Genomic DNA, 56,136 nt, shown 5'->3' with positions numbered 1-56,136 from the left:
CCTGCCGGCGGCTGGGTCATGCCGCCGGTATAAGGTGGAATCGTGCCGTCGGCGTTGCCGGCCTTCTCGCCACCCAGTGGCGTCAGGTCGTTGCCCAGGCGCGCGGCCTGTTGCTCGCTGATCTGGGCCTGAGCCTGGCTGCACCAGGCCAGCAGGATGGCCGCTGCAAGGCCGCCCAGGCGTGCGGCGCGGAGTGTCTTGTTCATCGATGTCACCTCTTGTTGTTGTTCTGTCAGAAGCTGTAGCTGTAACTGGCGGCGTAGAAATCGCGGTCGTGGAGGGGGTCGTATTCGGCACTGTTGTCGAAACTGACGTAGCTGAAATCGAGCTTGTGCTGCTTGTTGTAATCGAAGCTGATACCCAGGGCGGAGGTGATGCGGCCTTCGTTGAACTGGCCATCGGCCGACACGCCATCGACATCCTGGCCGAAGAAGGCATAGGGCGACGCCGTCACGCTGGTGCCGAAGACGTTGTTGTAATCGAGCTGCCCGCGCAGGCGATAACCCCAGGCGAAGTCGGTGATGTAGCCGTCGTTCTTGCAACCGGCGGGGCTCGCGTTGACCAATCCGGCCACCGGGTTGCTGCAGGTGCTGCCACCGGCGGGAATGGTCGGGGAAGAGCCCAGCCCGTAGATGAAGCCGCGTCCGTAGCGACGATCGCCCTCCCCTTGAGGCACGTTGTTCCACTGCAAGCCTGCTTCGGCCACCACGGTCAGGTTGTCGGCCTTGAGCACGTTGGGGAACACGTTGACGCCGTTGACCTGGAACTGGGTCTTCTCATAGCGATCCCAGCCGGCGGTGAACGGCGAACTGTTCAGGCGCACTTGCTGCAGCAGGTCGGCCGCCGGGCCGATACCGGCCAGGGCACCGTTGAGCAGGTCGGCGCCGTTGATCTGCACCGGCTGGTTCGGCGAATAGCTCAGCTCCGAGCCGATCGACCAGCCCGCCAGGGTGGTGCTGAAGCTCAGGCCGAACAGGCGAATGTCCTCGGGGTATTCCCAGCTCGGCCCGACGAACTGACCGTTGGCATTGCGGGCGGTTGGCGTGCCGGCGTCGGGAAACTCCGACAGCCTCGCCGAGTCGGTGCTGCGCAGGCCCAGGTACGGCGTGCGCGAATGGTAGTTGAGGTAGTAAAGGCCGACTTCGCCATCCAGCGCATCGACCGGCAGGCGTAGCGCCACGCCCCATTGGCCGCTGTCGTGCGGGTCCTTGCCCTTGACCTCCGGCAGGTAGGCGCCGGCGGCGATCTTGTCTGGCGAAGAAGGATTGGTGCCGCCAAGGAACGTACCCAGCTCGCAGTCACCGTAGTCTTGCCCAACGCCACTCTCGGTGACCGACCAGTAGTGGCCGCAACCTTCGATGGCGGTGCTCTCGTACTTGAGCTGGTAGAAAGCCTCCAGCGAGACACCGGCCGGCAGGCCGATGTTCATGTAGGCCATCCATACCGGAATCAGCGCTTCCTTGAGCTCGGTGCCTGGACGACGCAACGCCGGCACGTCCAGCGGGTTGATCTGGTTGATGCCCTGGATGAACACGCTCTCGCCCCAGTTCACCACCTGGCGGCCCAGACGCACCTGGACGGGGGTTTCTTCAAGGTAGAAGGTGTTGTAGGCATAGGCGTCGAGCAGGTACACACCGCTGAACTTCTGAAGGTCCGCGGTACCGTCGTCGTTCAGGGGTTTCTTGCGATAGCCATTGTTGGCACTGCCGAAATTCACGTCCTCGTCCTTGAGGGCCTCGTCGTACCAACCCTTGACCCGCACCAGACCGCCCATGTCGCCGTTGCGCAGCGACAGGTCGGTGACGAACTTGGCGACGCTACTGAATCGGTCGCCCTTGTCGTAGTTCAGGTTGCCCGCATCCACCGATCCGCCGGTGCCACCGGACTTGCCCCGCAGCGCACCGTTGGCGGCGCTGAACAGGTCGTGGTCCTGGTTTTCGGCGCGCCACTGCGAGCCGACCGACAATGTGGTGTTCCATTCCCCTTCCCAGCCGTTCTCCAGTTGAAACGGCAGCGCCTGCGCGGCACCGGCGCTGGCCAGGGCGACGGCCACGGCCAGCGGCGTGAAGAGGTAGCGACCAAACGCGTTCTTGTTGTTGTGCATGCAGGTCTCCGGTACCGCCCTTGCCGCGGCGGGAGGTTGCGACCCGCCAGGTGAGCGTTCTTGTTGGTTTGCCCAAGCATGCCCAGCAGTGCGCCGGAATCATTTGTCGGTGGATGTCAGGCTTTTGTCATTTGCCGTCAGCCGTGGATTTTTTCTGTTGCCACAGGTAAAAACTGGCGAGGATGAAGCGCAGATGATCGGTTCCGCTCAGAAGAAGTCGAAAAACCATGACAGCCTTGATCAAGATCACCTCGCTCACGGGCTTCCCGGAACTGGTACGGGAGTTGGGCGGCGACCCCGACAGCCTGCTGCAGCAGATGCAGATCGATCCGCGGCAACTGGACAATGTCGCCGCGGTGATTCCCTACCGCGCCATGATCAACCTGCTCGAGCGCTGTGCCGAGCAGCTCGATTGCGTGGATTTCGGCCTGCGCCTGGCCGAGCGGCAGAGCTTGTTGATCCTTGGCCCTGTGGCGGTGGTGGGGCAAAACGCGCGCAATGTTGCCGAAGCGGTGGGGGCCATCACCCGCTTCCTGCACACGTACAGCCCTGGGGTGCTGGTGTACCTGGACTGCGAAAGCGACCCGGCACGCCCGCACCTGGTCTACGAAATGCGCCTGCGCCCTGCCCCGCGCCAGACACAGATCATCGAGTTGTCCCTGGGGGTGATGTTCAAGGCGCTGCAGATGCTCTACGGCCCGGGGTTCCGGCCACATTCTGTGCTGTCGCGCACCGAGGCGCGCCTGCCCCAGAGCCGCTACCAGCGGTTCTTCGGTGCGCGCACCTACTTTGGCCAGGCGCAGAACGCGCTGGTGCTGCTGCCGGAGCACCTGGAAAAAACCATCGACCAGCACAACCGGCAGTTGCATGACACGCTGATGGACTACATCAGCAACCTCAGTGCCCACAACCCGCTGGAAGTGCACAGCCAGGTCGATGCCGCCATCCGCCGCCTGCTGCCCACCCAGCGCTGCGCCCTGCCGCTGATTGCCGAGCAACTGGGCATGCGCGAGCGCTCCCTGCAGCGGCGCCTGGCCGAGCACGATCTGGTCTTCGAGGACATGGTCGAGGGGGTGCGACGCGAGCAGGCCGAGTTGTACCTGGCCGAGGCACACATGCCCATGGCACAGATCGCCGGGCTGCTCGGTTACGCCGAGCAGAGCTCGTTCAACCGGGCCTGCCGGCGCTGGTACGGGCTGTCGCCACGCGAGCGGCGCGTGCAATTGCGCGCCGCCGCGTCATTGGCCACTCAGGGGTAAGTGATCATGATCTTGGCGTGCTGGTCCGGTTGGGCCAGCGTGGCGAAGGCCTCGTTCACGCCTTCCAGGGTCACCCGCGCGGTGATCATCGGCGCGCCGTCGAGCTTGCCGTCCGCCAGGGCATTGAGCGTCTCGGCGAACTCTTCGTGGGTATAGCCGAAGGAGAAATGCACGTTCATTTCCTTGCCGATGGCGATCAAAGGTTCGATCCGGTCACTCTCCATGCATACCCCGACCACGATCAGGCGCGAACGCGGCGGTGCGTGCTGGATCACCTGCTGGATCAGCCCCGGCACGCCAACGCACTCGAACACCACGCAGGGCTTGGGTTGCGGCCCAAGGCCCAGCAGCGCCATCGGCCCGTTGATGTCATAACCCGCCGGTGCTGCCACCTGCAACCAGGACGTATAGGGCGACTGCTGCGCGGGATCGACCACCACATCGGCGCCCATGCGTTCGGCCAGGGCACGCCGTGCCGGGCTGAAGTCCGCCGCCACCACCGGGCCGATGCCGCGCGACTTGAGGATGGCGATCAATGCCAGACCGATCGGGCCACACCCTATCACCACCGGTACTTCGCTACCGTCCAGGCGGGCGCGGTTCACCGCGTGGGCGGCGACCGTCAGCGGCTCGGTCAGGGCCGCCAGGTCCGCAGGCAGGTCGCCCGGCACGGCCAGCAACATGGGTTCGGCCAGTACCATCTGCTCGCCATAACCGCCGGGGTAGCGGTTGGAGTAGCCGATATGGTGAAAGGCCTGTGCGTCGACCACGAACGGCAGCGAGCACACCCGGGTGCCGACTTTGAAGCGTTTGTCGCTGCCGGGCCCGTGGTCGAGGATCTCGCCGCAGAACTCGTGGCCGAATACCACGTCCTGACGATCGTCGAAGGCGATGGGGATGTTGCCGCGCTTGAAATTGGCCAGCACCTTTTCACAGTGGTGGAACATGTGCAGGTCCGAACCGCAGATACCGCACGCCAGGGTCTTGACCAGCACTTCGCCGGCTCCGGGCCGGGGGGGTGCCAACTGCTCGATGCGCAGCTGTTTTTCGCGCATGACGACAGCTTTCATGGTGTCTCTCCTTGTTCGGTTGCGGGCCGTGCCTGCGCAGGCCCGCCGCAGTGTCAATGCAACTGGCCGACTTCGCGCAGCCAGGACTCGGATCGGCGCAGGCCTTCTTCAAGGCTGACCTTCGGCGCGTAGCCCAGCAGCAGGCGCGCCTTGTCGATGGAAATGCCGCCCGTGCGGGAAAACATGTACATGGCATCCGGGCTGATTTCATTGGGGCGCCTGAGCAGTCGGTTGAACTGCCAGATGCCCCGGGTGAGCCACGTTGCCAGCCACAAGGGCAGGCTGGGCGGCCTTCCGGAGCGCCCCGCCCAGCGCCAGTGATGGGTGAAGAACTCGGCGCAACTGACAGACTCCGCCGCACTGACGTGGAAGATCTGGCCCTTGGCCTGCTCCAGGCCCGCCGCCAGCATGACGCCGTCCAGCAGGTCGTCGATGTACACCGGCGTCCATCGCCCGCGGCCACCGTTGGGCAGGATCAACGCACCGGACCTTGCCATCTTCAGCGGTTCGCTCAGCCAGGCACGGGAGCCTGGTCCATACACATCGCCGGGCCTGACGATGGTGCAGTCGATTTCCCCCGCTGCATGGGCCGCCAGCACCAGGTGCTCGCTGGCGCCCTTGGCCACGCCGTAGCGGTACTGCTCACCGATGACCACGTCGCAGCGTTCGTCGGCCTGGTCAGGGTACTGCCAGCCCAGCGCGGCGATGGAGGAGAACTGCACGAAGCGCTTGGCCCCGGCGGCAATGGCGACGTCCAGGCAATTGCGCACACCGCGCACGGAGATGTCGCGATAGTCCTGCCAGGGGGCTGCCAGCGAGACCACCGCCGCCGTGTTGATGAACAGCTCGCAGCCGCGGGCGGCATCTGCCCATTGCTGCGGCCGGGTAAGGTCGCCGGCCACCACCGCATTGGCAGGGTCCGCGCGCAGGTCCATGCCGTGCACTTCAGCCCCCAGGGCACGGTAACGCTTGGCCAGGGCCTGGCCGATGAAGCCATTGGCCCCGGTAATGAAGACCGAGCGGGGTACATCAGGGCTTTGCCCCTGTGCCCCGGTCGGCATTGCAGGATTGATCATCGAGCGTGCTCCAGCAATCGTCGTGAAGGCGGCTCAGCCTGCGGTGTAGCCGGCGTGGCCGGGGCGGATGTAGCGTGCTGGCTGCAGGCCGCGCTCCCTGACCAGGCGCTCGATGATCTGCATGATGTCGCTGGCGTCCATGACGTTGACGAAGTTGCCGTCCTGGTCGAAGTTGATGTTCGCGCCATGCACCACCATCAGGGTTTCGGTGGGTTCGGTGTTGTCGGCCGGCACGCTGAAGGTATGGATCGAGCCACCCGGCTCATACAGGTAGCAGCCGGCGGTCTGCGGCTGGTCCGGGTATTCGACGTAGTTCCAGCGGCCTGTCAGGGTGAACAGGTGCACGGGGCCGGTGTGGTAGTGGCAAGGCAGACGCACCCCGGGCTGGAAGATCACGCGCAAGGTCCACACCCCAAGGTTCGGGTCCAGGTACAGCGGTTGCACGTCGACACCCGGGAAGTAAGGCGCGAGGGCGTTCTCGTAGACCGGCAGCTCATGGGTATTGAGGGTGAGCAGTTCCTTGTGATCGAACACTGGCGTAGGCATTGGCATTGTTATTCTCCTCAGGCGGCGTCTGGCCGGAGCGCGACATGCGCTCTGTGGCCATCTTGCTGGCGTGTCGGCGCAGAGAATTGCCATTTGCCGTCACTCAGTTGGCATTTGCCGCCAACCGCCCGAACAGGCCTGCCAGCCCCGCCAACGGGCCCTCCATGGTCACCCCGGCCAGGGTTGGTTTCTTGTCATTTGCCGCCGCGAACTTGTCCTTTCATGCCAGCTTAAAATTCAGCCGCAGCGGCTTTACCTGGCTGTTTACAGGTGGTCAAGCCCGGTGTTACCAAACAACAAACCAACAAAAAGGAACGCCCGTGAAACGTTCAGTGCTTGCCGCCTCCGTGTTCTCGCTGGCCCTGCCGGCCTTCGCCCAGATACCCGACAAACTGGCCGAGGATGCCTACCTCTACGGCTACTCCATGGATGAGGCCTACACGTTCTTCCATGAGACGGCGGTCAAGACCGACACCCCGCTCAACCGCTTCCAGAACATCCGCCACCTGGCCGACGACACCTACACCGACCACCCCACCATCAACAACGACACCCTGCACCTGATGGGTTGGCTGGACGTCGCCGCGGAGCCGGTGATCGTCAGCGTGCCGGACATGGACAAGGGCCGTTACTGGATCCTGCACACCATGGACATGGGCCACTACACCACGTCCATGATCGGCTCGCGTACCCGTGGCAACCAGGGCGGCCACTTCATGTTCGCGGCGCAGGACTGGAAGGGCGAAGTACCGGGCAGCGTCACCGAGGTGATCCGCGTCGACTCCAACCTGGTCAAGCTGATGGGCCGGATCATGGCCACAGGTCCTGCAGACGAGAAGGTCGCGCTCGGCTACATGGACGACTGGAACGTGCGCACCCTTTCGGCATACCTGGGCGTCTCGGGCCCGAAACCCAAGCAGCGCGTTTACCTCGACCCGGCCACGAGCAACTGGCTGCAACGGGTGAACTTCCTGCTGTGTGACGGCAGCATGGGGCAAGCCGACCGCAAATGGCTGGAGCAGTACAAGGCGGTTGGCGTCGAGCCGTGCAAGACCGAGTTCACCGAGGAGCAACTGGCTGCGGCCAGGCAAGGTGAAGCACTGGGGATAAAACACATCAAGGACCTGGCACCGAAAATGACCGATGCCGGCAAGCTGCTGGGCACGCGCAAGCAACTGGCTGACGGGCCGCGAGACCTGTTCGCCGAGGGCACCTACATCGGTCAGTGGGGGCTGCCGCCCGATGAGACCGTCTACCTGCAGGCGGTCAAGGGCAGCGATGGCGAACCGATCAATGGCGCGAACGGCAAGACCTACCGTTTGCACTTCAAGGCCCCGGACGTCAGCCAGTTCTGGTCGTTCACCGTCTACGGCACGGACAACCGCTTCATGGTCCACAACGCCCTCAACCGCCACAGCCGCGGCGACCGCACGCTCAAGCCCGATGCCGATGGCAACTACACCCTGGAGCTCGCCGCCAACGGCGATGCCAGCAATCCCAACTACCTGCCGATCCCGCAGAAGGACGTCTACATCGTGCTGAGGATGTATGGCCCAAGCAAGGCCGTGCAAGGCGGCGGTTACAAGTTCCCGCAAGTCGAGGTCGTCAAGCCATGAAAAGCGCATTGCTCTGTGCTGTGTTGTTGAATGCCGGCCTCGCGCACGCCGCCGACCTGGTAACGCCGGACAATTACGCCCGCGCCGAAGTGGATGAAGCCTTTGCCAAAGTCGTCAGGGACGTGGGCAGCAACACGTTTCGCCATGATCGGGCACTGATGCCGCTGGAGAAGCAGCTCGCGGTCACCATGAACCGCGACACGGTGTATTCGTTCGGTGTGTTCTACGCGCCGCCAGGCACCACGATCACGTTGCCCAAGCCTGCAGACAATCGTTACCAGTCGGCCATGATCCTGCAGAACGACGACTACACCGACCAGGTGTTCTACGCGCCTGGCACCTTCAAGATCGAGTCGCAAACTGCATTCGTCGCCGCCGTCATACGCACCCAGGTCGACCCCAACAACCCGCAGGACATCGACAAGGTCCGGGCCCTGCAAGATGCGATCAAGGTGAGCTGGCCCGAAGGCACGGTACCCAAGGACTACCCCATCGTGGCCTGGGACCAGGCCAGCCTCAAGACCCTGCGTAGCCAGTACCAGAAGGAGGCGGCGAAACTGACCAACTTCAACGAAGCCGCAGGCCCGCGCGGCGTCGTCAAGCCGGAAATGCTCAGGCGCAGCGCTTCGGTCGCCCTGGGGCTGCTACCGGCCAGGGACGCCATGTACATCTACCGCGACTACGGCCTGAGCGGCAGCAAGTGTTATGAAGCCACCTATGCGAAACCTGAGTTTCTTGAGGGCGGGTTTTTCTCCTTCACCCTGTACGGCGCCGACAAATACCTGAAGAGCGAGCACTCCAACCTCAATGACCGAACGTTGAAGTTCAACCCGGACGGCACCGTCACCCTGCGCTTCGGGCCGAAGGCCCAGTGTGGCGAGGTGGCGAACTGGTTGCCGACGCCAGGAGACAACTGGTACCTCGGCATGCGCATCTACCGCCCCGGCGCTACGGTGCTCAGCGGCGCCTACACGATCCCCGAGCCACATGAAGTCCAGTGATCTGCCACTGAACGCTGCACCTCAACCCTCCTGGAGGCGGCTGATGAAAATGGCCAGACGCTGAGTCACCACGGGGAGCGCTGCAAGCTCCAGGGTTTCCTGGTCGCTGTGCGCCCCCGTACCCCAGGGCCCTAGCCCATCGAGCCCGGCATCGACCAGGCTGGCGACATAAGAAATGTCGGCCCCGCCACGTTCGGCAGCGGGCACCGCCTGCAGCGGCCCTCCCCCCAGCGCCTGGTTGATTTCACTGAACTGCGCGAGCAATTGACGATTGCCCGGCGTCTCGGGCATGGCCGGCATGATGTCGTTGAATCGCAGTGTGCTGGAAGTGCCGGGCAGGGACGCCGCAGCGATCTTGCGCAGCGTCTGCTCAGCCTCGCGCTGTTGGGTTTGTGACAAGAAGCGCAGGTCACCATGGACCTGGGTTTGGCCTGCGATGATGTTCTTCAGCCCCTCGGCATTGGCAGTGTTTTGCCCTATGTCCAGATTGGCGGTGCGCCCGCCTGCGAGGATGCCTGGGTTGACGGTAAGGCCAGGCTGTTGGGAAAAGGCGATGCGCATCGCTTCAAGCACTCGGGCCGTCTCATAGATCGCGCCAAAGCCAACCTGCGCCCCGAACACCAACGATGAATGCCGAGCCTGCCCATGGCTGCTCAACTGCCAGGCACTGATGCCCCTGCGCCCGGTCACCAGTCCCTGGGCAGTCGACGCAAACTCCAGGCCCAAGGCGATTTCGCTCTGCCGGGCGGCGTCGCGCAGGGCCTGCCGCGAAATCGAACTGGGCTGGGCTGCCTGTTCTTCATCGCCGACCAGCACCACGGTGATCGAGGCTTCGCTCAACCGGCCAGCCTGATCGAGGGCCTTGAGCGCGTACAGCAAGGTGACCAGCCCACCCTTGTTGTCCAGCACCCCTGGGCCGGTTGCCGTACGCTGATCGGCGGAACGCTGGAATGTCTGAAAAGGGCTCTCGGGTGCGAACACCGTGTCCAGGTGCGCGATCAGCAAGATGCGCCGTTTGCCACTGCCCAAGGTGGCGACCAGGCTACCGGCGTGGGTCATGGGTGCGGGGAGATCGACCCAGCGGGTCTGGAAGCCTAGCCGTTCGAACTGCGGCCGAAGGATTTCGCCGACCTGCTCGACACCGCGACGGTTGCCGGTGCCGCTGTTGATGTTCACCAGTTGCTCCAGCAACGCCACCTGGCTGTCGTGGTGTTGCTCGATGAAACGCACCATCGCCTGTTCGTTCAGGTTCAACGGCGCTACCGTGGCCTGGGCCATGGGCACGCAGGCCAGGGTCAGTGCCAGCAACAAAGTTCGGGCTTTCATGAAGGGCTCCGGGGCCTGGAAGAGGATCCCGGAGAGTCTGCCGCTGCACTGCAGGCCGGCAAATCGAATCAGCCTCATTCGGCTGTAGGAAATTGCCGTCCTGTAGCGCCCTTACCCGAGTGGATCAGGCCCGCAATGCATCCAACCCCATCTGCCAGAAGTCCGCTTCCAATCGCGATGCCTGGCCGAAGATACCGGCCAGTTCAACGAACCGCTGCTCGGTCATGCTCCGCGCCGCCAACTCATCGAGGTGCTTGCGCGCTGCAGCCGCCACGCCTTGGTAGGCCTCGCCGGCATATTCGCCAATCCACTCACGGTACGGATGGTTGCTCAGGTCGCCGATACGCTCGGCCAGGGTGCGGCCGATTTCGGCGTAGCCGATCACGCAGGGTGCCAGTGCCGCGTGCAGCTCCAGCAGATCGCCCGCCGCGCCGCAGTCGAGCACATAACGGGTATAGGCCACCGTGGCCTGGTGCTCGGGCGCCGCCTCGATATCGGCCTGCGACAGCCCCCAGCGGGCGCACAGGCGCAGGTGCAGTTCGGTTTCGTCGAGGATGGCCGCCAGACCGGCCTGGGCGGCACGGATATCGGCGGGCAGGCGGCTCTTGTAGGCCGCCAGCGCCCAGGCCCGGGCGAACTGGATGAGGAACAGGTAGTCCTGCACCAGGTACTGACGGAACGCAGCCTCCGGCAAGGTGCCCTCGCCCATCTGCCGGACGAAGTCATGGTCGACGTAGCTGGCCCACTCCGGCGCGGCGGCCGACTTCAGTCGCGCAAAGATATCCATGCTCATGCCTGCTCCTCATAGATGGCGTCGAAGAATGCCAGCTCCAGTGCCACGCTGCGCGAGTAGAAGTCGCTGCTCAGTGCAGCCTCCTGTGGCCCGACCCGGTCCAGTTCGGCCTGCAGGAAGGCAACGAATTCAGCGAAGGCCGGGTTGTCGTGCAGGGTGATCCACTCGGCGTGGACGAAATTGCCCGGCAGCGGCTGGGGCGCTTTGGTCGCCCAGTCGAGGTAGAGCCCTTCGGCCACGTTGAGCACCGCCAGGGCGGCGGCATACGAGCGAGTGGCCGCAGCCTCGCGCATGATCGCCTTGAAACCGGCGGTGGGCACGGTGTCTGCGGGTTCGGTACGTTGCGCCGGGCTCACGTCCAGGGCCTCGAAGGCACGCAGGAAATAGGTGTTCTCGTCGCTGCAGATCATGCCGGCGAAACGGCCCAGGCGCAGGCGTGCTTCGAAGGTGTCGGCGGTGGCGATGGCTGCGCCGAGCAAGGTCACGAAACTGTCGATGAAACGATGGTCCTGTACCAGGTAGCGGACCATGACCGGGTCCGCCACGCTGCCCTCGCAGAGTTCGCGGACGAAGCGGTGGTCAACGGCGGCTGACCAGGTCGACTGGTTCTGGTGACGCAGGATTTCGCTGAAGCGTTCGGTCATGGTGCTGTCCTCCAATGGGGTGACAGCGAGACCGTTGCAGTTGGACATGTAGCGGCCTCGCAGTAAGGCCGGCAGGAAGGCAGGTCGGTAGCCCCATCCCTTCGCCGGCATGATCCGGATCAGGTTCGAAGGGTCACCGCGCTGCAGGTGCCAGCGGTTTCTCAGCCCGTTGCCGGACTCCCCTTGGTGGCTGGAGGTATACAGGAGCATGGGGAGGATGCCAAGGCGCAGGGACCAATTTGCCCGGTCGAACCCACCGAAACTGGGCCCGAACAGCCCCATTACCGGGCTCCAATCCCCAACGCTTGCCGCTCAAGTGTTTTGCGCGCTTTACATTTTCCTAGGCTTTGTATGTCAAACCATTACAACCCAATAGGTTGGCACAGCCATTGCTCAGGCCGTAGAAACGGGCAAAACGCCATTGATGGCTCCAGGCCATTTCTAGCATCGAGCGAGGCATAGGCAAATGAAAACACCTGCCATCATCCACCCCACGCGCCACGCCTTCAAACTGACCGCGGTAACCGCGTTGATGGTCAGCCTCGGCCTGATTTGCGCAAGGGCCTCCTCGCTCGATGACGTGAGCCAGCCGCCGCCGACGGACCCTTCGCACTACGACGACCAGCCGGCCGACCCCAATCCGGCTCTGCTGGACCTGTTCAACCTGCCGGAAGCCAACGAGGGCTCGCTGGAACTGAAGGATGGCGTGTTCGGTGACCGCTCGACCAACCGTGTCGACAACGTGCTGCAACCGTTGCAGCAGACATCGCGCAACTACCCCACCAATGGCATGCCAAGCCCGTTGTTCGGCGCGCAGCCGTTCACCCAGCAACTGTTATTGTTCGAAGAATTCGGCCCGGAAAAACTCGACCCCAGCCTGCCACCGCCGAGCTTGACCTTCCCGGTCCCCACCTTGGGCGCTGCTCCCGCGCAGGACCCTGACGTGGTGGCCCGCAGCAGCCCCAACGGCAATGCCCTGGAAGCCTTCCTCAAGCAACCGGGCCTGTTCCCGTTCCCGACCCAGTACTCCAACGTACTCGATCGCAACCCCTGGAAAGCGCAGATCGAGCTGTTCCTCAACCGCAACTCGGTAGGCTCGCCAGCCGAAGGCCGGCCACCAGGAAAAGGCTGGTCGCACCAGCGCTGGAACGAGTTCTACCCCCAGGCAGCGTTCAAGACCGCGCAGGCCGGTGCGCGCATCAACCAGGGGCTGCGTGACCGCAAGCAGTTGCACAACTACGCGGTCGGTGAGTTCGGGCCTGGCGGGCTGTATTACCAGACCTCGGATATCCCGACCACCACCGGTACCACTAAAGGCATCGACACGCGCTTTCACCCGAACTTCCCGTTGCAGAACCACAAGTCGCTGTGGACCTTCGACGGCACCTTCCCGCCGAAACTGCTGATGGTGCGCTATGGCCAGCCGATCCTCATGCGCCATTACAACGCGCTGCCGATCGACCCTGCAGCGAACGCAGGTTTCGGTCTGCACACCATCTCGACCCATGAACACAACGGCCACTCCCCGGCCGAAAGCGATGGCTTCGCCAACGCCTACTTCTTCCCCGGCCAGTACTACGACTACCGCTGGCCGGTGCAGCTGGCCGGCTACGACACCATCAACACCCGCGCCCAGGACCCACGCGCGGCGTTCCCTTGCGCACCGGGGGAAACCCTGTTCGTCAACGATGCTTCGCCAGGCCTGAAGACCTGCGAGAACGGCAGCATCAAGATTCGTGGCGACTGGCGCGAAACCATGAGCACCCACTGGTTCCACGACCACATGATGGATTTCACCGCGCAGAACGTCTACAAGGGCAACGCCGTGATGATGAACTACTACAGCGCCCTGGACCGTGGCAACGAGGCACTGCAGGACGGCGTCAACCTGCGCTTCCCCAGCGGCACCGCCATGCCATGGGGCAACCGCGACTATGACGTCAACCTGGTGATCGCCGACAAGGCCTGGGATCAGAACGGCCAGCTGTGGTTCAACCCGTTCAACACCGATGGCTTCCTGGGTGACCAGATCCTGGTCAACTGGCAGTACCAGCCCAAGCTCAAGGTGCGTGCGCGCAGCTACCGCTTCCGCATCCTCAACGGTTCGGTTTCGCGCTACTTCAAGTTTGCCGTGGTGCGTGAAATCGCCGGCAACAGCGGCGAGTTCAAGGGGCCATCGGGCTCCAACCTGTCCTACGCGCGGGTGCCGTTCCACATGATCGGCAACGACGGCAACATCATGGAACACGCCGTACCGTTCGACGGCAGCATGGACCTCAACGGCGACGGCGACCGCCAGGACAACAACGGCATCCTGCCGCTGCAAGGCATCGCCGAGCGCTACGACATCATCATCAACTTCGCCAAGAACGGCATCAAGGCGGGCGACAAGCTGTATTTCGTCAACCTGGAAGAGCATGACACCGGCAAAGGCCCGAAACAGACCATTTCGTTGGCCGATGTCCTGTCGGAGAAATACAAGGCGGTGATCAAGCAGACCAGCAAAGGCCCTGAGTGGGACAAGGGCGACCCGGTGGTCGGCAAGTTCCTGCAACTGCTGGTGCAACCCTACAGCGGCCAGGACGTGAGCATGGACCCGACTGCCTACGAACCGGCCAAACCGGGCAAGGCCGAAGGCCTGAAGATGATTCCGCTGACCATCGACCGCACCGCCGCAGCCGACAAGGACAAGCTCAAGGCCGCCCGGCACCGCGAGTTCATCTTCGGCCGTTCCGATGGCACCGACACCGCGCCCTGGACCATCAAGACCGACGGTGGCTTCGGCTACAGCATGGACCCACGGCGCATCAACGCCGCCGCGCAGCTGTCGAGCGAAGCGACCGATGGCGGCTTCAGCGGTGACGGTACCCTGGAAGTGTGGAAGATCAAGAACGGCGGCAACGGTTGGAGCCATCCGGTGCATGTGCACTTCGAGGAAGGCGTGATCCTCAGCCGCGACGGCAAGACACCGCCCGAGTGGGAAAAATGGGCACGCAAGGACGTCTACCGCATCGGCCCGGATGCCGACTCTTCCGAAGAAGTGGAAATGGCCATTCGCTTCCGCGAGTTCGCCGGGACTTACATGGAGCACTGCCACAACACCCAGCATGAGGACTCTTCGATGCTGCTGCGCTGGGACATCGAGCACCCTGGCCAGTTCCAGGTGATGCCGACACCACTGCCGGGTTGGGACGGTGTGCAATATGCCCCTTCGGTGGGTCTGCCGACCTTCCGCACCGCCAGCAACAACAATAACGGTGAAGACGACACCAACAAGCCACCGGTGGCGGTCAACGACACGGCCGCGACCACAGCCGGCAAGCCTGTCGTGATCAACGTGCTGGCCAACGACACCGACCCTGACCGCAACCTGCCGTTGACCGTCAGCGGCCTGAGCCAGCCGGATTCGGGCAAGGGAACGGTCAGCACCGACGGCACCCTGGTCACCTTCACCCCGCCAGCCACGGTCACCACGCCGTTCACCGCCAGCTTCAACTACTCGGCGCGTGATGCCAAAGGGGCTGAATCGCTGGTACCGGCCACGGTGAGCGTGGCGGTCGGTCCGGCAGTGGTGGCGGACGAGATCCAGGTGAGCAGTGCCACGGTGCAGGTGCGCAGCAACGACCGCTACACCTGGGAGTTGTCGGGTACCACGTCGGTGGCCACTGGCAACAGCATCACGGTCACGGCCAACACTAGCAGTGGGCCGTTGAACCTCGGTACGGCGACGCTTACTGCGTCCACCAGTGGCGCACGCTGGCGGTTGTCGACGACCACCACCGGCAATGCGCCGGCCACGACGGTGACGGTGAAGTCGGCGCTGGGCCAGAGTGTGACCGCGCCGGTCAGCGTCAAGTAAAGGCGGGGCCGCGTGGCGGCCCATCGCCGGCAAGCCGGCTCCCACAGGGATCGAAGCGCTGCAAAATCCTGTGGGAGCCGGCTTGCCGGCGATGAGGCCCGAACACCCCCTACAAGACCCAAAGAGGACTGCATGATGACCGGTTCATGGCGTGTTCTGCTCGCACTCTCCCTGTTCGCGGCCAGCACCTACTACTGGCCGTTGAAACCGCCCCTGCAAGCCCAGCCGCACGTCCAGGTAGAGTCCGAATCCACCACGCCCTGGGGTGCCAACTATTTTCCCAACACCCCGCTGGTGACCCAGGACGGCCAGAAAGTGCGCTTCTTCGACGACCTGATCAAGGACAAGGTCGTCGCCATCAATTTCATCTTCACCGGCTGCTCCGACTCCTGCCCGGTGGAAACCGCACGCCTGCGCCAGGTGCAGAAGATTCTCGGCGACCGGGTGGGCAAGGACATCTTCTTCTACTCGATCAGCATCGATCCCTACAACGACACCCCAGCCACCCTCAAACGCTACGCCGAGAAGTTCGGCATCGGCCCCGGCTGGACGCTGCTCACTGGCGAGCCCGATGACATCGAACAACTGCGCCGGCGCCTGGGCCTCTATATAGAAGGGCTGGAAAACGGCCGCTCGAAAGACCACAACCTGAGCCTGATCATCGGCAACCAGAGCACCGGCCGCTGGATGAAAGCCTCGCCGTTCGAGAGCCCCTACATCCTCGCCGACCGCCTGGGCAACAGCCTGCACAACTGGAAGCAGGCCACAGCCTCGGCCAACGACTACGCCAGTGCCCCGCAAATCCGCCCGCCCAGCAGCGGCGAGCAGATCTTCCGTACCCGCTGCTCGTCCTGCCACACGGTGGGCAACAACGAGCCCGGACAACCCGGCATCGGCCCTGACCTGCTGGGGGTGACCGCCCAACGCGACCCCCGCTGGCTGTCCCGCTGGCTCAAGGAGCCAGACCAGATGCTGGCAGAAAAAGACCCGTTGGCCACCCTGCTCTACGAGCAATACAACCGCCTGGCCATGCCCAACATGCGCCTGGGCGATGCCGAGGTGACCGCGCTGATCAGTTACCTTGAAGAGGAAACGGCGCGACTACGGGCGCCCCTGGCAGATCGCGGCAACCCTTGAGCGTCACTCGATCAACGACCCGCGCCCAGCTCGACCCACACCGGCGCGTGGTCGCTGGCCTTGGGCTCGTTGCGCACCCAGGCATCGACGCCCGCCCGCTTCAGGTAAGGCGCAAGATCGGGGTTGAGCAGCAAGTGGTCGATGCGCAAGCCGGCATTGCGCGCCCAGTGATTGCGAAAGTAGTCCCAGAAGGTATATACGCGCTCGTCCGGGTGCAGATGGCGTATGGCATCGACCCAGCCCTGCGCCAGTAGCTGCTGGTAACACCCGCGCGACTCCGGCTGCAGCAGCGCGTCCTTCAACCAGGAGCGTGGGTTGTAGATGTCCAGGTCGGTGGGCACCACATTGAAGTCCCCCGCCAGCACCGTCGGGTGGCCGCTGCCATGGAGGCTGCGCGCATGCGCGATCAGGCATTCGAACCAGCGCAGCTTGTAGTCGAACTTCGGTCCAGGTTGCGGGTTGCCGTTGGGTAGATACAGGCAGGCCACCAGCACCCCGTGCGCCGCTGCTTCCAGGTAGCGACTCTGGCTGTCGTCTTCCATGCCGGGCAGACCTCGGCGCACCTCCAGCGGCTCGCTGCCACGCGCCAGGATCGCCACCCCGTTCCACGACGGCTGACCCTGGTAGAGGCAGCCGTACCCCGCCGCTTCCAGTTCCTGGCGAGGGAACTGTTGGTCAGGCGCCTTGAGTTCCTGCAGGCAGGCGATATCAGGCTGTTCCCGGTCGAGCCACGCCAGCAGCGCCGGTAGGCGGCTGCGAATACCGTTGAGGTTGAAGGTGGCGATCTTCAGCGCTTTCATGGATTGGTTCGCTCACTGGAGATATCTGATCGAGCCCTTTGCATGTGTGAGCCCTGCCCTGACGCAACGTTCAATCGCTGTGCGGTTAGTCGATATGGACGATCCGGATCCGGCTCACCTTGATTATCGTCGTATACCCGTGGGCTGCTGCCCGTCTACCGATGATGACCATGACTGGAGAGCCTATGAAGGTGCTGGTAAGTGTCAAACGCGTGGTCGACTACAACGTGAAAGTCCGCGTCAAGACGGACCATTCCGGCGTCGACCTGGCAAACGTCAAGATGTCCTTGAACCCCTTCTGCGAAATCGCCGTGGAAGAAGCCGTGCGCCTGAAAGAGCAGGGTGTGGCGAGCGAGATCGTGGTCGTTTCTGTCGGCCCAGCCGGCGTCCAGGAGCAGCTGCGTACCGCACTGGCGCTGGGGGCTGATCGTGCCATCCTGGTCGAAGCCGACGATGAACTGAATTCTCTGGCCGTGGCCAAGGCGCTCAAGGCCGTGGTCGATAAAGAGCAGCCGCAGCTGGTGATTCTCGGCAAGCAGGCCATCGACAGTGACAACAACCAGACCGGCCAGATGCTGGCCGCGCTGACCGGTTTCGCCCAAGGCACCTTCGCCTCCAAGGTCGAAGTCGCCGGCGACACGCTGAACGTCACCCGTGAAATCGATGGCGGCCTGCAGACCGTCGCGCTGAACCTGCCGGCGATCGTCACCACCGACCTGCGCCTGAACGAGCCGCGCTACGCGTCGCTGCCGAACATCATGAAGGCCAAGAAGAAGCCGCTGGAGACCGTGACTCCAGACGCGCTGGGCGTATCGCTCGCTTCCACCAACAAGACCCTGAAAGTTGAAGCGCCAGCTGCACGCAGCGCGGGTATCAAGGTCAAGTCGGTGGCCGAACTGGTCGAGAAGCTGAAGAACGAAGCGAAGGTGATCTGAATGACTATCCTGGTTGTCGCTGAATACGAAGCTGGTGCCATTGCCCCGGCTACCCTGAACACTGTTGCCGCAGCCGCCAAGATCGGGGGTGATGTGCACGTGCTGGTCGCAGGTCAGAACGTCGGTGGCGTCGCTGAATCCGCGGCCAAGATCGCGGGTGTGGCCAAGGTGCTGGTGGCCGATAACGCCGCCTACGCCCACGTCCTGCCGGAAAACATCGCGCCGCTGATCGTCGAGCTGGCCAAGGGCTACAGCCACGTGCTGGCCCCGGCCACCAGCAACGGCAAGAACATCCTGCCGCGCGTTGCTGCGCTGCTGGACGTCGACCAGCTCTCCGAAATCATCTCGGTAGAATCAGCCGACACCTTCAAGCGTCCGATCTATGCCGGTAACGCCATTGCCACCGTGCAGTCGAGCGCTGCAGTCAAGGTCATCACCGTGCGTACCACCGGTTTCGACGCCGTGGCCGCCGAGGGTGGTTCCGCTGCCGTTGAAGCGGTTGCTGCGGCGCACAATGCCGGTATCTCTGCCTTCGTCGACGAAGCGCTGGCCAAGTCCGACCGACCAGAGCTGACCGCTGCCAAGATCGTCGTTTCCGGCGGCCGTGGCATGGGCAACGGTGACAACTTCAAGCACCTGTACAGCCTGGCCGACACGCTCGGCGCCGCCGTCGGTGCCTCGCGCGCCGCGGTCGACGCAGGCTTCGTGCCCAACGACATGCAGGTCGGCCAGACCGGCAAGATCGTTGCGCCACAGCTGTACATCGCCGTCGGTATCTCCGGCGCGATCCAGCATCTGGCCGGCATGAAGGACTCCAAGGTGATCGTTGCGATCAACAAGGACGAGGAGGCGCCGATCTTTCAGGTGGCTGATTACGGGCTGGTGGCTGACTTGTTCGAAGCGGTGCCGGAGCTGCAAGAACTGCTTTGAAGCCACTGGCCTCATCGCCGGCGCAGGCAAACACAAGGTAACTGGAAGCCTGCTCCCACAGGACTACCTCAGCTCTCAAAGCCTGTGGTGGACCTGTGGGAGCGGGCTTGTCCCGCGAACACCGGCAAAGCCGGTGCCATCCACCGCCCTCGCGCTGACAGGGCTTGGCGAAAGCACACCAGCCCTGGTTTTTCAGCGACCTCTAACGTACCCCCGGCCACCCCTGAAAACTCGGCATGATGCTCATGCACCCCGGAATATGCCTGCAGGCCTTGGCCCCGGCGGACTCTGGCAACGGCGAGGCCAGCAATGTCAGGCCAATGACCAGCGCCACCAACAAGGGCACGCTGTACACCATAAAGCGCTGCAGTTTCATCGCCACCCTCCTCCTCCGACTGCCCCGCCCGCTGCGCGGGCAGGGCCTTGGGTTGCTCAACGCTCATCCACGGTAACGATCTCGCGACGCTCGGCCATGCTCGCCGGCACCTGGTCCTCGTCGGTGAAGAACTGCTGGTACCACTCGCGCAGCTGGTACACCGGGCCATCGTTCTCGGCCAGCACCGGCTTGTCGATACGGGCCTTGTGCTTCCAGATGTCGACGTCCTGGTAGAACGAGGTGCGGTTGCCCATGACATAGGCCTTGGCGATTTCGATGTTCTGCTCTTCAGTCCAGCCCGGCACGCGCTTGACCATGCAGCCAAAGCGCAGCACGAAGCTGTCCGGGGTCACCGGCACGTGGCTGTTGAGCAAAATTGCATGCACCCGCACCTCGCCGAACATCGAGCTCAGCTCGGTGAAGTGGGTAGCCGGGCCGTAGTAGGCCGATGGCGCGATCAGGTCGCCGCCCAGGCGCTCGGAATCACCGTGGAAGATCTGGTGGCCGATGTGCCCTTCGAACACGTTGGCGAAGTATTTGGTGGGCGTGCCGTGCACCGGCCCGAAATGCTGGGCATCCACCAGGTTGTCGACCAGCTCGCGCGGGTTGGTCTCGATCAGCATGGTGTCGATGTTCCAATCGTGAATCCACTCCGGGTCATCCATCTGCGGCAGGTGCGGAATCACCACGCCCTCCTTCGGCGGTCGGCCTTCGGGGTTGTTCCAGACGAACAGCAGGTTGTTCTCCACGCAGGTCAACCAGCTGCGGGTCTTGGCCTTCGGGGGAATACGCTTGCAGTAAGGGATCTCCACGCATTTGCCGCGGGTGTCGTACTTCCAGTGGTGGAACGGGCACACCACGGTGTCGTTCTCGATGGTGCCCTGGGACAGGTCAGCGCCCATGTGCGGGCAATAGGCGTCGAGGATGCTGATGTCGCCGGCACTGCTGGCGAAGGCCACCAGGCGCGTGCCGAAGATGTTCAGGGTATGCAGCTTGCCGTCACGGTAGTCATCGGCCACGCCCAGGCAGTGCCAGCCCCTGGCGTAACGGTGGGTGCGCTGGGCGCTGTCGATGGAGAGTTCGGCGAGTTTGGTCATGTTGTTGTTATTCCTGTGTTGAGTACGCCATTCACCGGCAATGCCCCTGCTCGGGCAGGGGAAATACCTGGCGAACATCTTTGAGCAGCGCTGCCGGGCCCTCATCCTCCAATTGGACTAGGCCCGGCCTGGCCAGGGGTTACTGGCCAAAGCGCCGCGCCGCTTCCGGGCCAAAGTCGCGTGGGCTGAAGCCTGGGCGGTTGAGCTGGTAGCCGTTGCGCTGCTCGTTGATCAGGTTGAACGCCAGGTAGCTGCCGGCGTTGAGGTCGTGGTACAGGCCCACACCAGCCTGCGGGCGCTGGGTCTCGTAGGCGTAGAAGTAGTTGACCATCGAGGTGCGCCACAGCTCGCCGCGGTTGTCGTAGTTGTCGGCCAGCATCGGGAACCAGGTGTCTTCGTCGATGTACAGCTTGCGTTTGCCGTACAGGTGGCGATAGCCAGGCTTGAGGGTGCCTTCCAGCTCCCACACCCGATGACGCTCGTAGCGCATCGCCTCGGGGTTGAGGTGGCCCGGCGTGAGCAGGCTGGCGTATTTCAGCTCGGGGGCGTGTACCCGGTAGGCGTTGTAGGGAATGAACATTTCCCGCTTGCCGACGATTTTCCAGTCGTAGCGTTGCCCCGAGCCGTTGAACAGGCGCACCTCGTCCACGGTGATCGAGCCGCCACTGCCGGGGAACGACATGTCGAAGCCGTACCCCGGCGACTGCCGCACCCGGCGCGTGCCCGGGTCGTAGCGCCAGGCCTGGCGCGGTTCGGTCTTGTCGTTCCAGAACTCGGTGCCGGTGTTGATCTCGCCCTTGTCGCGCTGCGGCAACAGCGTTTCGTTGAGGTAGAACGACGAGTTGCCCACCGTCTCGCCGACCTGGCCGGGCGCCAGGGCAGGCGCCAGGTTGCGCGAATGCACCCGGCCCCAGTTGATGTTGCCGTCCTTGAGCACATAGGCGTTGTCGGAGACGTATTCCTCGGTCCAGGCGCGCAAGGTGAAGGTCGAGGCGTTCTTCAGCAGCTCCAGGCCACTGCGCGGCACCGGGAACGGCGTGCCGCCGGTCTTGCCGACCACGCCCTCGCCGTCGTCCACCAGCTTGGCCGTCCTGGCGTTCTCGCGGGTCGCCTGGCATACCGCATCGTCGAAACGGAAGTCCCGGTGGCTGGGGTAGATCGGCATCTTGTAGGTCGCCGGGTACAGCTTGAACAAGGCCTTCTGCCCGTCGGACAGCACGTCGGCGTATTGGGCCAGGTTATCGGCGGTAATCACGAACAGCGGCTTTTCATCGGCATAGGGGTCGACGGGGTGATGCCCGGTGCCCTTGAACGCCACCTGGGGCGGCGTCCCCAGCCACTTGCCGGAAAACGCAGGGATACTGCCGTCGGCATTGCCGGCAGGGTCGGCGCCCAGGCAGGTAAGGTCCTTGCCCAAGCGTTCGACGTCCTCCGGGGCGGCCTGGACGGTGCCTGCGAAGGTGCCCAGCAGCAAGGCCAGGGCCAGGCCCTGCGGGGCGAAACCGGCGGCCGATTTACGGTCGGTCATTGTTGTTCTCCTTGGTTACCGATGGCGGTGGCCCAGTATCGGCAGGCCTTCGGGCCAGGAGCATCGTCCGCTCGGACTAACGCATTTTTACCCCGCGACCGCTGCGCCCGTCGGTGCCGGCAATGGCCCGGGCTGCCCCAGGGCAACCACGCTGTTGAGCATGATTCGCACAAGCTCCGTCTGGCGCCGTACCCCCGTCTTGGAGAAGATCGAACGCAGGTGCGCCCGCGCGGTGTTGCGCCGAATGTTCAGCCGCTCGGACGCCTCCTCCAGCGACAAGCCATTGGCCAGTTCCAGCGCCAGACCGGTTTCGGCAGGCGTGAGGTTGTACAACTGCGAGGTGACCACATTGCTCACCAGCGACTTGCCCACGGCATCGCGCACATACACCACCACGGTCGGCTTGCCTTTGCCCTCCACCAGCTCCTGGGACGGGATCAGCTCGACCACCACCCCCAGGTTGACCTGCCCGGAGGGCCGCGACACCGACATGGCCTCGGCGCCCTGCTCCGCCTTGTCGCCCTGTCGGCTACGCATGAACGCATTGCGCACCAGCCGTGTCAGTTCGCGGTTGTCGCTCGGGTAGGTCGCTTCAAGCCGGCCGCCTATCAACTTCAAACCGTCGTTGCTGCCGAGTATTTCCCGGGCGACCGGGTTCAGTTGCAGCACATGGCCGTTTTCATCGAGCACGATGGTCGCCACCGCCAGGCGGTTGATGGTTTGCGAGTACAGACTGCCCAGCGAAGCGCTGCGGTCGAGCAAGGTGTGCATGTGCACTGCCCGACGCAGGTGCGGAATGAGCATCGCGCACAGTGCCCGCTCGACCTCGGCGAAGCGCGCCTGCTCCTGCGGGCGGTTGATCCGCAGGCGCAGCGTGCCGCCGTCAGGCATGCTGATATCGGCGCCGAGCATGTGGTAGCAGCCATAGGGCTGGCAGTACAGCAGGTAGAACGACGAGCTGGCCCACTCGGCATCGCTCATCAGGTCGTCGATGGTGAACACGGTGTCCAGCGCCAGGCGGTCGAACAGCGTGGACTTGTCGCAGTAGGCATAGTGGTTGAGCCCGCCCTCGCCCACCTCGACATCGCCCGCCACCATCATCGGCGACAGGAAGGGTTCATCCAGTACGCGCAGGATCAGCGTCACGAAGCTGGCCTGGAACAACCCGCGCAGTTGTCGCAGGGCCTCGTTCAGGCGCTGTGTGTCCAGCGCGGCGTCGTACATGTTACCGAGCAGGCGCTCGTAGTCGGCCAACTCGATACCCAGGTGTGCCAGCACCTGGGCGTTGGATAGCGTGGTATGCATGGACAGCCCCCCGTGCGGGCCGCTGCCGCCGGCCCGCGTTATTGTTGTAGTGGGTCAATTCGCCGGTGAATGCAGGGCCACGGCGGGTGCGGTGCGGGCCACCAACGGCCTGTCGCGGTCGAACCAGGCCGCCAGTGCCGGTAACAGGAAGATCGCCCCGAACACGTTCACCAGGAACATGAATGCAAGCAAAATGCCCATGTCGGCCTGCAGCTTGAGCGGCGCGAAGGCCCAGGTGCCCACCCCGATCGACATGGTCAGGGCAGTGAACACTGCAGCCGTGCCGCGCTGGCACATGGCGCGGTAGAAGGCGTTGCGCAGGTCCTGCCCCGCCGCCATTTCGTGCTGGATGCGCTCGTACAGGTAGATGCCGTAGTCCACGCCCACGCCAACCCCCAGGGCCATGACCGGCAAGGTCGCGACTTTCAGGCCGATGCCCAGCAGCGCCATCAAGGCGTTGCACAGCACCGCCACGATACCCAGCGGCACCAGAATGCACAGCACGGCGCGCAGCGAACGGAAGGTGAACAGGCAGAACAGCGCCACCGAGCAGAACAGCGCGGCGAGCATCCACACCTCGGCATGCTTGACCGCCTCGTTGGCGGCCGCCATCACCCCGACATTGCCGCCGGCCAGGTGGAACGACACCTGCGCCGATTGCAGGCCCGCGATCACCCGCCGCGCTTCGCTGACCACATGGGCCACGGTCGCCCCTTCGTGATCATTGAGGAACACCAGCACCTGCATGCGCCGGCAGCCGTCCGTCACCAGCCCGGCATCCGGCGTGTAGGCCATCGAGCCCTGCTGCAGGCCGCGCGACGAACCCGGGATCGCGGCCCAGCGCGGGTTGCCTTCGTTGTTGCCGGCGATCATCGCCTTGCCCATGCCGGCCACGCTCTGCACCGATTGCACCCCGGCGACGTGACGCATCTGGAAGTCGAACGCTTCCACGGCGCGCATCACCGCAGGCTCCAGACAGGCTTCGGCGCTGCCATGGGCCTGGACGAACACGGCCAGCACGTCCAGGCCGATCGAATAGCTGCCGACGATGCGCTGGTTGTCCTGGTTGTAACGCGAATCCGCACGCAACTCCGGGGCGCCCGCGCCGATATCGCCTACCGCCAGCTCCCGCGCCTTGACCACGCCCAGGCCCAACAGCACCAGGCTGACCGCGAACACCACCCGCGCCGGGCCCGGTTCGGCCACCGCCGAAAGCCACCACCACAGGCGATGCCGCGCGCCGGCCTGTGCCTGCCGCGCGCCGCCGTCCCGGCCAGCCTTCAGGTACGACAGGACCAGCGGCAGCAGCATCTTGTTGGTGACGATCATCAGCATCACCCCAAGGCAGGCGGTCACCCCCAGTTCATGCACGATCGGGATGTCGATCAGCATGATCACGGCAAAGCCCAGGGCGTTCATCAGCAAGGCCAGCGAGCCTGGGATGAAGATCTTGCAGAAGGCCGATTGCGCCGCCTGCCGCGCCGAGGCACCGGCCAGCACATCCTGCTTCCAGGCATTGGTCATCTGCACCGCATGGGACACGCCGATGGAGAAGATCAGGAACGGCACCAGCACCGACATCGGGTCGATGCCCAGCCCCAGCAATGGCAGCAGCCCCAGCAGCCAGACCACCGGCAACAGCGCCACCAGCAGGGCCACCAGGGTCATGCGCAGCGAACGCGAGTAGGCCCAGAGCAGCAAGGCGGTGATGACGAAGGCCACCACGAAGAACAGCAGCACCGTGTCGAGCCCCTCCACCACATCCCCGACCAGCTTGGCGAAGCCGACCACGTTGATCTCGATGTCCGGGCTGTTGTAGCGCGCGCGAATGTCTTCCAGGCGCTTGGCGACTTCTACATACGACACCGGCTGCCCGGTGCGCAGGTCGCTGTCCTGCAGGTCGGCACGCACCAGTGCAGAACGCTGGTCGTTGGCCAGCAGCCGCCCCACCTGGCCGGCCCGCGCGGCGTTGCTGCGGACCTTCTGCAGGTCTTCGGGCGTGCCGGCGTATTGGGGTGGCACCACCAGATCGCCGACGAACCCCTCCTCGGTGACCTCCACGTAACGCACATTGGGCGTGAACAATGAGGTCACACTCGGCCGGCTGACACCGTCGATAAAAAACACATCATCGGTGACCTGCTGCAGCACCTTGAGGAATGCCGGGTTGTAGATGTCGCCCTCGCCTTTCCAGCGCACGTTCACCAGCAGCCGATTGGCCCCAGTGAACACCCGGCTGAAGTCGAGGAAATTGAGCATGTACGCATGGCGGACCGGGATCTGCTTGTTGAACCCCGGGTCCAGGCGCACCTGAGTCGCGCTGTAGCCCAGGGCCAGGGTCACCAGCAGGAATAACGCCAGCCAGCCACGACGCCCCTTGAACAGCAACTGCGCGCAAGCTTGCACGGCGCGTTCGCTCCAGCTTGGCTTCATGGTTGCGGCTCCTGGCTGGCACTGGCCAGGCGTTGCTGCGCGCCCTGGTACACCCCCCGCTCACCGGCCACCACGAGGTGGCGCGGGTTGAGGCCCACTGCCGAAGTCAAGGTGCCGAGGCCCTGGCGTTGGTCGATGGTCACCAGGTTGCCTTGTGCATCCAGGCGGATCAGCCGGCTGCCGCCGCCGACCAGCACCAGCCCGGCGTCTTCCGGCAGGCGCGCATGGCCGTAGATCGGCTGGTCGCTGCCCACATCGATGCGCTGCCAGGTTTCGCCGAAATCACCACTGGTGAACACATGGCCACGCATGCCATAGGTCACCCAGCGCGAAGCCGACAGCCGTACCACGCCGAACAGGGAACCGTTGTAGAACGACGGCAGTTGCTGCCATTGCTGCCCACCATCGCTTGAGCGCAGTACCAGTCCCTGTTCGCCCACCAGCATCTGGCGGCCGTCGCTGCCGCCGTCCAGACCATTGAAGTGTGCGCCGTCACCGGGCATTTCCCGCGCTGTCCAGTGGACCCCGGCATCGGTCGAGACCAGGAACTTGCCATAGCTGCCGTAGGCCACCACCTGCTGGCCATCGCCGCTCCACACCCCCAGCAGTGGTTCACCGAGGCTGGCGTCCTGATGGGTTTCCTGCCAGCGCTGGCCGCCATCCTGCGAGCGCAGGATCCAGCCGTCATGCCCGACCGCCACCAGCACCTGCGGATTCAGGGCGATGACCCCGGTCAGCGTGGCAGCACGCCCACCACCCACCTCGCTGGCCTGCCAGCTGTGTCCGCGGTCGCGGCTGGTGAGCAGGGTGCCGCGTTCACCCACGGCGATCAGCCGGTCATCGGTGCTGAGCAGTGCATTGACCTGCACCCGGTCGGCAAGGATCTGGGTCACCGCCAGGGGTGCGGGTTGCCGAGGGGCGAAGGCAAAGGCGACGGCGGCAATGACAATGGCGCTCATGGCGTATCCGGTCAGCTGGCGCATGACGGGCTCCATGGCAATGCAGGCAGGCACGGGGCAGGCTTCATGGGATCATCCTCTTGGTGTTGTGCCAGGGATCATCCCGGCGCCCTGCCCCGGGCTACATCGTCCAAATGGCCTAGCCGGGTTTGCCTGGCCCGGCCCTATCGCCGGCAAGCCGGCTCCCACAGGGTAATCACTGTATTCAAGGGTGGTGCCCTACCTGTGGGAGCCGGCTTGCCGGCGATGAGGCCCTACAGTCTGGTCAAGGCAGCTCGAACAACCCGGCCGCCCCCATCCCGCCGCCAATGCACATCGCCACCACCACATAGCGCACCCCGCGCCGACGCCCTTCGAGCAGCGCATGCCCAACCATCCGCGCCCCTGACATGCCAAACGGATGCCCAATGGCAATCGCCCCGCCATTCACATTCAACCGGTCAGCCGGAATCTCCAGGGCATCACGGCAATGCAGCACCTGGCAGGCAAACGCCTCGTTGATCTCCCACAACCCGATATCCGCCACCGTCAGCCCGAACCGCTTGAGTAGCCTGGGCACCGCCAGCACCGGCCCGATCCCCATCTCCTGCGGCGCACAGCCTGCCACGGCAATGCCGCGGTAGATGCCCAATGGCGTCAACCCCCGCCGCTTCGCCTCGGCGCGGCTCATCAACAGGCTGGCGCAGGCACCGTCGGAAAACTGCGAGGCATTGCCCGCCGTGACGAACGCGCCCTCGCCGATCCACTTGCCGTCCTTCCACACCGGCTTCAGCGCCGCCAGGTCTTCCAGCCGCGTACCCGGCCGGTTGCATTCGTCGCGGTCGACCCGCACCCGCTGGTTCCCGGCAGCCTGGCCCTCCTTGTCGAACAGCAGCTTGTCGACCTCCAGCGCCACCAATTCCTCGTCGAACAGGCCATCGCGCTGGGCCGCTGCCGTGCGCAACTGGCTTTGCAGCGCGTACTCGTCCTGCGCGGCGCGGCTGATGCCATAGCGGCGGGAAACGATCTCGGCGGTTTCCAGCATCGGGATGTACGCATCCGGCATCACCTCCAGCACCGCCTGGGATTGCGCACGGTAGGTGTTCTTGTGCTTGGTCTGGGTCAGAGACAGCGATTCCACCCCGCCGCCAATGGCGATATTCAGCTCGCCACTGACAATGCCCTTGGCCGCCAGGCCGATGCTCATCAGGCCCGAAGCGCACATGCGGTCCACCGCCATGCCCGGCACGCTGTGGGGCAAGCCGCCGGTGTAGGCGCACAGGCGGCCAATGTTGTAGGCCTGGGTGCCCTGCTGCACCGCAGCACCCATGATCACATCGTCGATGGCCTCGGCTTCCACCCCGGCCCGTTCCACCACAGCCCGCACCACATGCCCGCCCAGCACGGGCGCCTCGGTATCGTTGAACGACCCACGGAACGACTTGGCCAGCGCAGTACGGGCGGTGGCGACGATAACGGCTTCATTCATGTCCATGACAGGCTCACTCGGCAACAGGGTTGAAGGTGTAACGGCTGATGGTGTCTACCACGCAGCCCGGGCGCGTTTCGCCCTCGATCTCGACCGTGACGCGCACCACCAGCTGCACACTGTCGCCCAGCGGTTCGGCACGCAGGATCTGGCCACGGCCACGCACTCGCGACCCGACCCGTACCGGTGCCGGGAAGCGCACCCGGTCCGAGCCGTAGTTCACGCCCATGGCCAGGTTGTCGATCACCAGCAGTTGCGGCAGGAACAGGTTGACCAGCGACTGGGTCAGGTAGCCGTGGGCGATGCAGGCACCGAACGGCCCAGTGGCCGCACGCTGCGGGTCGACGTGGATCCACTGGTAGTCACCGGTGGCCTCGGCGAACAGGTCGATGCGCTGCTGGCTGATGCTCAGCCACTCGCTGCAGCCAAGGTCAGTGCCCTCGGCGGCCAACAAGGCCGCGGCACTGTTGAAGGTGGGGCTCATGGCAATCTCCTCAGGCTTGCTGCGAACTGACCGACAGCACTTCGCCGACCATGTAGGAGGCGTAGTCGCTGGCCAGGAACATCATCACGTTGGCCACTTCCCAGACTTCGGCAGCACGGCCGAAGGCTTCGCGGCTGGCCAGGTTCGCCAACAGCGCTTGGCTGGAGGCCTTCTTGAGAAAGTCATGCAAGGCGATGGAGGGCGACACGGCGTTGATGCGCACACCCTGCTCGGCGGCTTCCAGGGCGCTGCAGCGGGTCAGCGCCATCACCCCGGCCTTGGCCGCGGCGTAATGCGCCTGCTCCTTCTGCGCCCGCCAGCCCAGCACCGAGGCGTTGTTGACGATCGCCCCCGTGCCGCGACGCTGCATGTGCGGCAGCATGGCGCGGGTCATGCGGAACGTGCCGGTCAGGGTCACGTCGATCACCCGGGACCATTCCTCGTCGGTCATCTCCACGACCGCCTTCTGGCCGCCCAGTCCCGCGTTGTTGATCAGCACATCGACGCCGCCAAGCAAACCTTCGGCGCGGTCGACCAGGGCCTGCACCTGGGCCTCGACGGTCACATCGCACAACTGCCCATAAATGCCCTGCAGGCCGGTTTCGGCCTTGAGCCGCTCCACCGCCTCTTCCAGGCGACGGGGGTGCACATCGGAAATCATCAAGGCACGGCAGCCTTCCTCGGCGCTGCGCCGGGCCGCCGCGTAACCGATTCCGGCCCCCGCGGCAGCGGTGATCAATACGGACTTGCCGGCCAGCAACTGGTGGCCGGGTACATAGGCTGGGGCTTGTTTCACCTGGGGTTCTCCTCAAAAGCGGTAGTGGCCAAGGGGCGGCTTCAGCTGCCCCAGACCTTCTGTGGCGCCGGCGCCTGGGCCAGCAGCTGCTCGATCACCGGGCCGATTTCCTGCACCTGCCAACGGCCACCCTTGTCCTCGGTGGTGCCGGTGCGCCAGCCATCGCCCAGCGATATCCGGCCACCCTGGCTTTCGAACACCTGCCCGGTCACCTGGCCCGACGCCTCGCTGCCCAGCCACACCACCAGCGGCGCGACGTTTTCCGGCGCCCAGGCATCGAAGCTGCCGTCATCCGGCGCCTTGACCACATCGGGCATGGCGCTTTCGGTCATCGCCGTGCGCGCGGCCGGGGCCAGGGCATTGGCGGTGATCCCGTAACGGGCCAGTTCCGTCGCTTGCACCAGGGTCAACGCGGCAATGCCGCCCTTGGCCGCGGCGTAGTTGGACTGGCCGACCGAACCCTGCAAGCCGGCCCCGGAACTGGTATTGATGATGCGTCCGGCCACGGGCGTGCCCGCCTTGGCCAGGTCGCGCCAGCGCCGGCCGAGGATGTTGGCCAGGCAGTAGTGTCCCTTCAGGTGCACGCGCATCACCAGGTCCCAGTCCTCTTCGGTCAGGCTGATGAACATGCGGTCGCGCAGCATGCCGGCGTTGTTGACCAGCACATGCACCTCGCCGAACGCCTCCAGTGCGGCATCGACAATGCGCTGGGCACTGTCGAGGGTGGTGATGTCGTCGCTGTTGGCGATGGCCTGGCCACCGCTGGCACGGATCTCGCCGGCCACGTCCTGCGCGGCCTCGGCGCGGATGTCATTGACCACCACCCGCGCGCCCTCGGCGGCGAACGCCTGCGCATAGGCACGCCCCAGCCCGCCGCCGGCACCGGTGATGATCACCGTGCGGCCTTCACATATCGCCATGTCTGACTCCTTTGAATGCTTGCTTGAAAGGTGCGCGCTACAGGCGCTCGATGATCGTTACGTTGGCCTGGCCGCCGCCTTCGCACATGGTCTGCAGGCCGTAGCGCCCGCCGCTGCACTCCAGCTCGTTGAGGAGCGTGGTGGTCAGCCGCGTGCCGGTGGCCCCCAACGGGTGGCCCAGGGCGATGGCACCGCCGTTGACGTTGGTGCGCGCCGGGTCGTAGTCCAGCTCCTTGCTCCAGGCCATGACCACCGAAGCGAAGGCTTCGTTGATCTCCACCCGGTCGATGTCGGCCATGCGCAGCCCGCTTCGCTGCAGCGCGCGGCGCGTTGCGGCGATGGGCGCGGTGAGGTGCCAGATCGGGTCATCGCCCAGCACCGTCAGGTGATGGATACGCGCCCTGGGAGTCAGGTCGTAGCGCTTGAGCGCAGCCTCCGACACCACCAGCAGCGCCGCCGAGGCATCGCAGGTCTGGCTCGACACGGCGGCGGTGATCGACGGGAACTGCGGGTCGACAGGCTGCAGCTCAGCCATTTTCGCCAGCGTCGTCTGGCGCGGCGTTTCATCAACGTGCAGGCCATGGCAGGCGACGATCTCGCGGGCAAAGCGCCCGCTGTCGATGGCCGCCAGCGCGCGCCGATGGCTTTCCAGGGCGAACGCCTCCATCTGCTCGCGGCTGATCTGCCAGTGATCGGCAATCCGCTGGGCCGCATAGAACTGGTTGACCGGCTGCGCACCGAAGCGTTGGCGCCAGCCCTCGCTGCCGGAAAACGGGTCGGCGAAGCCCAGCGGCTGCCCCGCCAGCATCGCCGAGGAAATCGGAATGCGCGTCATGGTCTGCACGCCGCCCACGGCGATCACGTCCTGGGTGCCGCTCATCACCGCCTGGGCGGCAAAATGCAGCGCCTGCTGCGACGAGCCACACTGCCGGTCGACGGTGGTGCCCGGTACCGACAGCGGCAGCCCGGCGGCGAGCCAGCTGGTGCGGGCGATGTCGCCGGCCTGGGCGCCGATGGTGTCGACGCAGCCAAAAATCACGTCGTCGTAGTCCTCGGCCGGAATGACGTTGCGCGTCACCAGCGCCTTGAGCACGTGCGCCCCCAGGTCGATGGCATGGACCTCGGCCAACGCGCCCTTGCGCTTGCCCGTGGGGCTGCGCAGCGCGTCGACGATATAAGCCTCAGGCATGGTTCACTCCTCGAAGGTATGCCCCGGCCCCAGCCGGGCGCCGTCGGCGAACAGGTAGGCGCCGACACGGGATTTGTGGAAACCGCGGTCACCCCAGGACGCATCCAGCGCCCAGGCCCGCTTCATGAACATCTGCAAGTCGACCTCCCAGGTGTACCCCATCGCGCCGTGCACCTGGATGCCCTTGCGCGCCGCCAGCCAGCTGGCCTCGCAGCAGGCCAGGCGGGCCTGCGACACCCACAGCGAGGCACCTGGCTGACCCTGGGCCAGGCCGTGGGCGGCGCGGTACAGCACCGGCTTGGCCTGCTCGATCTGCCGCGCCACATCGGCCAGGTGGTGCTTGACCGCCTGGAAGCTGCCGATCGGCTTGCCGAACTGCTTGCGCTGGGCCACGTAGTCCACCGACAGGTCGAGCATGCGCTGGGCCAGGCCCAGCAGTTGCCCCGCGACCGACAGCGCGCCGCGGTCCAGCAGTTGCGCCTGCAGGCGGCGGCCCTGTTCGCCGCTGGCCAGCAGCGTGGCCGGGGTCGGGTGCCAGCTGACCGCGCCGAGGCGCCGCGACGCATCGATGCTGGGTTGCGCCTGCACATCCACGGCTGCTCGCGGCACCAGGTGCAAGTCGTCGCCATCGGGCAGGATCAGCACCTCGGCCAGCTGGGCATCAGTGACCCGCGGGTTGATCGGGTGGTTGATCGCCAGGCGCAGGCTGCCTTCGGCGATGCGCGGCAGCAGCGCGGCGCGGGCCGGGTGTTGCGCATCGAGCCCAGCCAGCAGGCCGGCGGCCACGTAGGCGGTGTCGGCCAGCGAATCGGGGATGGCGTAGTAGCCCAGCTCCTGGGTCATCAGGGCCCAGGCCACATCGTCCATGCCCAGCCCGCCCTCGGCCTCGGGTACCGACAGCGCGGTGAGTCCCTGGGCGGCAATGCGGTTGCGCAGGTCCGGCGAGCGCCCGGCGTCGGTTTCCCAGATTTCCCGGAGCATTTCCGGCGCCGCTTCGGTCATCAGGAACCGGCTGATGGCTTCGCGAAACGACAGCTGGTCATCGGTAAAGGTGAAGTCCATGGCCTGTTCCTTACTTGGGCAGGCCGAGCATGCGCTCGGCGATGATGTTGCGCTGGATCTCGTTGGTACCGGCATAGATCGGCCCGGACTGGGCGAACAGGAAGCCGTCCAGCCAGCCCGCCGCGTCGTCCCCCGCTGCCGCGCTGGTCAGCAGCTCGGCACGCGCGCCGAGCAGGCGCATGGCGGTTTCGTGCATCTTCAGGTCGAGCTCCGACCAGATGATCTTGTTGATGCTCGATTCCGCACCGATCTGCTCGCCGCGGCCCAGCCGGCCGACGGTGTGGTACGCCGACAAGGCGTAGGCCTCGGCGCCCATCCAGCAGTCGAGCACCGCATCGCCCAGCGCCGGGTCGCGTTCTGCAGCCTGCGGGTTGGCCTTGAACAGCTCCACCAGCTTGCGCGCGGTGTGCTGGAAGCGTGCCGGCGAGCGCAGCAACAGCCCGCGCTCGAAGCCGGCGGTGGCCATCGCCACGTGCCAGCCCTGCCCTTCGGCGCCGATGCGGTTGGCCACTGGCACCCTGACGTCGTCGAAGAACACTTCGGCGAAGGCGTCCTTGCCGTTGAGTGCCTTGATCGGGCGAATCGTCACCCCCGGCGCGTCCAGCGGCACCATCAGGAACGACAGGCCATGGTGGCGAGTGGAGCCCGGCTCGCTGCGGAACAGGCCGAACAGCCAATCGGCGAAGATCGCCCGGGTCGACCAGGTCTTCTGGCCGTTGAGCACATAGTGGTCACCGTCGAGCAGCGCCTTGCTGGAGATCGCGGCCATGTCGGAGCCGGCATTTGGCTCGGACCAGCCCTGCGCCCACATGTCCAGGCTGGCGGCCATGCGTGGCAGGAACCTGCGCTTCTGCTCGGCGGTGCCGAACTCCATCAGGGTCGGGCCCAGCAGCAGTTGGCCGTTCTGGTTGACCCGCATCGGCGCCCCGGCGCCGTAGTATTCCTCTTCGAAAATCAGCCATTCGGTGAGGTCGCAGCCGCGCCCGCCGAGTTCGGCCGGCCACATCACCATCGACCAGCGGCTTTCGAACAGCTTGGCCTCCCAGGCACGGTGCTGCTCGAAGCCCTCGCGGGTGTCGTAGCTGGCCAGCGGCTCGCGCGGCAGGTTGTGCGCAAGCCAGGCGCGCACTTCGGCGCGGAAGGCTTGCTGTTTGGGGGTGTAGGTCAGTTGCATGGCGCTCCCCTCAGAACTTCACGTCGCGTTTTTCGACGAAGGCCCGGCGGGTCTCGGCCGAGTCCGGGCTGGTGTAGGCCTGCAGGGTGAAGCCCTGCTCCCAGCGGTACTTGTCTTCCAGGTTGCCGTCCTCGATGCCGTTCAAGGCTTCCTTGGCCAGGCGGATCATGGCCGGGCTCTTGGCGGCGATGCGGGCAGCGATTTCAAGCGCGGTTTCGCGCAGTTGCGCCTTGGGCACCACTTGCTCGATGAAGCCGTAGGCCTGGGCCTCCTGGGCGCCGATGCTGGCGCCGGTGAAGAACAGGTAACGCACCTTCTGCACCGGGAACAGGCGCTGCAGGTGCGCACCGCCGCCCATGGCGCCGCGGTCGACCTCGGGCAAGGCGAAGGTCGCGCAGTCGGCGGCGACGACGATGTCGGCCGCGCCGGTGATGCCAATGCCACCGCCGAGCACGAAGCCATGCACCGCGACGATCACCGGCACCGGGCTGCGGTGCACGGCCTTGAAGGTCTCGTAGTTGCCCGCGTTGACCGCGACAATGCGTTCGGGATAGGCGTCCAGCTCCTTGATGTCGACACCGGCGCAGAACCCGCGCCCCTCGGCGCGGATCACGATCACCCGCACCTCGGGGTTGCTGCCCAGGGCATTGATCTGCGCCGCCAGGGCAAGCCATTGCTGGCTGTCCAGGGCGTTGACCGGGGGTTTGTCGATCACCAGTTCGGCAATGCCCTGGTCGATCTGGGTGGTAAAGGCCGAGGTCATGAACGTTCTCCACTTAAGGCCAATCGGTCGTTGATAGCTGCCGGGTTCTGTTCCGGGCAGCGTGCAAGCAAGGCGTCCAGGCACTGCGCAGCCTCGGTGGCGATGCCTTCGATCACCTCGCGGCAGCTCAGCACTTCGCCGATGGCCGCCGCCACCTGGCCACTGGGCAAGATGCCGTCGTCCGGCAGGCCGTCGACCATCGAGCGCTGCAGCAGCACCGGCTGGTTGGCGGCCATGACCACCTGGGACAGGGCCGCAGGGTCTTCACGCAGGGCCCGCAGGAACACCGCGCCCATGTGCGCCAGGCTCATGCCGGTCTGCTGTTTCCAGTGCCAGGCACTGCCCAGGGCGATGCGCAGGCGGCCGAACGGCCCGGCCTGCTCCAGGCGGTTGATGAAGCGGTTCTCGATCATGCGGTGGCGCATGCCGTCCACGGCGGTGGTGACCCGTACCTGCTGCGGGTCGTTGACCTTCAGGTAGCGCGCCAGGGTGGCCTGCGGCGTGGGCGATTCGCGGGTCATCAGGAACCGTGTGCCCATGGCGATACCGCTGCCACCGGCCGCCAGTACCGCCGCCAGGCCGCGCCCAGTGGAGTGCCCGCCAGCAGCGATCACCGGCACGCGTACCGCCGCCAGCACCTGCGGCAGCAGGATCGTACCCGGCACACCACCGGTATGACCGCCGCCCTCGCCGGCTTGCAGGGTGATCAGGTCGGCGCCCAGTTCCTGGGCCTTGAGCGCATGCTTGAGGGCACCGACGGTGGGAATGCACAGCACGCCGGCCGCCTTGAAGCGGGCGATGGTCTGGGCATCTGGCCCACGTCCGTAACTGACGGCGCGCAGGCGATACCGGATGGCCAGGTCGACGCACTGCGCCGCGTTGTCCTGGAACATGTGGAAGTTGAGGCCGAAGTTGCTGCCGCCGGTGGCATCGATCACCTTGCGCACCTCGCCTTCCAGCGCATCGGCGGCGATGGTCGCCCCGGCCAGGAAACCGAAGCCACCGGCCTGGGTGGTCGCGGTCACCAGCTTGGCGTCGGAGACCCAGCCCATGGCCGTCTGCACGATCGGGTAGCGACAGCCCAGCGCCTCGGTCAGTGGCGTGCTCATCCAGCGGCTCACGAACGCCCCCCTTCAGGCTGCGCCGCCTGTTTGTTGGCCTGGGCCATGCCCTTGGCGTCGAAGCCGCCGAGCTTGTCGCCGGACAGCAGTTCGTTGTGGGCATGGGCGAAGTGGTGCCAGGCGAACGCCGCATCCATGGCCGTGCGCTTGCCCTGCAGGTCTTCGACGTGGTTGATCGCCTGCTTGGTGAGCGCCAGGCCCATGCGCGGCTGGCGGGCGATGTTGGCGGCCAGTGCATAGGTGGCGGCCTCCAACTGGTCGCGGGGCAGCACGCGGTTGACCATGCCCATCTGGTAAGCACGCTCGGCGCTCATGCGCTCGCCACAGAACAGGAACTCCTTGGCGATGCGCGGGTGCAACTCATAGGGGTGGGCGAAGTACTCGACCCCCGGAATGCCCATGCGCACCACCGGGTCCTGGAAGAACGCATCGTCGCTGGCGACGATCAGGTCGCACACCCAGGCCAGCATCAGCCCACCCGCCACACAGGCCCCATGTACCATGGCGATGGTCGGCTTGGGCAGCTCGCGCCAGCGCCGGCACATGCCCAGGTACACCTCCTGCTCACGGGCATACAGCTGCTCGCCACCGGGCTTGTTGGTGTGGTCCCACCACAGGTGCGCGCGCTCGAATGGTTTGTCGATGTCGCGCCCCGGGGTGCCGATGTCGTGGCCGGCGGAAAAGTGCCGGCCGTTGCCGCGCAGCACGATGACCTTGACGCTGTCGTCGTCCACCGCCTGGCGCAACGCGGCGTCCAGGGCGTAGGTCATCTGCGAGTTCTGCGCGTTGTTGAAGCCTGGGCGGTTGAGGGTGACCGTGGCTATGCCGTCGGCCACCGCGTACAGCACCGGCTGTTGGGTTTCATAGACCGCGTTGTCTTCGCGGCTGACGAACTGGCTGTCGCTGCTGTGCATGGTCGCCTCCTCAGGCCGGGCGGATGCCGGGCGGGTTGCCCTTGACGGCCGTGGCGCGCAGGCCATGGGGGTCCAGGCGGCGGATCAGCGCCAGTTGCTCAGCGGTTGGGGGCGCGGTTTCGCGCAGCTGCGCCGACTTGAGCAACGGGAAGCCGGTCTTGTCCTGCACTTCGTCGAAACTCACCCCAGGGTGCAGGGTGCGCACCTGCGCGGCGCGCTGCGGGCCCTCGAAGTCCAGGGTGCAGAGGTCGGTGATGACCTGGCGGATGTCCATCAGGTCACGGCGGGCACCTTCCGGCCAGCGTTCGGCCTTGAAGCCCACGCCCGAGACCATGTCCACCTCGCCACTGACGAACACCCGGGTGTTGTGGTTGGGCACGAAGAACGAGTTGATGTGGTTGATGCTGTTGCCCGGCAGCCCGCGCACGCCGAGCATGGCAGCCTTGGGCTTGTGGTAGTCGCCGACGCAGGACAGGTTGGTCTGGCCCCAACGGTCGATCTGGGTCGGCCCGATCATCGCGTGGCGCCGGCCGCCCCAGACGCACTCGAATACCCGCTCGAACGACAGGTAGCCGCTGTAGCGCGCCACATGCTCGCCGCGCGGCCCCAGGGGCAACGGCTCCTCGACCAGAAACGCCTCGCTGTCGGTCATCAGCAGTTCCGGGCTGTGGCTGAGCTTGGCCAGACTCGCGCCCAGACGCGGAATCACGCCCAGGCCCGAGGCAATGACCTCGCCGTTGCCGCGCCAGGCTTCGGAGGCGGCCACGATCATCAGCTCGGCCAGGGTGAAATCACAGGTAGCAGACATGCTTGGACTCCTCAGAACACAGGTAAGGGCAAGGCGCCCATGCGCGCGGCACCGCCGTTTTGCGCTTGATAGGCCTGCTCGCCGCCGGCCACGCAGGCCTCGACGTACTGCTGCCAGCCGTTTTCCTCCTGGGCGCTGGCGACGTAGCGCTTGAGGTGGTCCAGGTCCCAGCCGTAGTCCGACGGGCACGAAGTCGGGTGCGCGCCCAGCGGGGCATGCACCACACCGGTGACCAGGTAGCGCTCGAAGGTGTTGGCGCGGGCCTGCTCGGCATCCAGCGACAGGCGCTCGTGCAAGCGCTCGCAGGAGACGAAGCACTGCTGGGCGGCGCGGGCGAACAGGTGGTCGAAGTACGGGTCCGGGCCGGTCACCAGGCAGTTGCCCAGGCGGTCGGCGTCGTTGACGTGGAGGAAGGCCACATCCAGGTTCAGCGCCGGCATGGCCAGCAACACCTCGCCATCGTCATAGGGCGAACGCACGGTCTTGAGCGTTGGGTTGAGCCGCGTCACGTCGGTGGCCAGGCCGCAGCGGGTGGGCAGGAACGGCAAGCGCATGCCCGCCGCCCGCAGCCCCCACTGGAACATGCCCTCGTCCAGCTCCAGCAGCGCCATCTCGCCGGCTTCGCGGGCCTTGCGGTAATAAGGTTCGAGGGGGATGGCGTCGAGGGTGACGAAGCCGAACACCAGCTTGCGCACCTTGCCGGCAGCGCACAGCATGCCCACCTCGGGGCCGCCATAGGCGACCACGGTCAGGTCCTTGACCGGCGAGCGCAAGATCTCGCGCACGATCGCCATCGGCTTGCGTCGCGGCCCCCAGCCACCGAAGCCGAGGGTCATGCCGTCGCGCAACTGGGCGACCGCGTCGGCTGCCGTGAGTTGTTTGTTCATGTCATTGCTCCTTACTGGCGGCCGACCGAGAAGTCGTGGCCCCAGATGCTCACGCGGGTGAATTCGAAGGCCGAGTGTTCGGCCCAGTCGACCTGCAGTCCGCCAAAGCCGTATTCCAGGTCGAAACCGGACGGCGTCTTCATGTAGAAACTGGTCATGCGGTCGTTCAGGTGCTGGCCGAGGGTCGCCGACAACTGCCCACCATTGGCCTGCAGGCGGTCGTGGGCACGGCCGACCTCGGTCATCGAGTCCACCTCGACCATCACGTGCACGCAGCCGGACGGTACCGGGTACTCGGCCAGGGCCAGGCTGTGGTGGCGGGCATTGCGGCAATGCAGGAAGTGGATACGCACCGGCGGCGCTGCCGGGTCGGGGCGGAAGTTGAAGATGTCCGACAGGCCGAAGCCGAGCACGTCCTTGGCGAACGCCAGCGTGGCGTCGAATTCCGGCGCCGGCAGCACGGTGTGGCCCAGGCCCATGTCACCGGTGATGAAACGCGGCACACCTTGCGGGGACACGAATGGCAGGCAGTCGGAGCGGTGGCCCCAGCTCAGTTCATGGTGGTTGCCGGACGGGTCGGTGACCGTCACCAGGGCCTGCACACCGCGCTGCTCGAGGGCCTGCGCCGTGCCGGCCTGCCATTGCACGCCACAGCGTTCCAGATGCTGCAGCGCTTGCTCGAACGCGTGCTCCGAGGCCAGTTCCCAGCCGCTGGCCAGGTAGCGCGGGCTGTCGCCTTCGACGACCAGCATGCGGAACGGGCGCTCGTCCATCTTCACGTACAGGCCGCCACCGGGTGCCGGTTGCACCTGCATGCCCAGCACATCTTCGGCGTAGCGTTGCCACTGGCTGAGGTTCTCGATCTGCGAGACGAAGTAGCTCAAACCGCGAATGTCGATCATGCCCGGGTTCCTCCTGGCTCAAGTCGTTGCCTGGGGAACATTGTGCAAAGTGACGCGGTAGTGCTCATCGTCCGTTGAGACTACGCAGCCCGTACGCTGCGGCGACGGTTGCAGGAGCGGATTTATCCGCGATGAATGCACCACGGTGCATGGCCGGGGCGTTGCCCCGGATCGCGGATGAATCCGCTCCTACTAGTCCGTTTCAATGATTCGCCGACAAAAACCAGCCTCCTAGACTCGGGCATCCCTCCGTCCTGCAAGAGATGCCCCCATGGAGTTTGCCTTTACCCCCGAACAGTTGATGATTCGCGACAGCGCCGAGCGCTTCCTCGCCCAGGCCAGCGACTCGCATGCGGTGCGCACAGCCATGGGCCATGCCGACGGGTACGACGCCGCACTGTGCCGGCGGATCGGCCAGGAGTTGTACTGGCCCGCCTTGCTGGTCCCCGAGGCCTGGGGCGGGATGGGCCTGGGCTTCGTCGAGCTGGCGGTATTGATGGAGCAATGCGGGCGCTTTCTGCTCGGATCGCCGCTGTTCGCCACCACCTGCCTGGCCACCCCGGCGCTGTTGCTGGCCGACAACCCGGCGCTGCAGGCGCACTGGCTGGGTGCCATCGCCAGTGGTGAGGCCAGCGCCACCCTGGCCTGCGCGTTGGACCCTGCGCAGGTGCAGCTGGAGGCCGTGGCCCATGCCGGTGGCTACACGCTCAGCGGCACGCATGCCCAGGTGATCGATGGCGCCCAGGCCGACCTGCTGCTGGTGCCCGCACGCGCCCCAGGCACTGCGGGCGAACAGGGCATCAGCCTGTTCGCCCTGCCCGCCGACACCCCGGGTCTGCTGCGCAGCCCCCTGCCAACCCTCGACCAGACCCGCCGCCTGGCGCGCCTGGAGCTGCACCAGGTTCACCTCGGCGAGGCGCAGCTGCTGTGCAGCGCAGGCCAGGCCTGGCCCGTGCTGCGCGATGCCATGCGCATCGGCGCCATCGGCCTGGCCGCCGAGCAGCTCGGCGGCGCCCAGCAGGCGCTGGACCTGACCCTGGCGTACATCAACGAGCGCCGCCAGTTCGGCCGCGCCATCGCCAGTTTCCAGGCGATCAAGCACCGCTGCGCCGACATGATGCTGCAGGTGGAATGCGCACGCTCGGCAGTGTGGTATGCGGCCTGCGTGGCCCGCGAGTGCCTCGCCGAGGATGGCGACCGCGCCGTTGCCGGCGAGCTGCTGGCGGCCGCGGCCACGGCCAAGGCCCATGCCAGCGAAGCGTTCTTCCACTGCGCGGCCGAGTCGATCCAGCTGCACGGTGGCGTCGGTTTTACCTGGGAGTACGACCCGCACCTTTATTTCAAACGCGCCAGGGCCAGCGAACAATTGCTGGGCACCCCGGCCTGGCATCGTGAGCGCCTGGCGGCGCAGTTATTCGGAGAACAGGCATGAAGATTGGATTCAGCAGTGCGGACGAAGCGTTTCGCGAGGAGATCGCCAGCTGGCTGACCCGCCATCTGCAGGGAGCGTTCGCGGCCCTGCGCTTTCGAGGCGGCCCGGGCGACGAGCACAGCTTCCCCGCCGAACGCAAGGCGTGGGAACGCGAACTGGCCGCCGGAGGCTGGGTAGGTGTGGGCTGGAAACCCGAGGATGGCGGGCGTGGTTTGAGCATCAGCCAGCAGGTGATCTTCCATGAAGAATATGCCCGCGCTGGCGGGCCCGGGCGCATGGGGCATATTGGCGAAGGTCTGGTGGGACCGACCCTGGCTGCGTTCGGCACCCTTGCACAACGGCAACGCCTGTTGCCGGGCATACGCGAAGGTCGCCAGTTCTGGTGCCAGGGCTATTCCGAACCGGGTGCAGGTTCCGACCTTGCCAATGTACAGACACGCGCCCGCCTCGATGCCCGTGGCGAGCACTGGCTGATCAGCGGCCAGAAGGTCTGGACCTCGTTGGCCCACGAGGCCGACTGGTGTTTCGTGCTGGCCCGTACCGAGCCCGGCAGTGTTGGCCATCAGGGCCTGTCGTTCCTGCTGGTGCCGATGGACCAGGCCGGCATCCGCGTGCAGCCGATCCAGCAACTGACCGGCACCTGCGAATTCAACGAAGTGTTCTTCGACCAGGCTGTCACCTCGGTCGACAACCTGGTTGGCCAGCCCGGCGACGGCTGGAAGATCGCCATGGCCTTGCTGGGCTTCGAGCGCGGCGTGTCGACGCTGGGCCAGCAGATGCAGTTTCACAACGAGCTGGAAGAGGTGATTCGCCTGGCCCAGGCAAACGGCGCCGCGCGTGATCCGCTGCTGCGCCAGCGCATCGCCCAGGCCTGGTCGGGGCTCAAGGTGCTGCGCTACAACTCGCTGCGCATGCTGTCCGGGCCGCAGGATGGCAGCCTGTGCCGCGAGGCGATGATTTACAAGCTGGCCTGGTCGAATTGGCATGTCGAGCTGGGCAAGCTGGCCATGGATGTGCTGGGCGATGCCGGCGAGGTGCTGGCGTCGGCGCCTTATGGGTTGAACCGGTTGCAGGCGCTGTTCCTGTTTACCCGGGCGGACACCATCTATGGGGGGAGTAACGAGATACAGCGCAATGTGATCGCCGAGCGGGCGTTGGGCATGCCTCGCGAGCCGAAGCTGCGCTAGGGCTGGCGGCGTTCGTCCCGGCCTCATCGCCGGCAAGCCGGCTCCCACAGGGATCTCTGGAACACCACGAATCCCTTGTGGGAGCCGGCTTGCCGGCGATGAGGCCAGGCCTGCTGACTCGAACCAATTCAACGCACCCGGATCTTCGGGTCGCCCGCCCCCCGCCGCAACCCCGCCAAGAACCCTTCCAATGGCGCCGGCTCCGCCACCTGCGGCAGCGCATCCTTGTCCGGCCGCTGGGCCCAGAACGCATCCCACGACGGGAACAGCTCATGGAAACTCCCGGCATAGGGCTCACGCCCCGGCCAGCGCATCTTCAAACCTCCGATCGGCGGCTTGTTCAGGTCGGTGGCGTACCAGTAGCACGGCAACCGCCGCCTGAAACACCAACGCCCATCGATGCGCTCGTAGTCGTCCCAGTACAGCATCTGCATGATCACCCACTCAGGCCCGGTCTCATGCTCGTTCTTCGAATACACCACCCCGGTAGCATGATCCGGGTCGCTGAATTCGATGATGTGCTGGCCCAAATGATGCGAGGTGCCGTGAAACTGCTTGCGCATGGTCTCGTCCAGCCACGCCTTCAGATGCGCACGGCCATGCTTGTCCCGGCCGACCCGCACATCCTCGGCAAAGCAGTTGGCCATGGCGTCCATGTCGCGCATGTCCAGGGCCAGGGCGTACTTGCCGGCCAGCTGGCGGATCGCATCCAGCGACTCCAGGCGATCGAGGCGCTGCAGCAGCGATGGCTCGTCCCTGTTCATCATTCCAGCACCGTGTACAGGTCGGAGCTGCGCCCGCCGTCCACCGCCAGGCTCGCCCCGGTCACGTAGGAGGCCTCGTCGCTGGCCAGGAACAGAATGGCATTGGCCAGCTCGACCGGCAGGCCGACGCGGCGCATGGGGATGACTTTCTCGGTATTGGCGCGGGCCTTGGCATCGCCCAGCATGCCAGCGGTGGCCGGTGTATCGACCACGCCGGGGATGATCACGTTGCAGCGGATATTGTGCGGTGCGCCTTCGCTGGCCGCCGCGCGGCTGAAGTTGATTACCGCCGCCTTGGCCGCCGAGTAGCCGGCCATCCAGGCCGTGCCGAACACCCCGCAGATGGACGCGATGTTGACGATCGAGCCGCCCTTGCCCTGCATCAGCTGCATCGCCGTGCGGGTACCCCAGAAGGTGCCGTCCACCGTGGTGGCGAAGTTGGCGTGCCAGTCGGCGGTGGTCATGCTGTCGATGCCGCCCCAGGTGTAGGCCATGGCGTTGTTCACCAGGATGTCCAGGCGCCCGTGGCGCTGGGCGGTGCCTTGCAGGGCGGCGACGTAGGCCTGTTCGTCACTGACATCGGCGACCGCGACCTCGGCCCGACCGCCCTGGGCCAGGATCTGCTCCTTCACGCCTTCCAGCGGTGGCGCCTGGCGCCCGCACAGCACCACCAGTGCCCCCTCCTCGGCGAACCGCAGCGCGGTCGCCGCGCCAATTCCCGATCCAGCGCCGGTCACGAACGCGACCTTGTCTTGCAGACGTTTGCTCATCCACTGCTCTCCTCAGATAAAGGCCATGCCGCCGTTGACGGCGATGTTCTGGCCGGTGATGAAACTGGCGTCCTCACTGGCCAGGAAGACCGCCACGCGGGCGATCTCGTCGGTTTCGCACATGCGCCCCAGCGGCACGTTCTTGAGCAGCGCCTGCATGTGTTCCTCGGGGATGCCAGCCATCATCGGGGTGTTGGTCGGGCCGGGCACCAGGGTATTGACGCGGATCCCCTGCCCCGCGAGCTCGCGGGCGATCGAGCGGGTCAGGCCCATGACCGCGGCTTTCGACGCGCAGTAGTGGCTTGGCCCCTCGCCGGTCAGCGCGGCGGTGCTGGAGAGGTTGATCAGCACGCCCTGGCGCTTGCCCTTGACCATCAGCCGCGCCCCTTCGCGGCAGCACAGGAAGGTGCCGCCGAGGTTCACCCCGAGCACCCGCGCCCAGCTGTCGTCCGGTGTATCGAGGAAGCTGTCCAGCGCACCGACGCCGGCGTTGTTGACCACGATGTCGAGGCCACCGAAATGGGCTTCGACTGCGCCCATGGCATCGGCCACGGACGCCGCGTCAGCCACGTTGCAGCTCAGGGCGAGCACCTGTTCGCCCAGGTCCGCCAGCCCTGCGGCCAGCGCCGTCTGGTCGAGGTCGACCGCCACCACCTTGGCCCCTTCGGCGACGAAGCGGCGCACGATGGCCTGGCCCATGCCTTGCCCGGCACCGGTGACGAAGGCCACTTTGTTCTGCAGTTTCATAGCGTTCTCCTTGGTTTGAAGCGCGTAGGTCTGCCCCATCATTGGCCCGCGGCGAACGGCAGGCATCGTCCGATAGGACTAACGCCCCGGCCCCGCGTGGTCTGAACGGACGATGTGAGCTTGTGCTGCACGGCACAGGATCCAAGGGCTGCATGCCGGACATGCAGCCCCTCAACCTGTGCACTCTGGAGAAACTGCATGAACCAACCCGTCGACCTGCCTCTACCCACCGGGCACTACGCAACCCTCGCCAATGGCCTGCGCCTGCACTACCTGGACGAAGGCAGCGGGCCGGTGGTGCTGTGGCTGCACGGCAGCGGCCCCGGTGCCAGCGGCTACAGCAACTTCAAGGGCAATTACCCCGCGCTGGCTGATGCCGGCTACCGCAATATCCTGCTCGACCTGCCCGGCTTCGGCCGTTCGGACAAACCCGAGGATGTGCGTTACGAACTGGATTTCTTCGTCGATTGCGTCGCCGAATTTCTCGCCCGGATTGGCGTTACCCGCTGCACCATTCTGGGCAACTCGTTGGGTGGCGCCATTGCCCTGGGCCTGGCGCTGCGCTGCCCGCAGCTGGCGGAGCGGCTGGTGCTACTGGCACCGGGTGGCGTCGAAGAGCGTGAGACCTACTTCCAGATGCCGGGCATTGTGCGCATGGTCGGCCTGTTCAGCGCAGGCCCCATCGGCCTTGAAGAGATGCGCAGCATGATGAGCCTGCAGCTGTTCGACGACTCGATCCTGCCGGAGGAGCTGCTGCTGGAGCGGGTGGCGGTGGCGGTGACGCAGCCGAAGAACCTGTTCAGCACCATGCTGGTGCCGAACATGCGCGCGCGGCTGGGTGAGATCGAGTGCCCGATTTTCGGCTTCTGGGGCAGCAACGACCATTTCAACCCGGTCAGTGGTGCCCAGTACATCATTGACGGCGCGCGGCAGGCGCGGTTCATCGTGCTCAACCGCTGCGGGCATTGGGTGCAGGTGGAGCACCGCGAGCTGTTCAACCGCAGCTGCCTGGACTTCCTGCAGCACGGGTGATCTGGGGGCTCATCGCGGATGAATCCGCTCCTACAGGCCAGGCGCTGAACCTGTAGGAGCGGATTCATCCGCGAAGGGCCCTGAAGGTCACCCCCCAGCTCGCTGACTGTTCAACAGCGCATCCCCCGGCCGCCCCAGCACACACGAAGTCCCCCCCGGCGTATACATCATCGCCACACACCGGTTGCACGCCGTGCAGATCGAATTGCGGCTCGCCCCACTGCCCAGCTTGTTCACATAATCAGGCTCGGCAATCAGCACCCGCCCCATCGCCACCAGATCAAACCCTTCGGCCATCACCTGCTCGATGCTCGCCAGGCTCTTGGCCCCGCCCAGGTACGCCAGCGGCATCTTCACCGCCGCACGCACCTTGCGCGCATGCTCCAGCAGGTACAACTCGCGAAACTCCACCACCGGGTCCATGCGCCGCTGGATCGCCATGGCCAGCGCAATCACCGGGTTCTTCTGCTGCACCCGGTTCTCCTTGGGGAAGGACGAACCAAACATGGTAGTGATCGACTCGGCGTTCATCCCGGCACTGAGCACCAGCAGGTGCGCGCCTTCCTCCTCCAGCATGCGCGCGATCCTGGCGCCGTCGTCGGCGCTGTTACCGGCACGCACGCCCTCGGTGATGCTGTACTTGCACACCACCGCCAGATCCTGCCCCACCGCGTCGAGCACCGCGCGCAGCACCCGGCGCGGAAAGCGCAGGCGGTTTTCCAGGCTGCCGCCGTACTGGTCGCGGCGCTTGTTGTACAGCGGCGAAATGAACTGGCTGAGCAGGTAGCCGTGGCCCATGTGGATTTCAACGGCATCGAACCCGGCTTCGCGGGCCAGGCGCGCGCCCTGGGCAAAATCCCGTACCACCTGCTGCATGTCCGCTTCGTTCATCGCCTGCTTGAGGAACATGCCGCTCATCATGCCGATCTTGTTGAACCCCCCGCTGGCCGACAGCGGCCGTGCGGTGGAGCGCTCGCGGATGAAGGTGAAGCAACCGCCATGGGTGATCTGCGCGCTGGCCAGGCCGCCCTCGCGGTGCACGGCCTCGGTCAGGGCCTTGAAGTGCGGCAGGCTTTCGCGCTCCAGAATCAGCTGGTTGGGCAGCGTGCGGCCGTCGCGGCTGACCGCGCAGTAGGCCACGGTGGTCAACGCCACGCCGCCCTTGGCCAGGTTGGCGTGCAGCTGGGCCAGCTGCCGGGACGGCACGCCACCGGCACTCATGCCTTCGTTGGTGGCGGCCTTGATGAAGCGGTTGTGGAGCGTCAGCGGGCCGATGCTGACGGGGCTGAACGGGGATGCTGGCGTAGTCGGGTTCATGGCAGGCCGAGTCCTCGGTGAATGATAGGAAACCCGGCCAGGTCCACCGCAGGCGGACCTTCGCCGGGGCAAGGTGTGGCTCAGAAGGTGTACTTGGCGTTGAGCGACACGTAGTCGCGGTCGGCCAGCAGGCGACCCTGGGCGACATCCGGGGAGCTCAGGTAGGCGACGTAGGTCAGGCCCACCTGGAAGTTGCCCAGGTACTTGAAGTCGCCGCCCACGGTCAGGCGTTTTTCATCGCGGCCCAGGCCCTGGTAGGCGCTGCCGTCGACACTCTGCTGCCAGACCACCCGGGTGGTCAGGTCCAGGCCGTTGGCGATGGACGGGTAGTCCATGTAGGCACCCACGCCTAGCAGCGTCGAGCCGCGGGTCTGGGTGGCCGATTCGAAGTCGTCGAAACTGCCGTCCACGCCCGGGCCGCCGCCCGATACCACCAGGGTGTCGACCCCGGCGATGTGCTGGTGCACCACCTCCCCCATGAAGGTGGTTTGCTGGGCCAGCCAGCTCGGGCCGAGGATGTACGAGGCGTTGAGGTTGCCCTGCCAGATCTGCCCGGTGGTGGGCGCGCCGTTGTTCAGGTACACCGATGCCCCGTCGCGGTAGCTGAGGTCGCCGGCATATTGCACCGCGTCACCAATCTTGGAGCTGAAACTGACCCCGGTCAGTTCGACATCCTCGAAGTAGCCCATGCGGTAGGCCGGCGCCGCGCCGGGGTTGGAACGCTGGCTGATGCGTGAATTCGACGAGTAGCGGGTCTGCCCGGTGAAGTCGAAGAACAGCGAGCCGACCCGCTCGTGGTAGCGGTAATGGAACAGCCCCACCTCGGTGTTCTCGGTGATCCGGTAGCGCACCCCCACGCCCCACTGGCCGCTGTCGCGCGGCTTGACCTCGCCGGCATAGTTGACCCCGGTGAAGCTCTTGTCCGGCAGGCTTTCGATCACCCCGGGGCTGAGCCGGAAGAACTCTGCACCCGGGCCGAAGGTGTCACTGCCAAAGTAGTCGCCCACCGGGTTGAGCTGGGTCTTCTCCCACTCGTACTGGTAGAAGCCAACCAGCGCCAGGTCCTCGTTCAGCGACCAGGACGCCGACACCTGGCCCACCGGCAGGTAGGCATCCTTGGCCTCGGTGCCCGGCACGTTGAACTTGGTCGCATCCACCGGCGCCTGGCCCTGGCTGATGTTGGCCCAGAACAGGCTCTCGCCCCAGGCCACCAGGTGGCGCCCGGCCTTGACCGACAGGTACTGGGTGTCGCCCAGCTGGTAGTTGCCGTACACGTAGGCGTCCAGCAGCCGCGCCTTGCTGCCGCTCAAGCGCCGGGTGTCCTCGACGAAGCCATCGGCGCGGCCGATCTTGTTCACCGTCAGGGGCGAGTCGTTGTCGTTGCGCTGGTGGTAGACGTCATCGTAGAAGTGGCTGCCGCGCAGCACCGCGCCGACGTTGTCGTGGCGCAGGCGCAATTCGCCGAACAGGCTGACCCGGTTGGTGATCAGCCCGCCGCGCTTGAAGTTGCGCGTGCCGTCGTCATTGTTGATGTCGTCGAGGTACTGCTGGGCCTGCTTGGCGGTACGCACGGAGGCTGTGTAGTTGACCGTGAGCGACGACTCCAGGGTGGTGTCCTCGCCCAGCTCCAGGGTCGGCCCAGCGCTGACGTTGCCACTGGCAACGCCAATGGCCATGGCCAACCAGCTGCGCCGCCCGAACCCTTTGGCTGCGCCTTGCGCCGGCCACTTCGACATAGACATGCTGCTCTCCTTCTCTTGTTATTGTTGCGGTGTGCCGAAGCAGACTGGAACACCGCTGGCTGGCGCACATCGTCCGTTTGGTGAAACCGCCACGGCCGCCCTCAGGCCTGGGCCAGCGCCGCCCGCAGGTCGTTCTTGGCCACCTTGTTCGAAGGGTTCAGCGGCAACGCTGAGAAGAAGCGCACCTGGCGCGGCACCTTGTAGTTGGCCATGCGTTCGCGGCTCCAGCCGATCAGCTCCTGCTCGCCCAGCTGCTGCCCTTGGCGCAGCACCACGCAGGCGCAGCCCACCTCGCCCATGCGCGCATCGGCAATGCCGACCACCGCCACCTGGGCGATGGCCGGGTGGCCGAGCAACGCCGCCTCGATCTCGGCCGGGTAGCAGTTGAAGCCGCCGACGATGTACATGTCCTTGAGGCGGTCGGTGATGACCAGGTTGCCGGCGGGGTCCAGGCAACCGACATCGCCGGTGTGCAGCCAGCCCTCGGCATCGATGGCCTCGGCGGTGGCAGCCGGGTCCTGGAAGTAGCCCTGCATGATGTGGAAGCCGCGCAGGCAGATTTCCCCGGTCTGGCCCTGGGCCAGGCTGCCGTTGTCGGGGCCGCGGATGCTCACTTCGGTGCCCGGCAACGGCTGGCCGCTGGTACCGGCGATCACCTCGGCCGAGGCCTGCGGGTCGCACAGGGTCGCCAGGCCGCCGCATTCGGTCAGGCCGTACGCGGTGGTCACCACGCTGAACCCCAGCTCGCTGCGCATGCGCTCGATCAGGCTGGGCGGGATGCTCGCCGAACCGGTCACGGCAACCCGCAGGCTCGACAGGTCGGTTTCGGCCAGGCGTGGGTGGGCCAGCAGCGACAGGTACAAGGTCGGCGCGCCCGGTAGCACCGTGACCCGATCGCGGGCAATGCGCTCGAACACCACTTCGGCGTCGAACACGGCATGGGGCAGGATGGTCGCCCCGGCGATCAGGCACGTCAGCCAGCCCGCCTTGTAGCCGAAGGCATGGAAGAACGGGTTGACGATCAGGTAACGGTCACCCGGCCCCAGCCCCAGCACCCGCACATACTCGGTAAAGGCGCGCAGGTTCTGCCCGTGGGCACTCATCACACCCTTGGGCTTGCCGGTGGTGCCCGAGGTGAACAGCAGGTCGCAGACCGCCTCGGGGGCGATGCACAGCGCGCGCCGCTCGGCGGTGAGCTTCTCGATGGTCGCGGCCCCGGCCAGGAACTGCGCGTAGCTCAGGTCGTGCGCCGGCAGCACCTGGTCGCAAGCGAACACCACCTGGTGCTCCAGGGTCGCCGGACGCTGGGGGGCGAGCAGCGCCGGGTAGTCGACATCGAGGAACCGCTGCTGCACGAACAGCACCCGACAGCCGCTGCGCGCCAGCACGTCGGCGGCCTCGGCACCCTTCATGCGGGTATTGATCGGCACCAGCACGGCGCCGGCGCAGTGGATGCCCAGGGCCGCGAGAATCCACTCGCGGCTGTTCGGCGCCCACAGGCCGACCCGGTCGCCCGGCTGGATGCCCAGGGCCATCAGGCCACGGGTCACCTGCAAGGCCTGCTCCGGCAGGTCGGCGTAATCCAGGCGCATGCCGTTTTCCTCGATGGCGGCAACGCCTGCATAACGCTGGGCGCTGTCGAACAGCAGCCGGGCGATGGTGGCGGGCGGGGTCAGGGTCGAATTCAGGCTCTGGTTCATAGGCGTCACTCGGGAAAACGGATACGCAGGTGGGGGCTGGTCGGCACGGCCTGGCAGGCCAGAATCCAGCCTTCGGCCAGTTCGCCGGCATCCAGGGCATCGTTGTGCAGCAATTCGATCTCGCCCTGCTCCAGGGTGCACATGCAGGAGGCGCAGCCCCCTACCCGGCAGGCACTGGGCGGGTTGAGGCCGGCGCGTTCCATGGCGGCCAGTACGGTCTCGCCGCTGTCGCAGGCCAGTTGGTGCTCCTGGCCGTCCAGGCGCACGGCCAGTTGCGCGGCCACGGCGGCGTCGCTCGCGGTGGCCAGTGGCGCCTCGCCCTCGCCGGGCAGCGACACGAAGCGCTCCACATGCACCCGCGCCGGCGGCACGCCAAGCTGCCGAAGGGCTTCGACGGCGGTGTCCATGAACGGCCCTGGCCCGCAGATGAAGGCCTGGGCGTCGATGAACGGCCGCGCCAGTTCAGCCAGCTGCGCCGCCACTGGAATGCCCTGCAACGCGTCGAGCCAGTGCACCACCTGCAGCCGTTGCGGGTGCACCGAGGCCAGCAGGCGCAACTCATCGCGAAAGATCACCGACTGCGCGTCGCGGTTGGCATAGATCAGCAGGATGCGCCCGGACCCGACCAGCAGCGCCGAGCGCAGGATCGACAGCACCGGCGTGATGCCGCTGCCGCCGCCGAACAACACCAGGTCGCCGTCCAGGTCGCGCGGCACGAACACCCCGGCCGGCGGCAACACGTCCAGGGTCTGGCCTTCCTGCAGGCTTTCGCACAGCCAGTTCGAGGCACGGCCGTCGCGCACGCGCTTGACGGTCACCCGCAGCGGCTCGTCCAGCAGCGGGGTGCTGGACAGCGAGTAGCAGCGCGGCAGCCAGCCCCCCTCGAAAGGCACCCGCAGCGTCAAGAACTGGCCCGGTTGGTAGCGGAAGCGCTGCACAAGCGCCTCCGGCACCTCGAACTCCAGGGAGCGGGCGTCGGCGGTCTCCTCGACCACCCGCGCCACTCGCAGGGCTAGGTATTCACTCATACGAACGGGTCCGGGTTGGGCAGGCCCAGTTGCACCGCGCCGAAGCTTCGCCCGTAAGCCATGAAGTTGTTGGCGATGTGCCCGCGGGCCTGGTGCAGGTCGCGGAACAGACGCGCCACCGGGTTGGTGTTGTACAAGCCCGACGCCGCCATGCTGCGCAGCAGGTCGCTGACCCGCTCGGCACAGATGTTGGTGACGTAGGAGGACTGGTAGCGGTACAGCAGGCGCGTTTCGGTGTCCGGGTAGTCGCCGGCACGGGCCAGGCCCATCAGGTGCTCGTAGTTGCGCTCGAGCACAAGCTTCAGGCAATCGACGGTGATCACCGCTTCCGCTACGGCCGTCTGGGCCACGGGATCATCGGCCGTGCGCGCACCGTGCTTGCCGATATGCTGCGCCGCGTTTTCGCGGAAGGTATTGATCGCGCCTTGCAGGGCGCCGATGGCCGAGGTCGACACCGCGCGAGAGAACACCTGGGCGAACGGGATCGCATAGATCGGGTTGGTATTGACCAGACGCCCCGGGGTGGCCTCGAGGGTCCAGTTGTTGGTGCGCTGCACGCGGTGGGCCGGCACGAAGGCATCCTCGACCACGATGTCATGGCTGCCGGTGCCGCGCAGGCCGAGCACGTCCCAGTTCGGCTCGATGCGGTAGTCGGCCCGTGGCAACAGGAAGGTGCCGTGTTCGCTGGAAAAATCACCATCGGCCGGGAGAATGCCGCCCAGCAGCACCCACTGGCAGTGCTCGCTGCCACTGGAGAAGCCCCAGCGCCCGCTGATGCGGTAGCCGCCCGGCACCACGGTGACCTTGGCCGACGGCATGTAGGTCGAGGAAATCAGGGCATTGTGGTCCTGCTCCCACACTTCGCGCTGCGCCTCGACCGGGTAGCGCGCCACCTGCCAGGGGTGCACGCCCATCACACCGTACACCCAGGCGGTCGACATGCAGCCCTCGGCGAGGATCATCTGGATTTCGAAGAAGGTCCGCGGGTCGACTTCATAGCCGCCGAAGGCGCGCGGTTGCAAGGCCCGCAGCAAGCCGGCCGACTGCAGCTCCTCGATGGTCTGGTCAGGGATCCGCAGGTCACGGTCGGCCTGCGCGGTACGTGCCTTGAGCAGCGGCACCAGGCGCCGTGCGCGTTCGATCAGCTCGACTTCTTCCTGGGTCTTTTCTCGCAAACTGTGCATCACTGGTTTCTCCCGATCTCGCTGCGCCACTGCGCGAGTTGAGGTCGATGATCGGGTTGCTCAAGGCAGGATTCATCGTCAAAGCGGACTAGGGCTTGACCGCGCTGCGGGCCGCGCCTGCGCTAGTCCGTTGAGACGATGCCGCGCGCCGCCTGCGCCGCGATAGTCTTCGTCATCCACAGCCCTGAGGAAGCACAGCCATGAGTATCCTGCAGCGATTTCGCCTCGACGGCAGCGTCGCCATCGTCACCGGCAGTGGCCGTGGCATTGGCCGCGCCATTGCCCTGGCCTATGCCGAAGCCGGCGCTGATGTCGTCTGCGCCGCCCGTTCCCTGGACGACGTGCAGGCGGTGGCCGAAGCAATCCGCGCCCTGGGCCGCAACGCCCTGGCGTTCGCCTGCGACGTCAACGACCCGGAGCAGCGTCAGGCGCTGGTCAGCCAGAGCCATGAGCACCTGGGCCGCATCACCCACCTGGTCAACAACGTCGGCGGTGGCGGCCCCAACGACCCGCTGGGCCTGAGCCCGGAGCAATTCGACGAGATCATGCGTTTCAACGTCTCCAGCGCCTACGCGTTCTGCCAGTTGTGCGTGCCGCTGATGCGCGAGGCCGGTGGCGGCAACATCGTCAACATAAGCTCGGTGGCGGCGCGCTACGCTCAGCGCCATTTCAGCGCCTACGGCACGGCCAAGGCGGCGCTCAGCCACCTGACCCGCCTGCTGGCCCAGGACTTCGCGCCGCAGGTGCGGGTCAATGCCGTGGCCCCCGGCCCAACCCTGACCGCCGCGCTCGCCGGCGTGATGCCGGCAGCGATGCGCCAGAGCATGGAGGCCAACACCCCGCTCAAGTGCCTGGGCACGCCCGAAGACATCGCCGCCGCCGCCCTGTACCTGGCCAGCCCCGCGTCCGCCTGGGTCACCGGCAAGATCATCGACGTCGACGGTGGCGCCGATTCCAGCGTCTGGGTGGGCTGAACCCCTTTTCTCAGGCCGGTACACCACGCTCGGACCGGCCCTTTTTATTCCTTACCGCAGAGAGCCCCGTCATGGACGCCCATCTGATCACAGCGCTCGGTGACGAGCTGTTCAACGCCCTTCGTGGCCGCACCACCTTGGCCCCCCTGACCCGCCGCTACCCGGCCATCACCCTCGACCAGGCCTACCGTATTTCCCTTGCATTCCTGCAGCGCCGTGAAGCGCTGGGTGAGCAGGTGATCGGCAAGAAGATCGGGGTGACCAGCCGTGCCGTGCAGGAAATGCTCGATGTCCACCAGCCTGACTTCGGTTTCCTGACCGACGCCATGCAGGTCGAAGACGGCAGCGACGTGAGCCTGGCCCAGCACCGGCTGATCCAGCCGCGCGCCGAAGGCGAGATCGCCTTCGTGCTCGGTGAAGACCTGCACGGGCCGGGCATCAGCGCCGACGACGTGCTGGCCGCGACCCAGTGGGTCATGCCCTGCTTCGAGATCGTCGATTCGCGCATCGACGCTTGGCAGATCCGCATCCAGGACACCGTGGCCGACAACGCCTCCTGCGGCGTGTTCGCCCTCGGCAGCCAGCGCATCGACCCGCGCACGCTGGACCTGGCCCGGGTCGAGATGCAGCTGCTGAAAAATGGCCAGCCGGCCGGCAACGGCCTGGGCTCGGCGGTGCAGGGCCACCCTTGCGCGGCGGTGGCCTGGCTGGCCAACACCCTGGGCGAGCTGGGCATCCCGTTCCGGCGCGGCGAAGTCATCCTTTCCGGCGCCCTGGCGCCCCTGGTACCGGTCGTGGCCGGCGACCGCATCAGCCTGAGCATGAGCGGGCTGGGCCAGTCCAGCCTGCACTTCGTGCCCTGACACCCCTCCCCTGGAGCCTTAGACATGAGCAAGAAGATCCGCTGTGCGTTGATCGGGCCAGGCAACATCGGCACCGACCTGTTGTACAAACTCAAACGTAGCGAGGTGCTGGAGCCGGTCTGGATGGTCGGCATCGAGGCCGGCTCCGAAGGCCTGGCGCGTGCCCGCGAGCTGGGCCTGAAGACCACCGCCGATGGCGTCGACGGCCTGCTCCCGCATGTGCTCGAAGACCGCATCCAGATCGCCTTCGATGCCACCTCGGCCTATGTGCATGCCGAGAACTCGCGCAAGCTCAACGCCCTGGGCGTGCTGATGATCGACCTGACCCCAGCGGCCATCGGCCCGTACTGCGTGCCCCCGGTCAACCTCAAGGCCAACCTTGGCCTGGGCGTGATGAACGTCAACATGGTCACCTGCGGTGGCCAGGCGACCATCCCGCTGGTGGCCGCGGTGTCCAGCGTGCAGCCGGTGGCGTATGCCGAGATCATCGCCACCGCCGCCTCGAAATCAGTGGGGCCCGGCACCCGCAAGAACATCGACGAGTTCACCCGCACCACTGCCAACGCGGTGGAACAGGTGGGCGGTGCCCGGCGCGGCAAGGCGATCATCATCATCAACCCCGCCGAGCCGCCGCTGATCATGCGCGACACCGTGCATTGCCTGACCGAAGACACGCCCGATGAACCGGCGATCCGCGCCGCGATCGACGCCATGATCCTCCAGGTACAGCGCTACGTGCCGGGCTACCGGCTGGTCAACGGCCCGGTGTTTGATGGCAACCGGGTGTCGATCTTCATGGAGGTCGAGGGCCTGGGCGACTACCTGCCGCGCTACGCCGGCAACCTCGACATCATGACCGCGGCAGCGGCGCGCACCGCCGAGCTGTTCGCCGAGGAAATCCTCAAGGGCGAGCTGGTGCTGCGCCCTGCCCCCACTGCACTGGCCTAAGGAGCGACCATGGATCTCACTGGCAAACGCATCACCGTACATGACATGTGCCTGCGCGACGGCATGCACCCCAAGCGCCACCAGATCAGCCTGGATGAAATGCAGCGCATCGCCTGCGGCCTGGATGCCGCCGGGGTACCGCTGATCGAGGTGACCCACGGCGATGGGCTGGGCGGCAGCTCGGTGAACTACGGCTTTCCCGCGCACAGCGACGAGCAGTACCTGTCGGCGGTGATCCCGCTGATGAAACAGGCCAAGGTTTCGGCGTTGCTGCTGCCGGGCATTGGCACTGTCGAGCACCTGAAGATGGCCCATGAGCTGGGGGTCAGCACCTTGCGCGTGGCCACGCACTGCACCGAGGCCGACGTCAGCGAGCAACACATCGCCCATGCCCGCCACCTGGGCATGGACACCGTGGGCTTTCTGATGATGGCGCACATGAACAGCGCCGAAGGCCTGGTCACCCAGGGCAAGCTGATGGAGAGCTACGGCGCCAACTGCATCTACCTGACCGATTCCGCCGGCTATCTGCTGCCGCATCAGGTCAGCGAGCGTGTAGCCGCGATGCGCGCCGCGCTGCGGCCGGAGACCGAGATCGGTTTCCACGGGCACCACAACCTGTCGATGGGCGTGGCCAACTCGATAGCTGCGATCGCCGCCGGTGCCAGCCGCATCGACGCCGCTTGCGCGGGGTTGGGCGCGGGCGCCGGGAATACGCCGATGGAAGTGCTGGTGGCGGTGTGCAAGCGCATGGGCATCGAGACCGGGGTGGATGTGTTCGCCATCCAGGATGTTGCCGAGGACCTGGTGGTGCCGATCATGGACTTTCCCATCCGCAGTGATCGTGATGCGCTGACCATGGGCTATGCCGGGGTGTACGGGTCGTTCTTGCTGTTCGCCAAGCGCGCCGAGCAGAAGTATGGCGTGTCGGCGCGGGAGATCCTGGTGGAGATGGGCCGGCGCGGCATGGTCGGTGGCCAGGAAGACATGATCGAAGACACCGCGATGACCCTGGCGCGCCAGCGCGCCTGACTGTAGTCAACCACTCCCACAGCTCAAAGCCAGTGGCGTTTGAGCTGCACCCCAAAAGTTGGACGCTGAGTGTGTAAGGCTACGCGGCCTGGGCTCTGTAAGCCACAGGGCTCAGGCCGCCGAGTTTCATCTTG

The 56,136-nt window shown here is 65.9% G+C and carries 50 protein-coding genes and 1 riboswitch (1 of these 51 only partly in view); of the genes, 14 read left to right on the top strand and 36 right to left on the bottom strand.

Translation table 11 applies throughout. The annotated features are described in order from the left end of the window. On the bottom strand, window positions 1-206 hold the start of the coding sequence (locus ACIPZG_RS05230; RefSeq protein WP_400711024.1) for a DUF1329 domain-containing protein. It extends 1,150 nt beyond the left edge of the window; only the first 206 of its 1,356 coding nucleotides appear in the window; the start codon lies at window positions 204-206; its stop codon lies beyond the left edge, outside the window. A 26-nt stretch (window positions 207-232) separates the two neighbouring features. Further along, window positions 233-2,104, bottom strand: coding sequence for a DUF1302 domain-containing protein (locus ACIPZG_RS05225; protein ID WP_400711022.1), 1,872 nt, complete (start codon window positions 2,102-2,104; stop codon window positions 233-235). Window positions 2,105-2,331: 227 nt separating this feature from the next. Between ACIPZG_RS05225 and ACIPZG_RS05220 the strand changes: the two genes are divergently transcribed. Then, window positions 2,332-3,363 carry an AraC family transcriptional regulator gene (locus ACIPZG_RS05220; protein ID WP_008089496.1) on the top strand — a complete coding sequence of 344 codons (1,032 nt, stop codon included), beginning with the start codon at window positions 2,332-2,334 and terminating at the stop codon, window positions 3,361-3,363. On the opposite strand, the gene ACIPZG_RS05215 is transcribed toward ACIPZG_RS05220, so the two are convergent. The 3 genes from ACIPZG_RS05215 to ACIPZG_RS05205 are packed head-to-tail and all read right to left on the bottom strand — an operon-like array spanning window position 3,354 to window position 6,061. Further along, window positions 3,354-4,433: a zinc-binding dehydrogenase gene (locus tag ACIPZG_RS05215; protein WP_400711019.1), complete on the bottom strand. Its 1,080-nt coding sequence runs from the start codon at window positions 4,431-4,433 to the stop codon at window positions 3,354-3,356. The genes ACIPZG_RS05220 and ACIPZG_RS05215 overlap by 10 nt on opposite strands. Window positions 4,434-4,486: 53 nt before the next feature. Next, on the bottom strand, window positions 4,487-5,509 hold the full coding sequence (locus ACIPZG_RS05210) for an NAD-dependent epimerase/dehydratase family protein (protein ID WP_400711016.1): 1,023 nt from the start codon (window positions 5,507-5,509) through the stop codon (window positions 4,487-4,489). Window positions 5,510-5,542: 33 nt separating this feature from the next. After that, the gene (locus ACIPZG_RS05205) at window positions 5,543-6,061 is read right to left on the bottom strand and encodes a 2,4'-dihydroxyacetophenone dioxygenase family protein (protein WP_400639607.1); all 519 of its coding nucleotides are present in this window, start codon (window positions 6,059-6,061) and stop codon (window positions 5,543-5,545) included. A 314-nt stretch (window positions 6,062-6,375) separates the two neighbouring features. Between ACIPZG_RS05205 and ACIPZG_RS05200 the strand changes: the two genes are divergently transcribed. Together ACIPZG_RS05200 and ACIPZG_RS05195 are read left to right on the top strand one after the other, a co-directional pair. Beyond that, window positions 6,376-7,671, top strand: coding sequence for a DUF1254 domain-containing protein (locus tag ACIPZG_RS05200; RefSeq protein ID WP_400711013.1), 1,296 nt, complete (start codon window positions 6,376-6,378; stop codon window positions 7,669-7,671). Then, on the top strand, window positions 7,668-8,672 hold the full coding sequence (locus tag ACIPZG_RS05195; protein ID WP_400711010.1) for a DUF1214 domain-containing protein: 1,005 nt from the start codon (window positions 7,668-7,670) through the stop codon (window positions 8,670-8,672). Before ACIPZG_RS05200 ends, ACIPZG_RS05195 begins: the two co-directional genes overlap by 4 nt. Window positions 8,673-8,693: 21 nt before the next feature. Here ACIPZG_RS05195 and ACIPZG_RS05190 read toward each other — a convergent pair whose 3' ends face one another. From ACIPZG_RS05190 to ACIPZG_RS05180, 3 genes are all read right to left on the bottom strand, one after another. After that, window positions 8,694-9,998 carry a M20 family metallopeptidase gene (locus tag ACIPZG_RS05190; protein ID WP_400711007.1) on the bottom strand — a complete coding sequence of 435 codons (1,305 nt, stop codon included), beginning with the start codon at window positions 9,996-9,998 and terminating at the stop codon, window positions 8,694-8,696. A 124-nt stretch (window positions 9,999-10,122) separates the two neighbouring features. Next, window positions 10,123-10,791: a thiaminase II gene (gene tenA, locus ACIPZG_RS05185; RefSeq protein WP_400711004.1), complete on the bottom strand. Its 669-nt coding sequence runs from the start codon at window positions 10,789-10,791 to the stop codon at window positions 10,123-10,125. After that, window positions 10,788-11,435 carry a TenA family protein gene (locus ACIPZG_RS05180; RefSeq protein ID WP_400711001.1) on the bottom strand — a complete coding sequence of 216 codons (648 nt, stop codon included), beginning with the start codon at window positions 11,433-11,435 and terminating at the stop codon, window positions 10,788-10,790. Before ACIPZG_RS05180 ends, tenA begins: the two co-directional genes overlap by 4 nt. Window positions 11,436-11,514: 79 nt before the next feature. Continuing rightward, window positions 11,515-11,629, bottom strand: a riboswitch (TPP riboswitch). A gap of 272 nt (window positions 11,630-11,901) precedes the next feature. Here ACIPZG_RS05180 and ACIPZG_RS05175 point away from each other — a divergent pair. Together ACIPZG_RS05175 and ACIPZG_RS05170 are read left to right on the top strand one after the other, a co-directional pair. Next, a complete protein-coding gene (locus tag ACIPZG_RS05175; RefSeq protein ID WP_400710998.1) occupies window positions 11,902-15,294 on the top strand; it encodes an Ig-like domain-containing protein in 3,393 nt (1,130 codons plus the stop codon). Between the two features lie 135 nt (window positions 15,295-15,429). Next, window positions 15,430-16,431 carry an SCO family protein gene (locus ACIPZG_RS05170; RefSeq protein WP_400712191.1) on the top strand — a complete coding sequence of 334 codons (1,002 nt, stop codon included), beginning with the start codon at window positions 15,430-15,432 and terminating at the stop codon, window positions 16,429-16,431. Between the two features lie 11 nt (window positions 16,432-16,442). Here ACIPZG_RS05170 and xth read toward each other — a convergent pair whose 3' ends face one another. Then, window positions 16,443-17,231 carry an exodeoxyribonuclease III gene (gene xth, locus ACIPZG_RS05165; RefSeq protein ID WP_400710995.1) on the bottom strand — a complete coding sequence of 263 codons (789 nt, stop codon included), beginning with the start codon at window positions 17,229-17,231 and terminating at the stop codon, window positions 16,443-16,445. A 185-nt stretch (window positions 17,232-17,416) separates the two neighbouring features. Here xth and ACIPZG_RS05160 point away from each other — a divergent pair, with 185 nt between their 5' ends. Continuing rightward, window positions 17,417-18,166 (top strand): electron transfer flavoprotein subunit beta/FixA family protein, encoded by a 750-nt coding sequence (locus ACIPZG_RS05160; protein WP_400710992.1) that lies wholly within the window; start codon window positions 17,417-17,419, stop codon window positions 18,164-18,166. Continuing rightward, window positions 18,167-19,096: an electron transfer flavoprotein subunit alpha/FixB family protein gene (locus tag ACIPZG_RS05155; RefSeq protein WP_400710989.1), complete on the top strand. Its 930-nt coding sequence runs from the start codon at window positions 18,167-18,169 to the stop codon at window positions 19,094-19,096. It abuts the gene before it with no gap. A 202-nt stretch (window positions 19,097-19,298) separates the two neighbouring features. On the opposite strand, the gene ACIPZG_RS05150 is transcribed toward ACIPZG_RS05155, so the two are convergent. The 19 genes from ACIPZG_RS05150 to ACIPZG_RS05060 form a co-directional block, all read right to left on the bottom strand. After that, entirely contained in the window at window positions 19,299-19,472 is a 174-nt protein-coding gene (locus ACIPZG_RS05150) for a hypothetical protein (protein ID WP_400710986.1), read from the bottom strand. Window positions 19,473-19,528: 56 nt separating this feature from the next. Continuing rightward, window positions 19,529-20,569, bottom strand: a complete 1,041-nt coding sequence (locus ACIPZG_RS05145; RefSeq protein WP_400710983.1) for a Rieske 2Fe-2S domain-containing protein — start codon at window positions 20,567-20,569, stop codon at window positions 19,529-19,531. Between the two features lie 139 nt (window positions 20,570-20,708). Beyond that, a complete protein-coding gene (locus tag ACIPZG_RS05140) occupies window positions 20,709-22,097 on the bottom strand; it encodes a DUF1329 domain-containing protein (RefSeq protein WP_400710980.1) in 1,389 nt (462 codons plus the stop codon). 87 nt (window positions 22,098-22,184) lie between these two features. Then, window positions 22,185-23,402, bottom strand: coding sequence for a LuxR C-terminal-related transcriptional regulator (locus ACIPZG_RS05135; RefSeq protein ID WP_400710977.1), 1,218 nt, complete (start codon window positions 23,400-23,402; stop codon window positions 22,185-22,187). Between the two features lie 54 nt (window positions 23,403-23,456). Beyond that, entirely contained in the window at window positions 23,457-25,835 is a 2,379-nt protein-coding gene (locus ACIPZG_RS05130) for an RND family transporter (RefSeq protein ID WP_400710974.1), read from the bottom strand. Then, complete coding sequence (locus ACIPZG_RS05125; protein ID WP_400710971.1) at window positions 25,832-26,818, bottom strand: WD40/YVTN/BNR-like repeat-containing protein; 987 nt, start codon at window positions 26,816-26,818, stop codon at window positions 25,832-25,834. The genes ACIPZG_RS05130 and ACIPZG_RS05125 overlap by 4 nt, the downstream gene beginning before the upstream one ends. 241 nt (window positions 26,819-27,059) lie before the next feature. Beyond that, window positions 27,060-28,268, bottom strand: coding sequence for an acetyl-CoA C-acyltransferase (locus ACIPZG_RS05120; protein ID WP_400710968.1), 1,209 nt, complete (start codon window positions 28,266-28,268; stop codon window positions 27,060-27,062). A gap of 7 nt (window positions 28,269-28,275) precedes the next feature. Continuing rightward, a complete protein-coding gene (locus ACIPZG_RS05115; protein WP_400710965.1) occupies window positions 28,276-28,746 on the bottom strand; it encodes a MaoC family dehydratase in 471 nt (156 codons plus the stop codon). 10 nt (window positions 28,747-28,756) lie between these two features. Next, on the bottom strand, window positions 28,757-29,542 hold the full coding sequence (locus ACIPZG_RS05110; RefSeq protein WP_400710962.1) for an SDR family oxidoreductase: 786 nt from the start codon (window positions 29,540-29,542) through the stop codon (window positions 28,757-28,759). A 41-nt stretch (window positions 29,543-29,583) separates the two neighbouring features. Beyond that, window positions 29,584-30,462: an SDR family oxidoreductase gene (locus ACIPZG_RS05105; protein WP_400710959.1), complete on the bottom strand. Its 879-nt coding sequence runs from the start codon at window positions 30,460-30,462 to the stop codon at window positions 29,584-29,586. A gap of 37 nt (window positions 30,463-30,499) precedes the next feature. After that, window positions 30,500-31,651 (bottom strand): acetyl-CoA C-acetyltransferase, encoded by a 1,152-nt coding sequence (locus ACIPZG_RS05100; RefSeq protein ID WP_400710956.1) that lies wholly within the window; start codon window positions 31,649-31,651, stop codon window positions 30,500-30,502. A gap of 3 nt (window positions 31,652-31,654) precedes the next feature. Further along, window positions 31,655-32,713 (bottom strand): acyl-CoA dehydrogenase family protein, encoded by a 1,059-nt coding sequence (locus ACIPZG_RS05095; protein WP_400710953.1) that lies wholly within the window; start codon window positions 32,711-32,713, stop codon window positions 31,655-31,657. Between the two features lie 10 nt (window positions 32,714-32,723). Beyond that, entirely contained in the window at window positions 32,724-33,887 is a 1,164-nt protein-coding gene (locus ACIPZG_RS05090) for an acyl-CoA dehydrogenase family protein (RefSeq protein WP_400710951.1), read from the bottom strand. Between the two features lie 10 nt (window positions 33,888-33,897). Beyond that, the gene (locus ACIPZG_RS05085) at window positions 33,898-34,650 is read right to left on the bottom strand and encodes an enoyl-CoA hydratase family protein (protein ID WP_400710948.1); all 753 of its coding nucleotides are present in this window, start codon (window positions 34,648-34,650) and stop codon (window positions 33,898-33,900) included. Beyond that, window positions 34,647-35,771 carry an NAD(P)H-dependent flavin oxidoreductase gene (locus ACIPZG_RS05080; protein ID WP_400710945.1) on the bottom strand — a complete coding sequence of 375 codons (1,125 nt, stop codon included), beginning with the start codon at window positions 35,769-35,771 and terminating at the stop codon, window positions 34,647-34,649. Before ACIPZG_RS05080 ends, ACIPZG_RS05085 begins: the two co-directional genes overlap by 4 nt. After that, window positions 35,768-36,685, bottom strand: a complete 918-nt coding sequence (locus tag ACIPZG_RS05075) for an enoyl-CoA hydratase (RefSeq protein ID WP_008094661.1) — start codon at window positions 36,683-36,685, stop codon at window positions 35,768-35,770. The genes ACIPZG_RS05080 and ACIPZG_RS05075 overlap by 4 nt, the downstream gene beginning before the upstream one ends. Window positions 36,686-36,695: 10 nt before the next feature. Further along, the gene (locus tag ACIPZG_RS05070; RefSeq protein WP_400710942.1) at window positions 36,696-37,493 is read right to left on the bottom strand and encodes a CoA-transferase subunit beta; all 798 of its coding nucleotides are present in this window, start codon (window positions 37,491-37,493) and stop codon (window positions 36,696-36,698) included. Window positions 37,494-37,504: 11 nt separating this feature from the next. Then, window positions 37,505-38,380, bottom strand: a complete 876-nt coding sequence (locus tag ACIPZG_RS05065; RefSeq protein WP_400710940.1) for a CoA transferase subunit A — start codon at window positions 38,378-38,380, stop codon at window positions 37,505-37,507. 11 nt (window positions 38,381-38,391) lie between these two features. Beyond that, window positions 38,392-39,282 (bottom strand): VOC family protein, encoded by an 891-nt coding sequence (locus ACIPZG_RS05060; protein ID WP_400710937.1) that lies wholly within the window; start codon window positions 39,280-39,282, stop codon window positions 38,392-38,394. Window positions 39,283-39,553: 271 nt separating this feature from the next. Between ACIPZG_RS05060 and ACIPZG_RS05055 the strand changes: the two genes are divergently transcribed. Then, window positions 39,554-40,714 carry an acyl-CoA dehydrogenase family protein gene (locus ACIPZG_RS05055; RefSeq protein WP_400710934.1) on the top strand — a complete coding sequence of 387 codons (1,161 nt, stop codon included), beginning with the start codon at window positions 39,554-39,556 and terminating at the stop codon, window positions 40,712-40,714. Further along, window positions 40,711-41,901: an acyl-CoA dehydrogenase family protein gene (locus ACIPZG_RS05050; protein WP_400710931.1), complete on the top strand. Its 1,191-nt coding sequence runs from the start codon at window positions 40,711-40,713 to the stop codon at window positions 41,899-41,901. Before ACIPZG_RS05055 ends, ACIPZG_RS05050 begins: the two co-directional genes overlap by 4 nt. A gap of 128 nt (window positions 41,902-42,029) precedes the next feature. Here ACIPZG_RS05050 and ACIPZG_RS05045 read toward each other — a convergent pair whose 3' ends face one another. Genes ACIPZG_RS05045 through ACIPZG_RS05035 form a run of 3 tightly spaced genes read right to left on the bottom strand, consistent with a single transcriptional unit; the run spans window position 42,030 to window position 44,182 of the window. Further along, on the bottom strand, window positions 42,030-42,665 hold the full coding sequence (locus ACIPZG_RS05045; protein WP_400710928.1) for a nuclear transport factor 2 family protein: 636 nt from the start codon (window positions 42,663-42,665) through the stop codon (window positions 42,030-42,032). Beyond that, window positions 42,665-43,435, bottom strand: a complete 771-nt coding sequence (locus ACIPZG_RS05040; RefSeq protein WP_400710925.1) for an SDR family NAD(P)-dependent oxidoreductase — start codon at window positions 43,433-43,435, stop codon at window positions 42,665-42,667. Before ACIPZG_RS05040 ends, ACIPZG_RS05045 begins: the two co-directional genes overlap by 1 nt. Window positions 43,436-43,447: 12 nt before the next feature. Then, the gene (locus ACIPZG_RS05035) at window positions 43,448-44,182 is read right to left on the bottom strand and encodes an SDR family NAD(P)-dependent oxidoreductase (protein ID WP_008094774.1); all 735 of its coding nucleotides are present in this window, start codon (window positions 44,180-44,182) and stop codon (window positions 43,448-43,450) included. Window positions 44,183-44,380: 198 nt separating this feature from the next. On the opposite strand from ACIPZG_RS05035, the gene ACIPZG_RS05030 reads away from it, so the two are divergent. Continuing rightward, window positions 44,381-45,214 carry an alpha/beta fold hydrolase gene (locus tag ACIPZG_RS05030; RefSeq protein ID WP_400710922.1) on the top strand — a complete coding sequence of 278 codons (834 nt, stop codon included), beginning with the start codon at window positions 44,381-44,383 and terminating at the stop codon, window positions 45,212-45,214. A gap of 87 nt (window positions 45,215-45,301) precedes the next feature. Here the strand turns inward: ACIPZG_RS05030 and ACIPZG_RS05025 are convergent, their stop codons facing one another. The 5 genes from ACIPZG_RS05025 to ACIPZG_RS05005 form a co-directional block, all read right to left on the bottom strand. Continuing rightward, entirely contained in the window at window positions 45,302-46,531 is a 1,230-nt protein-coding gene (locus tag ACIPZG_RS05025; protein WP_400710919.1) for an NADH:flavin oxidoreductase, read from the bottom strand. A gap of 80 nt (window positions 46,532-46,611) precedes the next feature. Beyond that, window positions 46,612-48,273 carry a DUF1302 domain-containing protein gene (locus ACIPZG_RS05020; RefSeq protein ID WP_400710916.1) on the bottom strand — a complete coding sequence of 554 codons (1,662 nt, stop codon included), beginning with the start codon at window positions 48,271-48,273 and terminating at the stop codon, window positions 46,612-46,614. 101 nt (window positions 48,274-48,374) lie between these two features. Beyond that, window positions 48,375-49,973: a FadD3 family acyl-CoA ligase gene (locus ACIPZG_RS05015; RefSeq protein ID WP_400710913.1), complete on the bottom strand. Its 1,599-nt coding sequence runs from the start codon at window positions 49,971-49,973 to the stop codon at window positions 48,375-48,377. A 5-nt stretch (window positions 49,974-49,978) separates the two neighbouring features. Continuing rightward, window positions 49,979-51,001, bottom strand: coding sequence for a 2Fe-2S iron-sulfur cluster-binding protein (locus ACIPZG_RS05010; protein ID WP_400710910.1), 1,023 nt, complete (start codon window positions 50,999-51,001; stop codon window positions 49,979-49,981). Beyond that, the gene (locus tag ACIPZG_RS05005; RefSeq protein ID WP_400710907.1) at window positions 50,998-52,185 is read right to left on the bottom strand and encodes an acyl-CoA dehydrogenase family protein; all 1,188 of its coding nucleotides are present in this window, start codon (window positions 52,183-52,185) and stop codon (window positions 50,998-51,000) included. Before ACIPZG_RS05005 ends, ACIPZG_RS05010 begins: the two co-directional genes overlap by 4 nt. A 200-nt stretch (window positions 52,186-52,385) precedes the next feature. Here ACIPZG_RS05005 and ACIPZG_RS05000 point away from each other — a divergent pair, with 200 nt between their 5' ends. The 4 genes from ACIPZG_RS05000 to dmpG all read left to right on the top strand — a co-directional run bounded on the left by ACIPZG_RS05000 (window position 52,386) and on the right by dmpG (window position 56,002). After that, a complete protein-coding gene (locus tag ACIPZG_RS05000; protein ID WP_400710904.1) occupies window positions 52,386-53,159 on the top strand; it encodes a glucose 1-dehydrogenase in 774 nt (257 codons plus the stop codon). A 71-nt stretch (window positions 53,160-53,230) separates the two neighbouring features. After that, window positions 53,231-54,022, top strand: a complete 792-nt coding sequence (locus tag ACIPZG_RS04995; protein WP_400710901.1) for a fumarylacetoacetate hydrolase family protein — start codon at window positions 53,231-53,233, stop codon at window positions 54,020-54,022. A 24-nt stretch (window positions 54,023-54,046) separates the two neighbouring features. Further along, on the top strand, window positions 54,047-54,970 hold the full coding sequence (locus tag ACIPZG_RS04990; protein WP_400710898.1) for an acetaldehyde dehydrogenase (acetylating): 924 nt from the start codon (window positions 54,047-54,049) through the stop codon (window positions 54,968-54,970). Between the two features lie 9 nt (window positions 54,971-54,979). Continuing rightward, window positions 54,980-56,002 carry a 4-hydroxy-2-oxovalerate aldolase gene (gene dmpG, locus ACIPZG_RS04985; protein ID WP_008094764.1) on the top strand — a complete coding sequence of 341 codons (1,023 nt, stop codon included), beginning with the start codon at window positions 54,980-54,982 and terminating at the stop codon, window positions 56,000-56,002. The last annotated feature ends 134 nt before the right edge of the window (window positions 56,003-56,136 follow it).

Origin of the sequence: Pseudomonas sp. NPDC089395 (genome assembly GCF_044749525.1) — a bacterium.
In the GTDB taxonomy this organism is placed as follows: Bacteria; Pseudomonadota; Gammaproteobacteria; order Pseudomonadales; family Pseudomonadaceae; genus Aquipseudomonas.
This window is presented reverse-complemented; position numbering and strand designations above follow the sequence as displayed.

Bases quoted from the DNA above. Each gene is read 5' to 3' on its own strand.
- ACIPZG_RS05210 (WP_400711016.1), bottom strand. From the start codon at position 5,509: ATGATCAATCCTGCAATGCCGACCGGGGCACAGGGGCAAAGCCCTGAT.
- ACIPZG_RS05155 (WP_400710989.1), top strand. From the start codon at position 18,167: ATGACTATCCTGGTTGTCGCTGAATACGAAGCTGGTGCCATTGCCCCG.
- ACIPZG_RS05140 (WP_400710980.1), bottom strand. From the start codon at position 22,097: ATGACCGACCGTAAATCGGCCGCCGGTTTCGCCCCGCAGGGCCTGGCC.
- ACIPZG_RS05135 (WP_400710977.1), bottom strand. From the start codon at position 23,402: ATGCATACCACGCTATCCAACGCCCAGGTGCTGGCACACCTGGGTATC.
- ACIPZG_RS05150 (WP_400710986.1), bottom strand. From the start codon at position 19,472: ATGAAACTGCAGCGCTTTATGGTGTACAGCGTGCCCTTGTTGGTGGCG.
- ACIPZG_RS04995 (WP_400710901.1), top strand. From the start codon at position 53,231: ATGGACGCCCATCTGATCACAGCGCTCGGTGACGAGCTGTTCAACGCC.
- ACIPZG_RS05065 (WP_400710940.1), bottom strand. From the start codon at position 38,380: ATGAACAAACAACTCACGGCAGCCGACGCGGTCGCCCAGTTGCGCGAC.
- ACIPZG_RS05055 (WP_400710934.1), top strand. From the start codon at position 39,554: ATGGAGTTTGCCTTTACCCCCGAACAGTTGATGATTCGCGACAGCGCC.
- ACIPZG_RS05090 (WP_400710951.1), bottom strand. From the start codon at position 33,887: ATGCAACTGACCTACACCCCCAAACAGCAAGCCTTCCGCGCCGAAGTG.
- ACIPZG_RS05040 (WP_400710925.1), bottom strand. From the start codon at position 43,435: ATGAGCAAACGTCTGCAAGACAAGGTCGCGTTCGTGACCGGCGCTGGA.
- ACIPZG_RS05000 (WP_400710904.1), top strand. From the start codon at position 52,386: ATGAGTATCCTGCAGCGATTTCGCCTCGACGGCAGCGTCGCCATCGTC.
- tenA (WP_400711004.1), bottom strand. From the start codon at position 10,791: ATGAGCATGGATATCTTTGCGCGACTGAAGTCGGCCGCCGCGCCGGAG.
- ACIPZG_RS05190 (WP_400711007.1), bottom strand. From the start codon at position 9,998: ATGAAAGCCCGAACTTTGTTGCTGGCACTGACCCTGGCCTGCGTGCCC.
- ACIPZG_RS05145 (WP_400710983.1), bottom strand. From the start codon at position 20,569: ATGACCAAACTCGCCGAACTCTCCATCGACAGCGCCCAGCGCACCCAC.
- ACIPZG_RS05005 (WP_400710907.1), bottom strand. From the start codon at position 52,185: ATGCACAGTTTGCGAGAAAAGACCCAGGAAGAAGTCGAGCTGATCGAA.
- ACIPZG_RS05070 (WP_400710942.1), bottom strand. From the start codon at position 37,493: ATGTCTGCTACCTGTGATTTCACCCTGGCCGAGCTGATGATCGTGGCC.
- ACIPZG_RS05120 (WP_400710968.1), bottom strand. From the start codon at position 28,268: ATGGACATGAATGAAGCCGTTATCGTCGCCACCGCCCGTACTGCGCTG.
- ACIPZG_RS05015 (WP_400710913.1), bottom strand. From the start codon at position 49,973: ATGAACCAGAGCCTGAATTCGACCCTGACCCCGCCCGCCACCATCGCC.
- ACIPZG_RS05075 (WP_008094661.1), bottom strand. From the start codon at position 36,685: ATGCACAGCAGCGACAGCCAGTTCGTCAGCCGCGAAGACAACGCGGTC.
- ACIPZG_RS05100 (WP_400710956.1), bottom strand. From the start codon at position 31,651: ATGCCTGAGGCTTATATCGTCGACGCGCTGCGCAGCCCCACGGGCAAG.
- ACIPZG_RS05035 (WP_008094774.1), bottom strand. From the start codon at position 44,182: ATGAAACTGCAGAACAAAGTGGCCTTCGTCACCGGTGCCGGGCAAGGC.
- ACIPZG_RS05170 (WP_400712191.1), top strand. From the start codon at position 15,430: ATGACCGGTTCATGGCGTGTTCTGCTCGCACTCTCCCTGTTCGCGGCC.
- ACIPZG_RS05215 (WP_400711019.1), bottom strand. From the start codon at position 4,433: ATGAAAGCTGTCGTCATGCGCGAAAAACAGCTGCGCATCGAGCAGTTG.
- ACIPZG_RS05010 (WP_400710910.1), bottom strand. From the start codon at position 51,001: ATGAGTGAATACCTAGCCCTGCGAGTGGCGCGGGTGGTCGAGGAGACC.
- ACIPZG_RS05045 (WP_400710928.1), bottom strand. From the start codon at position 42,665: ATGAACAGGGACGAGCCATCGCTGCTGCAGCGCCTCGATCGCCTGGAG.
- ACIPZG_RS05050 (WP_400710931.1), top strand. From the start codon at position 40,711: ATGAAGATTGGATTCAGCAGTGCGGACGAAGCGTTTCGCGAGGAGATC.
- dmpG (WP_008094764.1), top strand. From the start codon at position 54,980: ATGGATCTCACTGGCAAACGCATCACCGTACATGACATGTGCCTGCGC.
- ACIPZG_RS05180 (WP_400711001.1), bottom strand. From the start codon at position 11,435: ATGACCGAACGCTTCAGCGAAATCCTGCGTCACCAGAACCAGTCGACC.
- ACIPZG_RS05205 (WP_400639607.1), bottom strand. From the start codon at position 6,061: ATGCCAATGCCTACGCCAGTGTTCGATCACAAGGAACTGCTCACCCTC.
- ACIPZG_RS05175 (WP_400710998.1), top strand. From the start codon at position 11,902: ATGAAAACACCTGCCATCATCCACCCCACGCGCCACGCCTTCAAACTG.
- ACIPZG_RS05130 (WP_400710974.1), bottom strand. From the start codon at position 25,835: ATGAAGCCAAGCTGGAGCGAACGCGCCGTGCAAGCTTGCGCGCAGTTG.
- ACIPZG_RS04990 (WP_400710898.1), top strand. From the start codon at position 54,047: ATGAGCAAGAAGATCCGCTGTGCGTTGATCGGGCCAGGCAACATCGGC.
- ACIPZG_RS05060 (WP_400710937.1), bottom strand. From the start codon at position 39,282: ATGATCGACATTCGCGGTTTGAGCTACTTCGTCTCGCAGATCGAGAAC.
- ACIPZG_RS05085 (WP_400710948.1), bottom strand. From the start codon at position 34,650: ATGACCTCGGCCTTTACCACCCAGATCGACCAGGGCATTGCCGAACTG.
- ACIPZG_RS05020 (WP_400710916.1), bottom strand. From the start codon at position 48,273: ATGTCTATGTCGAAGTGGCCGGCGCAAGGCGCAGCCAAAGGGTTCGGG.
- ACIPZG_RS05160 (WP_400710992.1), top strand. From the start codon at position 17,417: ATGAAGGTGCTGGTAAGTGTCAAACGCGTGGTCGACTACAACGTGAAA.
- ACIPZG_RS05025 (WP_400710919.1), bottom strand. From the start codon at position 46,531: ATGAACCCGACTACGCCAGCATCCCCGTTCAGCCCCGTCAGCATCGGC.
- ACIPZG_RS05095 (WP_400710953.1), bottom strand. From the start codon at position 32,713: ATGGACTTCACCTTTACCGATGACCAGCTGTCGTTTCGCGAAGCCATC.
- ACIPZG_RS05030 (WP_400710922.1), top strand. From the start codon at position 44,381: ATGAACCAACCCGTCGACCTGCCTCTACCCACCGGGCACTACGCAACC.
- ACIPZG_RS05220 (WP_008089496.1), top strand. From the start codon at position 2,332: ATGACAGCCTTGATCAAGATCACCTCGCTCACGGGCTTCCCGGAACTG.
- ACIPZG_RS05125 (WP_400710971.1), bottom strand. From the start codon at position 26,818: ATGCGCCAGCTGACCGGATACGCCATGAGCGCCATTGTCATTGCCGCC.
- ACIPZG_RS05195 (WP_400711010.1), top strand. From the start codon at position 7,668: ATGAAAAGCGCATTGCTCTGTGCTGTGTTGTTGAATGCCGGCCTCGCG.
- ACIPZG_RS05115 (WP_400710965.1), bottom strand. From the start codon at position 28,746: ATGAGCCCCACCTTCAACAGTGCCGCGGCCTTGTTGGCCGCCGAGGGC.
- xth (WP_400710995.1), bottom strand. From the start codon at position 17,231: ATGAAAGCGCTGAAGATCGCCACCTTCAACCTCAACGGTATTCGCAGC.
- ACIPZG_RS05105 (WP_400710959.1), bottom strand. From the start codon at position 30,462: ATGGCGATATGTGAAGGCCGCACGGTGATCATCACCGGTGCCGGCGGC.
- ACIPZG_RS05225 (WP_400711022.1), bottom strand. From the start codon at position 2,104: ATGCACAACAACAAGAACGCGTTTGGTCGCTACCTCTTCACGCCGCTG.